This is a genomic window from Methylobacterium sp. 37f, assembly GCF_023093475.1.
Lineage (GTDB): Bacteria > Pseudomonadota > Alphaproteobacteria > Rhizobiales > Beijerinckiaceae > Methylobacterium.
Genome location: NZ_JAGHKN010000015.1, coordinates 54,586 through 110,728, shown reverse-complemented (window position 1 = coordinate 110,728; position 56,143 = coordinate 54,586). Strand labels below are relative to the sequence as shown.

The 56,143-nt window shown below is 69.4% G+C and carries 55 protein-coding genes and 1 other RNA gene (2 of these 56 running past the window's edge); 27 read left to right on the top strand and 29 right to left on the bottom strand.

Translation table 11 applies throughout. The annotated features are described in order from the left end of the window. Positions 1 to 63, bottom strand: the start of a protein-coding gene (gene gloA, locus J7U37_RS12610; RefSeq protein WP_247635935.1) for a lactoylglutathione lyase. 378 nt of this gene lie to the left of the window's left edge; the window shows 63 of its 441 coding nt (coding positions 1–63); the start codon lies at positions 61 to 63; the stop codon falls past the left edge of the window. Positions 64 to 192: 129 nt separating this feature from the next. On the opposite strand from gloA, the gene pepN reads away from it, so the two are divergent. Together pepN and J7U37_RS12600 are read left to right on the top strand one after the other, a co-directional pair. After that, entirely contained in the window at positions 193 to 2,823 is a 2,631-nt protein-coding gene (gene pepN, locus J7U37_RS12605) for an aminopeptidase N (RefSeq protein ID WP_247635934.1), read from the top strand. A 193-nt stretch (positions 2,824 to 3,016) separates the two neighbouring features. Beyond that, positions 3,017 to 5,407, top strand: coding sequence for an ATP-binding protein (locus J7U37_RS12600; RefSeq protein WP_247635933.1), 2,391 nt, complete (start codon positions 3,017 to 3,019; stop codon positions 5,405 to 5,407). Positions 5,408 to 5,429: 22 nt separating this feature from the next. Here the strand turns inward: J7U37_RS12600 and J7U37_RS12595 are convergent, their stop codons facing one another. From J7U37_RS12595 to J7U37_RS12575, 5 genes are all read right to left on the bottom strand, one after another. After that, positions 5,430 to 8,360, bottom strand: a complete 2,931-nt coding sequence (locus J7U37_RS12595) for a bifunctional [glutamine synthetase] adenylyltransferase/[glutamine synthetase]-adenylyl-L-tyrosine phosphorylase (protein WP_247635932.1) — start codon at positions 8,358 to 8,360, stop codon at positions 5,430 to 5,432. Positions 8,361 to 8,363: 3 nt separating this feature from the next. Beyond that, positions 8,364 to 9,773 carry an ATP-binding protein gene (locus tag J7U37_RS12590; protein ID WP_247635931.1) on the bottom strand — a complete coding sequence of 470 codons (1,410 nt, stop codon included), beginning with the start codon at positions 9,771 to 9,773 and terminating at the stop codon, positions 8,364 to 8,366. After that, positions 9,770 to 10,480: a response regulator transcription factor gene (locus J7U37_RS12585; RefSeq protein WP_247635940.1), complete on the bottom strand. Its 711-nt coding sequence runs from the start codon at positions 10,478 to 10,480 to the stop codon at positions 9,770 to 9,772. Before J7U37_RS12585 ends, J7U37_RS12590 begins: the two co-directional genes overlap by 4 nt. 195 nt (positions 10,481 to 10,675) lie before the next feature. Then, positions 10,676 to 11,254 (bottom strand): DUF3016 domain-containing protein, encoded by a 579-nt coding sequence (locus J7U37_RS12580; RefSeq protein WP_247635930.1) that lies wholly within the window; start codon positions 11,252 to 11,254, stop codon positions 10,676 to 10,678. A gap of 1 nt (position 11,255) precedes the next feature. Beyond that, entirely contained in the window at positions 11,256 to 11,792 is a 537-nt protein-coding gene (locus tag J7U37_RS12575) for a DUF2244 domain-containing protein (RefSeq protein ID WP_056486426.1), read from the bottom strand. 20 nt (positions 11,793 to 11,812) lie between these two features. On the opposite strand from J7U37_RS12575, the gene nth reads away from it, so the two are divergent. Both nth and purC read left to right on the top strand, forming a co-directional pair. Next, positions 11,813 to 12,577, top strand: a complete 765-nt coding sequence (gene nth, locus J7U37_RS12570; RefSeq protein ID WP_247635929.1) for an endonuclease III — start codon at positions 11,813 to 11,815, stop codon at positions 12,575 to 12,577. A 223-nt stretch (positions 12,578 to 12,800) separates the two neighbouring features. Then, a complete protein-coding gene (gene purC, locus J7U37_RS12565) occupies positions 12,801 to 13,595 on the top strand; it encodes a phosphoribosylaminoimidazolesuccinocarboxamide synthase (RefSeq protein WP_055955211.1) in 795 nt (264 codons plus the stop codon). 6 nt (positions 13,596 to 13,601) lie between these two features. Here the strand turns inward: purC and J7U37_RS12560 are convergent, their stop codons facing one another. From J7U37_RS12560 to J7U37_RS12545, 4 genes are all read right to left on the bottom strand, one after another. Further along, positions 13,602 to 15,323 (bottom strand): glycosyltransferase, encoded by a 1,722-nt coding sequence (locus J7U37_RS12560; RefSeq protein WP_247635928.1) that lies wholly within the window; start codon positions 15,321 to 15,323, stop codon positions 13,602 to 13,604. A gap of 4 nt (positions 15,324 to 15,327) precedes the next feature. Further along, a complete protein-coding gene (locus J7U37_RS12555) occupies positions 15,328 to 17,340 on the bottom strand; it encodes a glycosyltransferase (RefSeq protein WP_247635927.1) in 2,013 nt (670 codons plus the stop codon). A 34-nt stretch (positions 17,341 to 17,374) separates the two neighbouring features. Then, positions 17,375 to 18,040 (bottom strand): hypothetical protein, encoded by a 666-nt coding sequence (locus tag J7U37_RS12550; RefSeq protein ID WP_247635926.1) that lies wholly within the window; start codon positions 18,038 to 18,040, stop codon positions 17,375 to 17,377. Between the two features lie 95 nt (positions 18,041 to 18,135). After that, the gene (locus J7U37_RS12545; protein ID WP_200935903.1) at positions 18,136 to 18,603 is read right to left on the bottom strand and encodes an invasion associated locus B family protein; all 468 of its coding nucleotides are present in this window, start codon (positions 18,601 to 18,603) and stop codon (positions 18,136 to 18,138) included. A gap of 268 nt (positions 18,604 to 18,871) precedes the next feature. Here J7U37_RS12545 and J7U37_RS12540 point away from each other — a divergent pair, with 268 nt between their 5' ends. Beyond that, positions 18,872 to 19,249, top strand: coding sequence for a hypothetical protein (locus J7U37_RS12540; protein ID WP_247635925.1), 378 nt, complete (start codon positions 18,872 to 18,874; stop codon positions 19,247 to 19,249). A gap of 14 nt (positions 19,250 to 19,263) precedes the next feature. Here J7U37_RS12540 and J7U37_RS12535 read toward each other — a convergent pair whose 3' ends face one another. Both J7U37_RS12535 and phaZ read right to left on the bottom strand, forming a co-directional pair. Continuing rightward, on the bottom strand, positions 19,264 to 19,998 hold the full coding sequence (locus tag J7U37_RS12535; protein WP_056188703.1) for a SprT family zinc-dependent metalloprotease: 735 nt from the start codon (positions 19,996 to 19,998) through the stop codon (positions 19,264 to 19,266). 56 nt (positions 19,999 to 20,054) lie between these two features. Next, positions 20,055 to 21,356: a polyhydroxyalkanoate depolymerase gene (gene phaZ / locus J7U37_RS12530; protein WP_247635924.1), complete on the bottom strand. Its 1,302-nt coding sequence runs from the start codon at positions 21,354 to 21,356 to the stop codon at positions 20,055 to 20,057. Positions 21,357 to 21,550: 194 nt separating this feature from the next. Here phaZ and J7U37_RS12525 point away from each other — a divergent pair, with 194 nt between their 5' ends. The 5 genes from J7U37_RS12525 (at position 21,551) to purQ (ending at position 24,997) form a co-directional block, all read left to right on the top strand. Then, the gene (locus J7U37_RS12525; RefSeq protein WP_056486411.1) at positions 21,551 to 22,936 is read left to right on the top strand and encodes an ActS/PrrB/RegB family redox-sensitive histidine kinase; all 1,386 of its coding nucleotides are present in this window, start codon (positions 21,551 to 21,553) and stop codon (positions 22,934 to 22,936) included. 54 nt (positions 22,937 to 22,990) lie between these two features. Next, a complete protein-coding gene (locus J7U37_RS12520) occupies positions 22,991 to 23,593 on the top strand; it encodes an ActR/PrrA/RegA family redox response regulator transcription factor (protein ID WP_056486408.1) in 603 nt (200 codons plus the stop codon). A gap of 132 nt (positions 23,594 to 23,725) precedes the next feature. Further along, entirely contained in the window at positions 23,726 to 23,962 is a 237-nt protein-coding gene (locus J7U37_RS12515) for a hypothetical protein (protein ID WP_056188718.1), read from the top strand. A gap of 115 nt (positions 23,963 to 24,077) precedes the next feature. Further along, positions 24,078 to 24,317, top strand: a complete 240-nt coding sequence (gene purS, locus J7U37_RS12510) for a phosphoribosylformylglycinamidine synthase subunit PurS (RefSeq protein ID WP_247635923.1) — start codon at positions 24,078 to 24,080, stop codon at positions 24,315 to 24,317. Then, complete coding sequence (purQ, locus tag J7U37_RS12505; RefSeq protein WP_056486404.1) at positions 24,317 to 24,997, top strand: phosphoribosylformylglycinamidine synthase subunit PurQ; 681 nt, start codon at positions 24,317 to 24,319, stop codon at positions 24,995 to 24,997. Before purS ends, purQ begins: the two co-directional genes overlap by 1 nt. 140 nt (positions 24,998 to 25,137) lie before the next feature. Here purQ and J7U37_RS12500 read toward each other — a convergent pair whose 3' ends face one another. From J7U37_RS12500 to gap, 8 genes are all read right to left on the bottom strand, one after another. Further along, positions 25,138 to 25,683: an adenine phosphoribosyltransferase gene (locus J7U37_RS12500; RefSeq protein WP_056486397.1), complete on the bottom strand. Its 546-nt coding sequence runs from the start codon at positions 25,681 to 25,683 to the stop codon at positions 25,138 to 25,140. A 48-nt stretch (positions 25,684 to 25,731) separates the two neighbouring features. Continuing rightward, entirely contained in the window at positions 25,732 to 26,526 is a 795-nt protein-coding gene (locus tag J7U37_RS12495) for an inositol monophosphatase family protein (protein ID WP_056188728.1), read from the bottom strand. 148 nt (positions 26,527 to 26,674) lie between these two features. Further along, positions 26,675 to 27,694 (bottom strand): tetratricopeptide repeat protein, encoded by a 1,020-nt coding sequence (locus J7U37_RS12490; RefSeq protein WP_244478511.1) that lies wholly within the window; start codon positions 27,692 to 27,694, stop codon positions 26,675 to 26,677. Positions 27,695 to 27,696: 2 nt separating this feature from the next. Beyond that, a complete protein-coding gene (locus J7U37_RS12485) occupies positions 27,697 to 28,377 on the bottom strand; it encodes a thiamine phosphate synthase (RefSeq protein ID WP_247635922.1) in 681 nt (226 codons plus the stop codon). 20 nt (positions 28,378 to 28,397) lie between these two features. Beyond that, positions 28,398 to 29,471, bottom strand: a complete 1,074-nt coding sequence (gene fba / locus J7U37_RS12480; protein ID WP_056188733.1) for a class II fructose-bisphosphate aldolase — start codon at positions 29,469 to 29,471, stop codon at positions 28,398 to 28,400. A gap of 196 nt (positions 29,472 to 29,667) precedes the next feature. Next, positions 29,668 to 30,870, bottom strand: a complete 1,203-nt coding sequence (locus tag J7U37_RS12475) for a phosphoglycerate kinase (RefSeq protein ID WP_247635921.1) — start codon at positions 30,868 to 30,870, stop codon at positions 29,668 to 29,670. A gap of 38 nt (positions 30,871 to 30,908) precedes the next feature. Further along, positions 30,909 to 31,361, bottom strand: coding sequence for a hypothetical protein (locus J7U37_RS12470; RefSeq protein WP_247635920.1), 453 nt, complete (start codon positions 31,359 to 31,361; stop codon positions 30,909 to 30,911). Positions 31,362 to 31,445: 84 nt separating this feature from the next. After that, a complete protein-coding gene (gap, locus tag J7U37_RS12465; protein WP_056188743.1) occupies positions 31,446 to 32,453 on the bottom strand; it encodes a type I glyceraldehyde-3-phosphate dehydrogenase in 1,008 nt (335 codons plus the stop codon). A 425-nt stretch (positions 32,454 to 32,878) separates the two neighbouring features. On the opposite strand from gap, the gene J7U37_RS12460 reads away from it, so the two are divergent. The 7 genes from J7U37_RS12460 to J7U37_RS12430 all read left to right on the top strand — a co-directional run bounded on the left by J7U37_RS12460 (position 32,879) and on the right by J7U37_RS12430 (position 37,460). Then, positions 32,879 to 33,241, top strand: coding sequence for a DUF4164 domain-containing protein (locus J7U37_RS12460; RefSeq protein WP_348772992.1), 363 nt, complete (start codon positions 32,879 to 32,881; stop codon positions 33,239 to 33,241). A gap of 36 nt (positions 33,242 to 33,277) precedes the next feature. Beyond that, positions 33,278 to 33,637: a cell division protein ZapA gene (gene zapA, locus J7U37_RS12455; protein ID WP_056188746.1), complete on the top strand. Its 360-nt coding sequence runs from the start codon at positions 33,278 to 33,280 to the stop codon at positions 33,635 to 33,637. A gap of 80 nt (positions 33,638 to 33,717) precedes the next feature. Further along, positions 33,718 to 33,875, top strand: a non-coding RNA gene (ssrS, locus tag J7U37_RS12450) — 6S RNA. Then, entirely contained in the window at positions 33,865 to 34,473 is a 609-nt protein-coding gene (locus J7U37_RS12445) for a 5-formyltetrahydrofolate cyclo-ligase (protein WP_247635919.1), read from the top strand. Before ssrS ends, J7U37_RS12445 begins: the two co-directional genes overlap by 11 nt. Positions 34,474 to 34,482: 9 nt before the next feature. Further along, positions 34,483 to 35,304 carry a TIGR00282 family metallophosphoesterase gene (locus J7U37_RS12440; RefSeq protein ID WP_247635918.1) on the top strand — a complete coding sequence of 274 codons (822 nt, stop codon included), beginning with the start codon at positions 34,483 to 34,485 and terminating at the stop codon, positions 35,302 to 35,304. Positions 35,305 to 35,449: 145 nt separating this feature from the next. After that, positions 35,450 to 36,445 carry a MotA/TolQ/ExbB proton channel family protein gene (locus J7U37_RS12435; protein ID WP_247635917.1) on the top strand — a complete coding sequence of 332 codons (996 nt, stop codon included), beginning with the start codon at positions 35,450 to 35,452 and terminating at the stop codon, positions 36,443 to 36,445. A 1-nt stretch (position 36,446) separates the two neighbouring features. Then, positions 36,447 to 37,460 (top strand): peptidoglycan -binding protein, encoded by a 1,014-nt coding sequence (locus J7U37_RS12430; RefSeq protein WP_247635916.1) that lies wholly within the window; start codon positions 36,447 to 36,449, stop codon positions 37,458 to 37,460. A gap of 9 nt (positions 37,461 to 37,469) precedes the next feature. Here J7U37_RS12430 and J7U37_RS12425 read toward each other — a convergent pair whose 3' ends face one another. From J7U37_RS12425 to J7U37_RS12415, 3 genes are all read right to left on the bottom strand, one after another. Beyond that, positions 37,470 to 37,874, bottom strand: a complete 405-nt coding sequence (locus J7U37_RS12425) for a hypothetical protein (RefSeq protein WP_247635915.1) — start codon at positions 37,872 to 37,874, stop codon at positions 37,470 to 37,472. Between the two features lie 10 nt (positions 37,875 to 37,884). Next, positions 37,885 to 39,510 carry a peptidase S10 gene (locus J7U37_RS12420; protein WP_247635914.1) on the bottom strand — a complete coding sequence of 542 codons (1,626 nt, stop codon included), beginning with the start codon at positions 39,508 to 39,510 and terminating at the stop codon, positions 37,885 to 37,887. Positions 39,511 to 39,878: 368 nt separating this feature from the next. Beyond that, entirely contained in the window at positions 39,879 to 40,331 is a 453-nt protein-coding gene (locus J7U37_RS12415) for a DNA polymerase III subunit chi (protein ID WP_056188763.1), read from the bottom strand. A gap of 189 nt (positions 40,332 to 40,520) precedes the next feature. Here J7U37_RS12415 and J7U37_RS12410 point away from each other — a divergent pair, with 189 nt between their 5' ends. The 3 genes from J7U37_RS12410 (at position 40,521) to J7U37_RS12400 (ending at position 42,859) form a co-directional block, all read left to right on the top strand. Further along, positions 40,521 to 41,534: an SDR family oxidoreductase gene (locus tag J7U37_RS12410; RefSeq protein WP_247635913.1), complete on the top strand. Its 1,014-nt coding sequence runs from the start codon at positions 40,521 to 40,523 to the stop codon at positions 41,532 to 41,534. After that, positions 41,531 to 42,445, top strand: coding sequence for an alpha/beta hydrolase (locus tag J7U37_RS12405; protein ID WP_247635912.1), 915 nt, complete (start codon positions 41,531 to 41,533; stop codon positions 42,443 to 42,445). Before J7U37_RS12410 ends, J7U37_RS12405 begins: the two co-directional genes overlap by 4 nt. Before the next feature lie 189 nt (positions 42,446 to 42,634). Continuing rightward, complete coding sequence (locus tag J7U37_RS12400) at positions 42,635 to 42,859, top strand: hypothetical protein (RefSeq protein WP_056188769.1); 225 nt, start codon at positions 42,635 to 42,637, stop codon at positions 42,857 to 42,859. 44 nt (positions 42,860 to 42,903) lie between these two features. On the opposite strand, the gene J7U37_RS12395 is transcribed toward J7U37_RS12400, so the two are convergent. The 5 genes from J7U37_RS12395 to tpiA all read right to left on the bottom strand — a co-directional run bounded on the left by J7U37_RS12395 (position 42,904) and on the right by tpiA (position 47,381). Beyond that, positions 42,904 to 43,206 (bottom strand): hypothetical protein, encoded by a 303-nt coding sequence (locus J7U37_RS12395; protein WP_056188772.1) that lies wholly within the window; start codon positions 43,204 to 43,206, stop codon positions 42,904 to 42,906. A 140-nt stretch (positions 43,207 to 43,346) separates the two neighbouring features. Next, on the bottom strand, positions 43,347 to 44,975 hold the full coding sequence (locus tag J7U37_RS12390; protein WP_056188775.1) for a CTP synthase: 1,629 nt from the start codon (positions 44,973 to 44,975) through the stop codon (positions 43,347 to 43,349). Between the two features lie 189 nt (positions 44,976 to 45,164). After that, the gene (gene secG, locus J7U37_RS12385) at positions 45,165 to 45,575 is read right to left on the bottom strand and encodes a preprotein translocase subunit SecG (RefSeq protein ID WP_056188778.1); all 411 of its coding nucleotides are present in this window, start codon (positions 45,573 to 45,575) and stop codon (positions 45,165 to 45,167) included. Positions 45,576 to 45,739: 164 nt separating this feature from the next. Continuing rightward, a complete protein-coding gene (locus J7U37_RS12380) occupies positions 45,740 to 46,498 on the bottom strand; it encodes a GNAT family N-acetyltransferase (protein WP_247635911.1) in 759 nt (252 codons plus the stop codon). 118 nt (positions 46,499 to 46,616) lie between these two features. Beyond that, complete coding sequence (tpiA, locus tag J7U37_RS12375; protein ID WP_056188784.1) at positions 46,617 to 47,381, bottom strand: triose-phosphate isomerase; 765 nt, start codon at positions 47,379 to 47,381, stop codon at positions 46,617 to 46,619. Between the two features lie 249 nt (positions 47,382 to 47,630). Between tpiA and J7U37_RS12370 the strand changes: the two genes are divergently transcribed. The 7 genes from J7U37_RS12370 (at position 47,631) to glp (ending at position 55,505) form a co-directional block, all read left to right on the top strand. Continuing rightward, complete coding sequence (locus J7U37_RS12370) at positions 47,631 to 49,535, top strand: peptidylprolyl isomerase (protein WP_247635910.1); 1,905 nt, start codon at positions 47,631 to 47,633, stop codon at positions 49,533 to 49,535. Between the two features lie 7 nt (positions 49,536 to 49,542). Further along, the gene (gene trpE / locus J7U37_RS12365) at positions 49,543 to 51,066 is read left to right on the top strand and encodes an anthranilate synthase component I (RefSeq protein WP_247635909.1); all 1,524 of its coding nucleotides are present in this window, start codon (positions 49,543 to 49,545) and stop codon (positions 51,064 to 51,066) included. 64 nt (positions 51,067 to 51,130) lie between these two features. Continuing rightward, a complete protein-coding gene (locus J7U37_RS12360) occupies positions 51,131 to 51,745 on the top strand; it encodes an aminodeoxychorismate/anthranilate synthase component II (RefSeq protein WP_056486698.1) in 615 nt (204 codons plus the stop codon). A 64-nt stretch (positions 51,746 to 51,809) separates the two neighbouring features. Then, positions 51,810 to 52,835: an anthranilate phosphoribosyltransferase gene (gene trpD, locus J7U37_RS12355; RefSeq protein WP_247635908.1), complete on the top strand. Its 1,026-nt coding sequence runs from the start codon at positions 51,810 to 51,812 to the stop codon at positions 52,833 to 52,835. A 9-nt stretch (positions 52,836 to 52,844) separates the two neighbouring features. Continuing rightward, positions 52,845 to 53,696 carry an indole-3-glycerol phosphate synthase TrpC gene (gene trpC / locus J7U37_RS12350; protein ID WP_247635907.1) on the top strand — a complete coding sequence of 284 codons (852 nt, stop codon included), beginning with the start codon at positions 52,845 to 52,847 and terminating at the stop codon, positions 53,694 to 53,696. Between the two features lie 10 nt (positions 53,697 to 53,706). Further along, the gene (gene moaC, locus J7U37_RS12345; RefSeq protein WP_056188801.1) at positions 53,707 to 54,192 is read left to right on the top strand and encodes a cyclic pyranopterin monophosphate synthase MoaC; all 486 of its coding nucleotides are present in this window, start codon (positions 53,707 to 53,709) and stop codon (positions 54,190 to 54,192) included. Positions 54,193 to 54,284: 92 nt separating this feature from the next. Further along, positions 54,285 to 55,505: a gephyrin-like molybdotransferase Glp gene (glp, locus tag J7U37_RS12340; protein ID WP_247635906.1), complete on the top strand. Its 1,221-nt coding sequence runs from the start codon at positions 54,285 to 54,287 to the stop codon at positions 55,503 to 55,505. A 165-nt stretch (positions 55,506 to 55,670) separates the two neighbouring features. On the opposite strand, the gene J7U37_RS12335 is transcribed toward glp, so the two are convergent. Further along, positions 55,671 to 56,143, bottom strand: partial view of a hypothetical protein gene (locus tag J7U37_RS12335; RefSeq protein WP_247635905.1) — the final stretch only. The gene runs 700 nt beyond the window's last position; 473 of the gene's 1,173 nt are visible here — the last part of the coding sequence; the start codon falls outside the window, past its right edge; it ends in the stop codon at positions 55,671 to 55,673.

The following is a 56,143-nucleotide window of genomic DNA, read 5'->3' as shown; positions in this document are numbered from 1 at the left end:
GACGTAGAAGTCGAGGGCGCGGTCGAGGTCGGCGACGCGGACCATGGTGTGAAGGAATCGCATGGGTTGGTGCTCTCCGAGGAATAGCGCCTATGTGGCCCCAGGTGGGTGCGCGTCAACGCGCCTGTCAGACGGCGCGTTGCGCCGGCGCCGCCCCGCCCGCACAGTGGCGTCGCAGCCGAAGGACCCCGCATGCGCACCGAAACGCCCATCCCGATCCGCCTGGAGGATTACCGCCCGAGCGACTACCTGATCGGGACGGTGGCTCTCGACGTGGCGCTCCACCCGAGCGCGACGACGGTGCGAGCTGAACTGACCCTCCATCCCAATCCGGCCGGGCGGCCCGGGGCGCCCCTGGTGCTCGATGGCGAGGACCTGACCCTCGTCGGCCTCGCCCTGGACGGCCAGCCCCTTCCGCCCGAGGCCTACAGCCTCACCCCGTCGAGCCTCACGCTGCCGCATCCCCCGGCCGGCCCGTTCACCCTCAGCATCGCCACACGGGTCGATCCCACGGCCAACACCAAGCTGATGGGGCTGTATCGCTCCAACGGCGTCTACTGCACCCAGTGCGAGGCCGACGGCTTCCGCCGGATCACCTATTTCCTCGACCGGCCGGACGTGATGGCGGTCTACACCACCCGGATCGAGGCCGACCGCGACGAGGCGCCGGTGCTCCTCGGCAACGGCAACCCGGTGGAGCGCGGCGAGGCCGGTCCCGGGCGCCACTTCGCGATCTGGCACGATCCGCACCCGAAGCCGGCCTATCTCTTCGCTCTCGTGGGCGGGCGCCTCGATCTGGTGCGGCGCCCCTTCACCACCAGCGAGGGCCGCATTGTCGAACTCGCCGTCTACGTCGAACCCGGCAAGGCCGACCGTGCCGATTACGCCCTCGACGCGGTCGCGCGCTCGATGGCCTGGGACGAGACCGCCTTCGGCCGCGCCTACGACCTCGACGTATTCAACGTCGTCGCCGTCTCCGACTTCAACATGGGAGCGATGGAGAACAAGGGCCTCAACATCTTCAACGACCGCTACGTGCTCGCCTCGCCCGAGACCGCGACGGATGCGGATTACGCGGCCATCGAGGCGATCATCGCGCACGAGTATTTCCACAACTGGACCGGCAATCGCATCACCTGCCGGGACTGGTTCCAGCTCTGCCTCAAGGAGGGCCTGACGGTCTTCCGCGACCAGGAATTCTCCTCCGACATGCGCTCGCGCGCCGTCCATCGCATTGGCGAGGTCCGTACCCTGCGCGCCCGGCAGTTCCCCGAGGATGCCGGTCCCCTCGCCCATCCGGTTCGGCCGAGGCAGTACACCGAGATCAACAACTTCTACACGGCCACGGTCTACGAGAAGGGCGCCGAGATCGTACGGATGCTGCGCACGCTCCTGGGCGCGCAAGCCTTCCGGGCCGGGATGGACCGCTACTTCACCGACAACGACGGCACGGCCGCCACGGTGGAGGATTTCCTCGCCGCTTTCGCGGCGACCTCCGGGCGCGATCTCAGCGCCTTTGCGCGCTGGTACGAACGCCCCGGCACGCCGCGCGTCGCGGTGCAGGCGCATTACGATCCGGAGGCCCGGACCTACCGCCTGGAGTTCCGGCAGAGCCTGCCGGGCGCGTCCGACAGCCCGCCCCTGGTGATTCCGATCCGGCTCGGCCTCGTCGGGCCGGACGGGCCCCTCGTCGCGGCGCGGAGCGACCGGATGGAGGACGGCGTGTTCGTGCTCGAACGGCACACCGACACCCTCGTCGTCACGAACGTCGGCGAACGCCCGGTGCCGTCGCTGTTCCGCGGCTTCTCCGCCCCGGTCCGGGTCGAGATCGAGATGACCGATGCCGATTCGCTGACCCTGTTGCGCCACGACCCGGATGCGTTCAACCGCTGGCAGGCGGCCCAGGGCGTGGCCATGCGCCTGCTGATCCAGGGATCGCGCTCGGGCACGGTCTCCGACGCCGGCGCCGAGGGCCTCGGCACCGCGCTCGCCGCCTTCCTCGACGCCGAGGCCCTGTCCGATCCGGCCTTCGCCGCCCTGATCCTCGCCCTGCCGAGCGAGGCCGACGTGGCCAACGAGATCGCGGCGGACATCGATCCGGACGCGATCCATCGGGCGCGCCATGCCCTGCGGCGGCACCTCGGAGCGTGCCTTCGCGACCGGCTCGCCGGCCTGCGCGAAGCGCTTGCCGAGCCGGCGGGCATGCCCTTCAGCCCCGATGCGGCGGCAGCCGGGCGGCGGGCGTTGCGCAACGCCGCCCTCGACCTGATGTCGGCGGCCGATCCCGAGGCCGCGACCGGTCTCGCCCTCGCCCAAATGGAGGCCGCCACCACGATGACCGATCGTCTCGCGGCCCTGGCGGTCCTGGCCCAGGTCTCCGGCCCGGCCCGCGAGGATGCGCTCGAGCGTTTCGCCACGGATTACCGGTCGGAGCCCCTGGTCCTCGACAAGTGGCTGGCGATCCAGGCGACGATTCCCGACGACGGCACGCCGGAGCGCATCCGCCGGCTCCAGGGTCATCCGGCCTTCACCATGACCAATCCCAACCGCGTCCGGTCCCTGATCGGTAGTTTCGGGATGGCAAATCCGACTCAGTTCAACCGGCCGGACGGCACCGGCTATGCTCTTGTAGCAGACGCGGTTCTGGCACTCGATTCGACCAACCCGCAGGTGGCCGCACGCCTGCTGACGGCTTTTGGATCGTGGCGGATGATGGAGCCGGAACGCCGCGACCGGGCAAAGGCCGCGCTTACGAAAATTCAGGGTGTTGCGGGTCTGTCACGGGACGTTTCGGACATCCTCCAGCGGACGCTTGCCGGCTAGCAAGTGTTTGGCGGGAATCAGTTTTTCAGACGGATCGGAGACGGATTTCCGCGCTTCGATTCGCGCGGGGAGTCAAGCGTGGCCGGAAAAAACGCGTGGACAAACCCCCGGCGGAAATGTTGAATCGTATACGATTCGGAACGCGGGTTGATCCGCGCTCCAGGCCAGACAATCCCAATTGCGGAGTTCGTTCATGCTGGAGGCGGATTCCGCTTCCCTCTCCGCGCGTGCGGATACGATTCTCGGCATCCACCGGCCCCAACACGCCGCGCATGTCCGGTTCGTCCGTGCGGAGACCTGGCTGCGCTTCGCCCTGCCGGCGCTGTTCGCCACATTTCTGATCTGCTTCGGCGCCGTGGCGGCCATGCTGCTCCAGGCGCAGCGGGCGGAGGTGATCCGCGCGGCGACCACCGACGTGGAGGCGGTGACCCGGCTCGCCGCGGCAGCCTTCGCGAACATCGACATCGACGGCGAGGCCAAGGCGAACGAGGCCCATCGCAATCTCGGCGCCCTGCTGCCGCCGGGCCTGCTCCATGCCGGGCGCCAAATCCTGCTGATTTCCCCCAACGACGTCATCGTGGCGGCGAATCCGCCCCTCCCCGGCCCGAGGCGGACGCTCACCGAGCATCTGGGCGAGATGCAGGCCCTCAGCACCCTCGGCGAGAGCGCCGGCGTGATGACCGTGACCCTGTCTGACGGTTCGGTGGTGATCGCGGCCCTGCGCAGCCTGCCTGGCGGGCGCGGCCAGGTGGCGGTGCTGCAACCTCTCACCGGCATCACCGCCGCCTGGACCCTGCGCATGCGCAACCAGGCGATCCTGCTCGGGGCCGCCGCCCTGGTGATCATCGGGACCGGCATCGCCTACGCCTTGCAGACACGCCGGGCCCACGCCGTCGACCGGGTCTGCGAGGAGATCAAGCAGCGCCTCGATACGGCCCTCGGGCGCGGCCGATGCGGCCTGTGGGACTGGGATATCCCACGTGGGCGCATCTACTGGTCGGATTCGATGTACGCCCTGCTGGGCTACCACCGCGAGCGGGAATTTCTCTCCTTCGGCGACGTCAACGCCCTCGTGCATCCCGACGACGGCGACCTCTACAGCCTCGCCCGGCACCTCGCCGCCAGCCAGTCGACCGTCGACCACGAGTTCCGGGTCCGCGGCGCCAACGGAAACTGGGTCTGGATGCGGATGCGGGCCGAGATCGTGCCCGATACCATCGACGGCGGCCGCCACCTCGTCGGCATCGCCCTCGACGTCACCGAGCAGCGCAACCTCGCCGAGCTGAACGCCACCGCCGACATGCGCCTGCGTGACGCCGTCGAGGCGATCTCCGAGGCCTTCGTGCTGTGGGATACCGGCAACCGCCTCGTCCTCTGCAACTCGAAATTCCGCCACCTGCACGCGCTCAGCTCCGAGGACGCCACGCCGGGCAAGCGCTACGCCGAGATCATGGGCCGGGGCGTGCTGCCCCCCGTGCGGCGGGAATTGCGCGACCTCGAGCCGAGCGGCGCCACCGCCCGCACCTTCGAGGCCGAACTGACCGACGGGCGCTGGCTCCAGATCAGCGAACGTCGCACCAAGGACGGCGGCTACGTCTCCGTCGGCACCGACATCACCAACCTGAAGCGCCACCAGGAACAGCTCGTCCAGTCGGAGCGCGAGCTGATCGAGACGGTGCGCGACCTCAAGCGCTCGCGCCGCACCCTCGAACTCCAGACCCAGCAGCTCGCCGATCTCGCGGAGCGCTACCTCGACCAGAAGGCCCAAGCCGAGGGCGCCAACCAGGCGAAGTCCGAGTTCCTGGCCAATATGAGCCACGAGCTGCGCACGCCGCTCAACGCCATCATGGGCTTCGCCGAGCTGATGGAGAGCGAGGTCTACGGTACCCTCGGCTCGCCGCGCTACACCGATTACTGCCGCGACATCCGGTCGAGCGGCGACTACCTGCTCTCGGTCATCGACGACATCCTCAACATGTCGCGCATCGAAGCGCAGACGGTGAAGCTCGCCCCACGCGAGATCGCGGTCGCGGGCGCCATCGAGGGCACCCTGAAGCTGGTCGGCGAGGCCGCCCGAGCGAAATCGCTGACCGTCAGCGTCGACGTGGTCGAGGCCTTGACGGTGCTGGCCGACGAGCGTGCCCTGCACCAGATCCTCACGAACCTCGTGCAGAACGCGGTGAAATTCACGCCAGCGGGCGACGGCCGGATCATCATCAAGGCGCGTCCCGCCGGCGACCACGTCCACATCTTCGTGGAGGATACCGGCATCGGCATCCCCAAGACCCACCTGAGCCGCCTCGGCGCGCCGTTCCAGCAGGTCGAGACCAATCTCACCCGCAGCCACAAGGGCTCCGGGCTCGGCCTTGCCATCGCACGCTCCATGGCTGAGCTGCACGGCGGCGGCCTGCGCATCCGCTCCCAGGAAGGTCTCGGCACCATCGTGCTGGTCCGGATGCCCATCCCGACGCCAGAGCACCTGCGGAGCCTGTCGATCGAAGCTGCCCAGGAGACCGTCGCCTCCCTGCGTGACGCGGCCGGTGCCACCGCCCGGCGCATGGAGCCCCAGGCCGAGCAGATCTGACCGCTGCGGTCGAGTGGGCGGATCAGTCCGCCGCGCCGGCACCGAGCAGACGGTCGAAGAGGGCGCGCACCTCGACGCGAGTCTCGTCCAGGGCCGCGACCAGTCGCGCCGCATCGGGCGCCCCCATCGCCACCGCCAGTCGCGACAGGGCCACCGGCGCGGCCTCGGCCGGATCGCCTTCGACCATCAGTCTCTGCCAGTGCAGGACATCGTCGAACTGGCGGTAGGCCTCCGCGAGACGGTCGGCGTCCGATCGTCGAAGCAGGCCGTGATCGGCCGCGCGGCTGAACACCGCGCAGGCCCCGAGTCCGATGAGATCCGGCGTCGCATGCGCCTGCCCGAGCACGAGGGCCTGGGCCAGGAAGTCGAGATCGAGCAGACCGCCGGGGGCGAGCTTGAGGTCGAGGGCCCCCCGATGACCCTTTTCCGCTTCCACGAGGCGGCGCATGTCCCGAACCGCGCGATGGACTTCGGCCGCCGGCCTCGGACGGCTCACGAGGGCGCGGATCTCCCCGTCGAGATCGCCCGTGAGGCTCGCATCGCCGACGATGACACGCGCCCGGGTCAGAGCCATGTGCTCCCAGAGTTCGGCGTCTTCGGCCTGATAGGTTCGGAAGCCGCGCCACTGCACGGCCACCGGTCCCTGACCACCGCCGGGCCGCAGGCGCAGGTCGACCTCATAAAGATGCCCGCGGCGGGTCGGCACCGTGAGGGCGGCGACGATGCGCTGGGCCAGGCGGTTGTAGGCCACCGCCGCGTCCAGAGGCCTCGGCCCGGCACTCATCCGGTCGGTGGAATCGAAATCATAGACCAGCACGAGATCGAGATCGGAATCGGCCGTGAGCTGGCGCGAGCCGAGCCGGCCGAGACCGAGGACCGCGAAGCGCCCCTGCGGCACCGCACCGTGCTCGGCGAAGAAGCCCGCGGAGACGCGCTCCACCGTGGCGGCGATCACCGCGTCGGCAATGCCCGCGAAGGCGCGACCGGCTTCTTCCGGAGAAAGGACGCCCGAGAGCAGGCGCGCGCCGGTGAGGAAGCGTAATTGGCGCGCCGCGTCGCGGCTCCGGTCCAGGAAATCCTCATGATCGGTCGGATTGCCCAGGCGCGCCCGGAACTGCGTCGTCAGGGCACCGGCATCCGTTTCGGCCTCGGCGAAATCGCGATCGATCACCGCATCGAGAACATGGGGGCTGAACGCCACGGTCTCGGCGAGGCGCGGGGCCGTACCGAGGAGATCGGCGAAGAGCAGCCGAAGTCGCTCGTTCGAGCGCAGGATCGTCAGGAGTTCGAGGGCCGCCGGCATCCGGGCGAAGGCCCGGTCGAGGGTGTCGAGGGCCGTATCGGGATGCGCCGTGCCACCGAGCGCCTGCATCAGGGCCGGGACCAGCTCCGTCAGCACTTCGCGCGCGCGCGGCGTGCGCACGGCGGGGCGCCGCCCGAAATGCCAGCCGCGCACGGTCTCCACCGCGCGCTCGGGCTCGCGAAAGCCGAGTTTGCGCAGGGTCGCGAGGGTGGCCGGGTCGTCTCCCGTCCCGCTGAAGACGAGATCGCCCACGTCGGAGGAAAGGTCGGGCTCAGCCTCGAACAGCAGCGCGTAATGGCCCTGGACCCGGCGGGCATGGTGAAGCAGCGCCGCCTCGAAAGCCTCGCGCGTCGCGAAACCGGCGAAGCGGGCGAACCGGTCGAGTTCGTCGGTGTCGGCGGGCAGGCGCTGGGTCTGCTCGTCCCGCAGCATCTGGAGCCGGTGCTCGATGGTGCGTAGGAAGTCGTAGGCCGCCGTGAGATCGTCGCGGGCGGTCGCGTCGATCCAGCCGTCCCGGGTCAGGCCGTCGAGCATCGCGACGGTGCGACGGCCGCGCAGCTCGGGCCTGCGCCCGCCGAAGACCAGTTGCTGGGTCTGGACGAAGAACTCGATCTCCCGGATGCCGCCGCGCCCGAGCTTGATGTCGTGGCCCGCCACCGCGATCGTGTCGTGGCCGCGCACGGCATGGATCTGGCGCTTCATCGCGTGCACGTCGGCGATGGAGGCGAAGTCGAAATACTTGCGCCAGACGAAGGGGCGCAGATTGGCCAGGAAGGTCTCGCCCGCCGGGATATCGCCCGCGATGGCGCGCGCCTTGATGTAGGCGGCTCGCTCCCAATTCTGCCCGAGATTCTCGTAATAGACGTAAGCCGCGTTCAGCGAGAGCGCCGCCGGCGTCGAACCGGGGTCCGGACGCAGGCGATAATCGACGCGGTGGACGTAGCCGTCGGCGGTCCGCTCCTGCAGCAGCTTGGCCATGCCCTGCGCCAGCTTGGTGAAGAACGGCGTCGGCGGCAGGTCCGCCTTGAGGGGCGCCACCTCAGGATCGAAGAACACCACGAGGTCGATGTCGCTGGAATAATTAAGCTCGCCCGCGCCGTGCTTGCCGAGCGCCAGGACGATGAGGCCCGAGCCCACTTGCGGATCGTCCGGATCGCGCGGCAGGAAACGCCCCGCCGCCGCGGCCTGCAGCAGCATCGCGTCGGCCGCGGCCAGGACCGAGGCATCGGCGAAGTCGGACAGGGCCTGGGTCACGTTCGCCAGGGGCCACAGACCGCCGATATCGCAGAGCGCCACCAGCAGGGCATGCTCCGCCCGGTTCCGCCGCAAGGCCTTCGCGACGGCGTCGAGATCGCCGCTCCGCCCCGCCACCCGCTGGCGCGCCACGATCGCCGCGAGGGACGCATCGGGCTCCGCCTCGACCAGGGCGGCGAAGCGGTCCGGCTCCCGCAGCACGAGTTGCCAGAGGAACGGCGCGTGGTCGGCCAGTCCCGCCAGCAGCGCCCGTAAGGGGGCATCGAGGCACCCGGCTGGAAGCGTGGACTCCAGTTCGGCCAGCCGAGCGGCCGCACTTTCGGGATCGGACAGCACCGGCGCGGCCGTAAGACGCGCCCGAAGGGTGCCCTTCGGCGTGCTGGCCCCCTGCGACATGCCCTATCCTCCCGCGTCTCCTGCCGGCAGGGTTATCACGACCGAAAGGCCGGGGGCATGGTCTTCGAGGGCCAATGTCCCCTGATGCAGACGCACCACCGCGTTGACGAGGCTGAGGCCGAGACCGAATCCGGGTTGCGAGCGGGCCTCTTCCAGGCGGACGAAGCGGTCGAGCACCCGCCCCCGTGCGTCGGAGGGGATCCCGGGTCCCGAATCCGAAACGCTGAGGCGCAGGGTGTCGCCGGTCCGAACGGCCGACACGCGGATCTCGCCGTCCGGACCTCCGTACTTGACGGCATTGTCGACCAGGTTCGCTACGGCCTGACCGACCAGTTCGCGGCTGCCCCGCAGGGTCAGCGGGTCGCCTTCGGTCACCACCACGAGGGCGAGCCCGTGCTCCGAGGCCAGGGGCTCGTACAGCTCCGCCACCGCCTGCACCACCGCACCGACGTCGAAGACCTGGAACTCCTCGCGGGCGCTCGCGCCTTCGAGGCGGGCGATCATCAGGAGGGCGTTGAAGACCCGGATCAGGCCGTCGCTCTCCTCGATCACGCCCTCCAAAGCGGTACGCAGCGCCTCGGGCGACTCGGCGCTGCGCAAAGCCTCCTCGGCCCGGTTGCGCAGGCGGGTCAGCGGGGTCTTCAGGTCATGGGCGATGTTGTCGGAGACGTCGCGCAGGCCCCGCATCAGTTCGCCGATTCGCTCCAGCATCGCGTTGAGATTGCGCGCGAGGCGATCGAGTTCGTCGCCGTTGCCCGCCACCGCGAGGCGTCCGTCGAGGTCGCCGGCCATGATCCGGCGGGTGGTCTCCGTCATGGCATCGACCCGCTTCAGCACGCGGCTGGCGATGAACCAGGCGCCTACCACGCCGAGCAGCACGACGAGACCCACCGAGGAGCCGAAGGTCCGCCCGATGACGGAGCGCAGGCGGTCGCGCTCCTCGACGTCGCGCCCGACCAGGAGCCGGAAACCGCCCGGCAGCACGAAGATCTGCATGATGGCGCGGTGATCGAGGATCTGCGATCCCCCGTTGCGGGCGTAGTCGGCTTCCGTCTGCCCCGGATCGACGATGAGACCGGTCGGAAGCGCCGCGATGTTGCCGACGAGGCGCTCGCCGGCCGCGTTGGTGACGAGGTAGAGGGAGGCCCCGGGTTCGCCGGCCCGGCGCTCCACCGCGGCGATCAGTCGGCGCAGGCCCCCGACCTTGTACTGCTCGGACAGGCCGTTGATCTCGGCCTCGATGGTAGAGACCATCTGGTCGTCGAGGACCCGGCTCGCATTCCAGGCCACGTAGCCCAGAGCCGCCAGCGCGCAGGTGGCGAACACCAGCAGGTAGGCGACGGAGAGCTTGAAGGCCGTGGTGCGGAACAGGTTGCGCAGGCGCCCGCCGGGGGCGTCGTCGAACGTCGTCACGGCGCCGTGCCGTGCCCGCGCACCTCGTCGACCCGCAGCACGTAGCCGGTCCCGCGCACGGTGTGGATGATCGGGTGCTCGAAATCCTTGTCGACCTTGGCGCGAAGGCGCGAGACATGCACGTCGATGACGTTGGTCTGCGGATCGAAATGATAGTCCCAGACATGCTCCAGCAGCATCGTCCGGGTCACCACCTGGCCGGCATGGCGCATGAGGTATTCGAGCAGGCGGAATTCGCGCGGTTGCAGCACGATCTCCTGTCCGGCCCGGGTGACGCGATGGGACAGGCGGTCGAGTTCGAGATCGCCGACCCGGTAGGCCGTCGCCTCCGCCGCCGCGCCCGAACCGGCCCGGCGCCGGGCCAGCACCTCGGTTCGGGCGAGCAGTTCGGAGAAGGCGTAGGGTTTGGGCAGGTAGTCGTCGCCGCCGGCGCGAAGGCCCTTCACGCGGTCGTCCACCTGGCCCAGGGCAGAGAGGATGAGGACGGAGGTGGTCACCCCCTGCTCGCGCAGGGAGCGGATGAGGGACAGGCCGTCGAGCTTGGGCAGCATGCGATCGACGATGAGCACGTCGTAATCGCCCTCCTGCGCCATGGCGTAGCCATCGAGGCCATCGGAGGCATGGTCCGCGATGTGGCCGGCTTCCCGGAAGGCCTTGACCAGGTACGCGACCGCCTCGCGGTCGTCCTCGATGATGAGCAGACGCATGGGACGGAGTGATAGGGGCTCGCCCGGGATTACGAAACCGCCTTGTCCGGTCACGTTCATGCTGCGCCCTCCGTCCGCGATCGAAGACCGGGACGGTAGGAGCGCAACCGTTGCGCGAGGCTGGCGGCAACATGACGCTTTGGTCATGTGCGGACCTGAAGGCGGATGAGACGGACGGCCGGAGGACGCCGCGTCCTACTGCGGGCGCGGGCCCGGGGCGGAGGCGCCGTCGCGGGCGGACAGCCGCTCGCGGGCCCAGCGGCGCAGCAGATCTTCCTCGTAGCCGAAGCTGCCGGTGGCCGCTGCGCCGCGCGCGCCGAACAGGAAGTTGATGTCGGTCAGGCGCTCCTCGCCGGAAGCGATCCGTCTTTTCCCGCGGCGCAGATCGTAGCGCAGGCGGATGGCGGGCGGCGTCACATCGCTGACCACGCGCAGGCCGGAGGGGATGTTGAGGTCCGGCCGCACGAATCCGGCCCGGTCGATGTCGAGGACGTCGACGACGAGCGTGTCGTCCGGTCCCATCACCCGGAGGGCGGACGCCTCGATGATCCGGCGGATCTCGGCCAACGTTCCGCGCAAGGCCGGTCCCGAACCGTACCGGTCGTCGGCATCGGTGTAGCGCTCCGGTGCCACGAAACGGACCGTGACTCGGGCTTGCGCGGGGGTAGCCGAAGCGGGACCCGCGAGGCTGAGGCTCGGAAGGGCGAGCCCCATGAAACCGAGACCGCCGACGGCAACCAGCATCGCCAGTCTGGCCCGTCCGCCGGCAGCCATCTCAGTATCCCTTCTTCACCTGCGCGAGGGCGCGCGTCAGACCCTCGGCGATCACCTCGCGCTCCGGGGGCGAGGCGTCGCGCGCCACCACGACGAATTCCCGACGCGATTCGAGGGTGAGGCTCTGCATGCCGTACTCCTCGTCCTCGACCCGGGTCAGCTTGGTCCAGAGGGGATTGAAGCGCCATTCCCGCCGCTCGCCACGATGGGTGACGCGGGCGAGCATCACTTCGATCGGGGTGATCACCACTTCCTCGAAGGAGCGTCCGCGCCGGAAGCTGGCCTTCAGGGCGACATACAGGGCGATCATGTCGAGTCCGAAGAACCCGGCCACAGGCCAGAAGCCCGCCCGCACGCAGGCGATCGAGGTCACGAGGGAAACGGCGCAACACAGGCCCATCACGATGCGGAAGCCGTCGGGGCCGAGCGACTGGTGCGGCCGGATGGTGGCCTGGAACACGGGCCGATCCATGCTGTCGGGATCGAGGCCGTCCGGATGCCGGCCGATCCGTGGAACGTGATGATTGCCGCTCGCCATGCAGGGAATATAACGCGCAGATGCCGAGCCGACAGCCGACTAGACCCCGGAAATCATCGATCTCCGCGCGCCTCGCCGCGCCGATCGTCGCAGCGGTACCCGCAACGCCCGAACCGGTGGGACCCGAGACGGTCACGGAGATCTTTTCGCGGTTGCGCGCCGCCAACCCAGAACCGCGGGCGGAATTGGAGTTCCAGAACCCCTTCACCCTGCTGGTAGCCGTGGTGCTCTCGGCGCAGGCGACGGATCGCAGCGTCAACCTCGCCACCGCGCCGCTCTTCGCCATCGCGGACACCCCGGAGGCGATGCTGGCCCTGGGTGAGGAGCGTGTGCGGGACTTCATCCGCACCATCGGGCTGTTCAACACCAAGGCGAAGAACGTGATCGCGCTGTCGCGCCTCCTGGTGGAGCGCCATGGCGGACAGGTGCCCCGCGACCGCGCGGCGCTGGAGGTGCTGCCGGGAGTCGGCACCAAGACCGCGAGCGTCGTGCGCAACGTCGCCTTCGGCGAGGAGACGATCGCGGTGGATACCCACATCTTCCGGGTCTCGAACCGCATCCCCCTGGTGGTCGCGCCCACCACCGACAAGGTCCAGGCCGGACTGGAGGCGATCGTGCCAGCGCCCTACCGGCTGAACGCCCATCATTGGTTGATTCTGTTCGGACGTTACATCTGCAAGGCGCGCAAGCCCGAGTGCTATCGCTGTCCGATCGCCGACCTGTGCCGATTCCCGGCCAAGACACCGGCTCCCTCGGCACCGGCTCCCCCGACGCCATCAGCCTGACGCTCCGATCGGCCGCGCGCGAAAAGCCTCCGATCGCTCGCCCGGCTCTCCCCAGGCGGCATGGGACCCATCCGGCCAACGCGTTGTGCTGCCAGCTTGCTTCGGGTAGTTTGCGCCACGGTCGCGGAGGCTTTCGACGTACGACGTGTCTCTCGGCCCGGCCTCTCTCTCTGGCCGCCACGCCGCGGATTCCGCATCGTTCGCTCGCAAGGAGTCACGGCCCATGGACTTCCTCAAACCACGGTACACGCCTATGAACCGCCGCCGTCGCATCTACGAGGGCAAGGCGAAGGTCCTCTACGAGGGTCCCGAGCCGGGAACGCTCATCCAGCACTTCAAGGATGATGCCACCGCCTTCAACGCGCAGAAGCATGACGTCATCGACGGCAAGGGCGTGCTGAACAACCGGATTTCCGAGTTCGTCTTCCAGCATCTCAACGACATCGGCGTACCCACGCACTTCATCCGCCGCCTCAACATGCGCGAGCAGCTGATCCGCGAAGTCGAGATCATTCCGCTCGAAGTGGTGGTGCGCAACGTCGCCGCCGGCTCGCTCGCCACGCGCCTCGGCCTCGAGGAAGGCACGCAGCTGCCGCGCTCGATCATCGAGTTCTACTACAAGAACGACGCGCTCAACGATCCGATGGTGTCGGAAGAGCACATCACCGCCTTCGGCTGGGCGACGCCCCAGGAGATCGACGACATCATGGCCCTGGCCATCCGGGTCAACGACTTCCTGTCCGGGCTCTTCCTCGGCGTCGGCATCCGTCTGGTCGACTTCAAGATCGAGACCGGCCGCCTGTGGGAAGGCGATATGATGCGCATCGTCGTCGCCGACGAGATCTCCCCGGATTCCTGCCGCCTGTGGGACATCAAGTCGTCGGACAAGCTCGACAAGGACCGTTTCCGCAAGGATCTCGGTGGCCTGATCGAGGCCTATACCGAGGTCGCCAAGCGTCTTGGTATCATGTCCGAGAACGAGAAGGTCCAGACCGGCGGCCCGCGCCTGGTCCAGTAGGCCCGTTCAGCGCGCGCGTATCGGGCCGGCCCCGGGCCAGCCTGGCCGCAGGCGGGCATAGGTGCCGAGATCGGGGTCGAACCCGGGATGATAATGGGGGTCCTGCGCCAGCAGCGGCCCCCATCGCTTTTGAAAGGCCACAACCTCGCGCCCGTGGCGGGCACGCGCAGCGAGCGTCCAGCGCCGGCTCGCAGCCTCGTCGTGCCGCAGCACCGCCCCCGGGACGAACAGGGTGCGATACCCGGCCGCGTTGAGGCGCAGGCACAGGTCGACATCATTGAAATCGACCGCGAAAGCCGCTGAATCGAAGCCCCCGACCGTCGAGAACTTGGCGGCCTCCACGACAAGGCAGGCTGCCGTGACGGCCGAGACCTCGCGCGTCGCCCGCAGGCCCGCGAGGTAGCCGAAGGCATTCCCAGCAAAGAAGCGATGCGCATGCGTGACGAGGCCTCCGGGGCCGAGCAGCACGCCGCCATGCTGAATCCGGCCCTGCCCATCGAGCAGCTTGGCGCCCACCGCCCCCACATCGGGCCGCAGGGCCTCGCGCACGAGGCGTTCGAGCCAGTCCGGATGCAGCGCTTCCACGTCGTTGTTGATGAAGGCGAGAACCCGGCCCCGTGCGGCGCCGGCGGCCGCGTTGTTCATCCCGGCAAAGTCGAAGGGGCCCGGACACGGGATGATCCGGGCCACGCCCCGCGCCGTCAGATCCCGGAAATACCCCAGGGTCTCGGGCTCGCGACTGTCGTTGTCGCAGATGAGGATTTCGAGCCGCGGCCAGTCTGTGCGGTCGATCAGGCTGGTCAGGCAGGTTCGGAGGAGGTCGACGCGGTCGCGAGTCGGCACGATCAGGCTGACCAGGGGATGTGGTTCCGGCAGCGGATGCGACAGCCGCCGGATGCCGTCCGGCTCGATGGTGATCGCGATCGCGTGTCCACCGCTCCGGTCCAGGCTTCGACGCAGGATTGCGGCCTGATCCGGGTCGCCGGCCGGAGGGCTCTCCGCGGGATCGCTTCGGGAGAGGATGCCGGGCAGATGCGCGATGGCTTGGCGCCCGAAATGCCAGGCCGTGCGCAGCACGAGTTCGAAGGCCCCGCTGGCGGCGTCGTCCGGGCCGACGATGGCCGCGAGGGCGCTTCGGCGGATCGCCAGGACCGGTCCGATATAGTCCACGGCCATCAGGTATTCGGGATCGAAGGCAGGGCGCAGCAGCGGCGTCGCGGCACCGGTCACCGGCCCGAGCAGCGCGTCGCCATAGACGAGCTGGATCGTCGGAGCCTGGGCGAAAAGTTCAGTCAGGCGATCGGTCGCTCCCGGCACGAGGGCATGTCCCGGTGCCGTCAGGACAAGGATCGGGGCCGAAGCCGCCGCACGGCCCAGACAAGCCGCGGCACGGCCCGAAGAAGCCGCTGCAAGGCCCGAACTTGCCAAATCTCCCGGGAGGAGAATGGCCACATCCTCGACGTCGGTTCGAGCAAATTCGGTCGCGGTTCCAGCGAGGAGTCGCGCCTGGACGGCCGGCGAAGCCTGGAGCGATCCATGATCGAGGCCGAACAGGGCCGCTCTCGCCTGCTGCGCCCGGACCCGCTTGCCCGCCAACCGTGCGCGCAGAATCGCGACAGCCTCGCGGGGAGATCGCGCGAGGATCGCGGCGGCCCTCAGCCAGCGCACAGGCGCCGCTTCCCGCGCGGCCGTCGCGAAGGCCAGGGCGGGCGACGCCTCGCCCGCCACCGGCCTATTCAAGGTCTTCCCCGAAAGTCGTGAGCGACAAGGCCGGATGGTAATAGGGGTCGTGCCGGATGGTCCCGCCCCAGCGCGCGACGAAGCGCTCGGCCTCCTGCTCGAAGCGGAGCCGGGCCGCGCCGATCGCTGGGCCACGACTGGTCGATTCGAGGTGGGCCATGACGGCACGGGGCGTCCAGATCGTGCGGTAGCCGGCGGCGGCGAGGCGCAGGCACACATCGACATCGTTGAAGTCGATGGCGAAGGTCTCCGCATCGAGGCCACCGACGGCGTCGAACTTGTACCGCTCGACGGCGAGGCAGGCGGCGGTCACGGCGGAGACCTCATGAGCCACCCGCTTTCGGCCGAGGACGCCCGGACTGGCCGCCGGACGGCGACGCAGGATGTGGCCGGCCCTGCCTCCGAGACCGACCACGACGCCGGCATGCTGCAGGGTTCCGTCCGCGTAGAGCAGCTTGGCACCGACCGCGCCGATCTCGGGCCGGCAGGCCTGCCGCACCAGAACCTCCAGCCAATCCTCACGCAGCACCGCCACGTCGTTGTTGAGGAGGACGACCACCGATCCGCGCGCAGCGGCCACGCCGGCATTGATCATCGCCGAGAAGTTGAAGGGGCCGGGATGGGACAGGATGCGGACGCGCGAATCCTGCTTCAGGCCGTCGTAATGGGCGAGGACGGCGGGATCGACGGAGCCGTTGTCGACGATGACCAGTTCGATCGCCGGGTAGGCCGTCCCGTTGAGCACTCCATCCGCCGCGACCCGGATGAGATTGAGACGATCCCGCGACGGGATGATCACGCTGGCCAGGGGTGGCGGCTCCGGCAGGGCCCAGAGGAGGTCGAAGCCGCGTGGATGGGCCTCGACCCGCGCCGGGATGCGGTGCGTGTCGAGATACCTCTGAAGAACGGCGGCGTGGCGTTGCCCGGCATCCGAGTCGGGCACCTCTCCCTGCGAGAGGATTCGCGGCACATGCGAGACCCGCGCACAGGAGACCGCGCCGGTGGCGTTCAGAGCCAGGCGGAGGGGGAACGTGTCCTGAGCGTCCAGGGGCAGGGCCTGCAGGCTTTCCAGCAACGCGCCGGCATAGAGCGTGGGTGTGCCCATATAGGCGGTGGTGAGGGCGAGATCGGGACTCCAGTCCGGCTTCAGTCGCGCGCTCTCGGGCGTCCCGGCTCCGATGCAAGCGTCGGCATAGATCATCTCCGACGCCGGCGCGTCCGACAGGGTGCGGACCAGGATCGCGAGAGCGTCGGGATCGAGCCTGTCACCGGGAGTCAGCAGGGCCGCCACCTCGGCCCGCCCGACGAGATCGCCGAAACACCCGGCGGTCGGCCACCGGCCCTCTACGATGCGGGCATCGGCGGGGATCGGATCGGCGCCCGCGTGATCCCAGGCCACGTGAAGGCGCCAGGCGGAAAACCGCTGGGCCTGGAGGCTGCGTATCGTTTCGGCGACCCGTTCGCCTTCCTCGCGCCGGGCCGGAAGGATCAGTTGCAGCGTGGGGCCTGCCGGAACGGGGCCGCGATCGGCGCGCGTTCGGTCCCTCGCCCAGGCATCGAAGGCTCCGCGCGGCGTGACGGCGCAGCTGCCGCGCAGGATGTCGCGATAGCGCCGCTCGTGGCGCCTCAGGCGGTTATAGCCTGCCGCGATGGCGCGCAGGGGCCGCTTGCGCAGGCACTCGCCGAACAGGCTCGCCTCGGAGCGTAGGCCGACCCGTTCCAGCTCGAAGCCGCGCCCATCGATGGCGAGGTCCACCGCCGCGCAATCGGCCGGCAGGTAGCCAAGCCAGACGGCTGCGCCCTGGACCGGTGCCGGCAGCACGAAGGTTTCACGGCGGCCGTCGTCACGGGTGAGGCGCAGAAGCGGGCGCAGCGGCCGGGGCACCGGGTCGCCGCGGTAGGTCAGCACGATCCAGCGTCCGCGCGCCGGCGCCGAGAGGCCGAGACGCCGGTCGAAGACGGGATCCTGCGTGGGATCGAGAGTGAAGGCGACGGAGCGACCCAATTCGGTCAGGACATCCCCCGCACGCGTTCATTCTTCACTCTGCCGCGTCCTTGTCAGGCGTGGCGACGCGGTCTTCGGACGTCGCGGCGGCGACGGGAGGCTTTCTCTTGCGGGGTGCCGCACGCTGCGGTGCGGCACCGAGCCTGACCTCGATGTCGTAGTCGCGCGCCAGGGCGGCCGGAACCGTGAGGTTGTCCTCGACGAAGGAGAACAGCCCCTGCGCCTCCCCAGGCGATACCGTCACCGACACCCGGTGAACGCGCGACGTCACCGTCTTGTCCCCCGCCTTGATGGCGATGGTGACAGGCGCATCGAAGCGACCGGGCTTGCCCAGCGGGCCGAGCAGTACGTGCCCCTCGACCCCGACCTTGACCGAGATCGATCCGTCCTGGAGCCTCGCACATTCGCGGGCGAGGCGCCCGAGCGTTACCTGATGGCGAAGGCTCGCACTGTCGCCGCTGCGGCCGCCATAGGCCTGGGTCGCCGCGCCGCCCTCCGGCACCGCCACCGTGGGGCAGTAGGGTGGGTCGCTGTCGTCCGGCTGAGACGGCGGCACGGTGGTCCCGCCGTACTTGAACATGTTGGTGAAGATGTTGCCCTCTTCCGCCGGAGCCTTGTCGGCGCCGACGAGGCTCGCCGCCAGAGCGGCCGCCAGGAGGAGCCCGAGACGCTGCCCGCCCGCGCGTCGGCTTTTATCCATGCGTCTGCTCAGATCCATTGCCCAGATCCAACTTGATTGCCCGGCACGCTTTCCGAATCCAACCGGCATCGCACGCCCGACCCCTGTGAAGCGCATCACTTCAGGCTGTCGAAGCCCTGGCCGAAGCCCTTCATCGAGAGCGGGATGCCGACACCCTCCTCGGGCGTCTGGAAGACGATGAAGGTCGCCTGCGCGCCAGCGCTGAACTGCTTGATCAAGCCGTCATCCATCACGACTTCGGCGACGCAGCCGGTGGTCAGGCAGCGCACGAAGCCGGCCCGGCCCACATCCGTCTTGTCGATCTTCAGCCCGAGACCGGACGGCAGCAGGACCCCGAGCGGGGCGACGACGCGCAGAAGGTAGCCGCGATTGTCGGCCGTCTTCAGCACGATGACCACGAGGGTCAGGTTCGGCCGATCCTCGGCCGCGAGATACTGCACCAGGGCACATTGCTCGGCCTTCGCGCCGGCCGGCGTCTCGCAGCGCAACTGCCAATCGCCGAAGGTGTTTCGGACCATGCCCTGGGCGGAGGCACCCTGCGGGGCGAAGACGACGATCAGCATCGCCGCGCCAAGCGCGCCTGCCGCGACACCCCGGGCGACCAGGCCGCGTGCGCGCTGCACCATTCCACGAAACCCCACGCGTCGACCCTTTCGTCTGGCCCGATGCCCCGCGAGCCGTTAACCGAAAACACGGGTGTTCCGACCATGCTGGGCCATTGCCTGTCAAGCGAAGGCCGGCCCACGGGAACCGACTATCGCGCCGCGCGTACAGCCTCTAGTGCTGACCGCCACGCTTGACCGCCAAGCTTGCTCGCCAACGGACGAATCCATGCGACTGCGCGCCCCACTCCTGTTCGCCACTCTTGCCTTCGCCGGACCGGCCGTCGCCGAGCCGTTGCCCGTAGGCGAGACGACCTACATCGAACGCTCGCTGAACCGGGACGGTCCGCTGGTGATCGAGCACCGGCCGATCGCCCGGACGCCGGGCGGACGCCGGGCCGGAAACGCCGCCGAGCTGGCGGGCTTCTGCCGGGACGGCGGCATCATCCGCAGACGGGACGAATTCGGCCAGCCGGTGATCCTGCGCCAGCGCGAGGTTTGCGATAACGTCGCGCCGCGCACCCTCAACCCCGGCGACGTCGATCCCCGCCCCACCTGGCCGGCCGAGCAGGTCGTTCGCGGCCGCGTCCTGCGCGCAAGAGGCTGAGGCTTGCGGCTGCCTCAGCCGTAACGGTGGAGGGTGGCTCCGTTGCGCTTCAGCCAGCGCTCGGCTTCGTCCACGTGCGGGCAGAGTGATCCGACGAGGGTCCAGAACCGTGCCGAGTGATTCATCTCGCGCAGGTGACCCATCTCGTGCGCCACGAGGTAATCGAGCACCAGCGGCGGCGCCAGGATGAGCCGCCAGGAGAAGTTGAGTTCGCCCCGGGCCGTGCAGGAGCCCCAGCGGCTCCTGGTATCCCGCAGGGTGATGCGCGTCGGCCCCTGCCCGAGGGCCTCGGTATACCGGGCGACGGCCTCGGTGAGGTCGCGCCGGGCTTCCCGTTGCAGGAAATCCCCGACCCGTCGCCCGATATGCGGCGCGTCGCAGGCCACGGACAGCACAGGCTCACCGCCGGCATGCTCCAGGCGGGTAATGCCGCTGCGTTGGTCGCGATGGACGATCCGATGCGGGACGCCGCGGACTGGAAGCACCGCGTCGGGCGTGAAGGCCACCTTCTCGGGCATCCGGGCGAGGCGTGCGGCGATCCAGCCGCCGTGGCTGACCGCGAAGGTCCGGGCGACGCCGACCGACGTCCGGGTCGGCAGGGTCATCACCACCTCGCCGGTGGCGCTGGAGACGCGCAGGGTCAGGCGGCGGGCCGTCGGCCGACGCCGCAGCAGGACACGCAGGCTCTCGCCCTCGTGTACGATGTCGAGGTGATCCGGGTCCGCCCCGCGCAGCAACGCCAATCGCATGACGCCAGCTTAACCGCTGTCGCGGGCCTCCGCCATCGATCCGCGCACCGCAATCCTCAGCTCTGAGCTTCGGGGCCCGCTCCGTCGATTGCCGCGCCGTTCCCGTCCGCGGCGCCCGCGGATCGCCCCATATCCCGGATGAAGGCTGCGATCCGCGGGGCGATGATGGTGCGGTAGCGCGAGCCGTTGAAGACGCCGTAATGCCCGACGCCCGTCTGCAGGTGATAGGCCTTGCGTTCCGGCGGCAGGTTCGGCGTCAGGTCGAGGGCGGCCTGGGTCTGGCCGACGCCCGAAATATCGTCGTTCTCGCCCTCGATGCAGAGGATGGCGCAGCTGCGCACGGCGCCGAGATCGACCCGCGTGCCGCGATGGATCATCGTCCCCTTCGGCAGGGCATGGTCGACGAACACCGTCTTGACGGTCTGGAGATAGAATTCGGCCGTGAGGTCCATCACAGCGAGGTATTCGTCGTAGAACTCGCGATGCCTTTCGGCCGAATCGCCATCACCGGTGACGAGATGGTCGAACATCTCCGCATGGGCGTTGACGTGGCGGTCGAAGTTCATCGCCATGAAGCCCGAGAGCTGGAAGAATCCCGGATAGACGCTGCGCCAGACGCCCGGATAGGCGGCTGGAACCGTCGTGATGCAGTTCCGCTCGAACCACGCGGTGCCGCGCTCCTGGGCCAGGCAGTTCACGGCGGTGGGCGAGCGCCGGGTGTCGATGGGGCCGCCCATCAGGGTCATCGAATCCGGCACCGGAGCGTGGCCCTGCGCCTCCATCACCGCGATGGCGGCGAGCACCGGCACGGCCGGCTGGCATACGGCCATCACGTGCAGGCTCGGCCCGAGGTCGCGGAACAGGTCGATGAGATAGTCGATGTAGGTGTCGAGATCGAAGCGCCCGGCGGCGAGCGGCACCATGCGGGCATCGGTCCAATCGGTGATGAAGACCTGATGATGCGGCAGCAACGCCTCGACGGTGCCGCGCAGGAGCGTGGCATAGTGGCCCGACATTGGCGCCACGATCAGCAGCTTGGGCTGCGGCTCGGCGGATCCGCGGACGAAGCCGCGATCGAAGGTGACGACGCGGCAGAATGGGCGCTCCCACACCACGCGCTCGCTCACCGGCACCGACACGCCATCGATGATGGTGCCGGTGAAACCGAAGCGCGGTTTGCCGTAGCGCCGTGTGACGCGTTCGAACATCTCGCAAGCGGCCGCCATAGAGCGCGCATAGGGCGAATAGGCCAGCGGGTTGGCCGGATTCTGCAGGCTGTGCCGCGCCATGTCGGCGGCCAGACGCGCCGGCGCCGTCATGAGTCGGGCCGCTTCGTACCAGAAATAGGACAGGTTCATGATCTGCTCCCCCGCCTTCGGGCCGCGCGTCTTACGAGCCTTCCATGGGCCGAAGTGCGCCGCCCGGCTCGTCCGCGATTCGCTCGGCGCCGATCCACCCGGTCCGAACTAGCGCAAATGCCCGGTCGACAAGAGCGATCTGCTGACCCCAGAGGGATAGACGCGAGACAACCCGGCCCTATCGTTCTTCTGACATGATCGACATGAGCACCAACGGCTTCGTCCGTGACGCCAGGCATCTGCGTCTCGATACTTTCGTCCGGCTGCGATGGCTCGCCATTACCGGGCAGAGTGCGGCGGTGGTCGGAGCGCAGTTCGGCCTCGGCCTGCCGCTTCCGTTCGGCTGGTGCTTCCTGGTCATCGCCACCTCGTCCTGGCTCAATCTCGCGCTCCGCATCCGGTTTCCGGCGAGCTATCGCCTCAGCGACGATTCGGCGGCCCTGCTCCTGGCCTTCGACATCGTTCAGCTCGCCGCCCTGCTGTTCCTCACCGGCGGGCTGCAGAACCCCTTCTCGCTTCTGTTCCTCGCTCCCGTCCTGATCTCGGCGACGGCGCTGCCACCGGAGCGGACGCTGGCGCTCGGCCTGCTGGCCATCGGCCTCGCCACCCTGCTGGCGCTGGTCCACCGCCCCCTGCCCTGGTTCGCCGACGGCCGGCTCGAACTGCCGTTCCTCTACATCTCGGGCATCTGGACCGCGATCCTGCTCGGAACCGCCTTCACGGGCGTCTATGCCTGGAAGGTGGCGGAGGAGACGCGCCAGCTCGCCCAGGCACTCGCCGCCACCGAGTTGGTCCTGGCGCGCGAGCAGCACCTGTCGCAGCTCGACGGCCTGGCGGCGGCGGCGGCCCACGAACTGGGAACGCCCCTGGGGACCATCATGGTGGTGACCAAGGAGCTGACGCGCCAATTGGCCACGACCGCCAGCCCGGCGGTCCGCGAGGATCTGGCGTTGCTGCGCGATCAGGTCGATCGCTGCCGCGGCATCCTCTCCAAGCTGACGTCCCTCGACAGCGACGAGACCGGTATTCTGCAGACGGTGAGCCTGAGCCACCTCGTCGAAGAGCTCGTGGAGCCTCAGCGCGCCATGGGGATCATTCTCGACGTCTCGAATCAGGGCGAAGGCCCGGAGCCGGCCTGCCGACGCAACCCCGGCGTGATGTTCGGACTCGCCAACATCGTCGACAACGCGGTCGACTTCGCCACATCGCGGGTGATCATCGAGGCGCGCTGGACCCTCGAACGGGTCTGGCTCGAGATCCGCGATGACGGACCGGGCTTCTCCAGCGAGGTTCTGCTGCGGGCGGGCGAGCCTTACGTGACCACCCGCAGCCCGGATCGGTCGCGCAGCCCGGACAGTACGGGTGCGGGGCTCGGCCTCGGACTTTTCATCGCCAAGACACTGATCGAACGCTCGGGCGCGCAGTTGACGTTGTCGAACGTCTCGCAACACGAGGCGACTGGCGCAGTCGTCCGCATCAGCTGGGCCCGCCACATCTTCGAGCGGGACGCCATCGCGCTGCATCATGCGCAATTGAATCGTGGGCAACCCCTAACCGAAACCGGTGCGACACCTATATAAACGTCAGATTAAAACCCGATCGCAATTGGTTCAGGACAGACGGAGGAGCGTCGGATGCTGACGCATACCGGAACAGCGGCGCCGAGTGCCGATATCGCGCAGCTTGCCGACAACGATCCCTTGGCGGCCTTTACGGACCGCACGCTGTTGATCGTCGATGACGACAAGCCCTTTTCCACGCGCCTCGCCCGCGCCATGGAGATGCGCGGCTACGAAGTCCAGGTAGCCGAGAGCGTCGCCGAAGGCGTGTCTTTCGTCGACGTTCGCCCGCCAGCCTTCGCGGTGATCGACATGCGCCTGGGCGACGGCAACGGGCTCGACGTGATCGCGCGCCTGAAGGAGCGTCGCCCGGAAGCGCGCGGCGTCATTCTCACCGGCTACGGCAATATCGCAACCGCGGTGACCGCGGTGAAGCTCGGTGCGTTCGACTACCTCGCTAAGCCCGCCGATGCCGACGAAATCCATGGAACGCTGATGGCACAGCCGGGGGAACGGGCCGATCCGCCCGAGAATCCGATGTCGGCCGACCGGGTGCGGTGGGAGCACATCCAGCGAGTCTACGAACTCTGCGGACGGAACGTTTCCGAAACGGCACGCCGGCTCAACATGCATCGTCGTACGCTTCAGCGCATCCTGGCCAAGCGCGCGCCGCGCTGAACATTGCTGCTCGTAAGACCCGAAGGGTCAACAGGGGCGACGTTGCGCGACCAGCCCGGTTCGCGCTACGTCGCCCTTTCTGATGGGAGCGCCGAGTCTCTTGGCGTGACGCCCGCAACGGGACAGACAGCTTTGAACACGCGCAACCTCATCACCATTCTCAGCATGATGGTGCTCGTCGGCACGGAAGTGTTCGCGGTCGCCATCGCGGCGGGCTGGGCCCTGGCCGGCATGTTCGATCTCGGCGAGACCGTGGGGCATGTCCTGATGGCGGTGTTCAGCCTGTTCGCCGCCTGGGTGATGCTGCAGCTCTGGCGCCGCGCCACCACCATCGAGCCCCTTCGGGATCGCAAATCGGCGACGCGCTGAACCGATCCGTTTGCTTCGACGACCCTGAACGGCCCCTCCGGGGCCGTTTCGCGTTGCCTGTCCGGCATTTCCCGATTATCGGCAGGGTGCCCCGACACGAGATGAGTTCGACCCCATGAAAGCACGCATCATCGTCACCCTGAAGACCGGCGTGCTGGACCCGCAGGGCAAGGCGATCGAGGCGGCGCTGACCTCGTTCGGTCTCGCCGGTATCGATAGCGTGCGCCAGGGCAAGGTCTTCGACATCGAGATCGCGGGTGACGACCGTGCGGCAGCCGAGGCGACGTTGAAGAGCGCTTGCGAAAAGCTGCTCGCCAACACCGTCGTCGAGAACTACGCCATCGAGATCGCCTGATGCGCGCCGCCATCATCGTCTTCCCGGGTTCCAACCGCGATGCGGACGTGTCCCGGGCCCTCACCCAGGCCGGCGCCGACGTCGTCAAGGTCTGGCACGCCGACACGGAGCTGCCGGCTGGAACCGATCTGGCGGTGCTGCCGGGCGGCTTCTCCTATGGCGATTATCTGCGCTGCGGCGCCATTGCGGGCCGCGCGGCCGCGATGGATGCGGTCCGCGCCCATGCGGCCCGCGGCGGCCTCGTGCTCGGCATCTGCAACGGCTTCCAGATCCTGTGCGAATCGGGGCTTCTCCCGGGCGTCCTGATGCGCAACGTCGACCGGCGCTTCATCTGCCACCGCCAGCTTCTGCGGGTCGAGCGCGCCGATACCCGCTTCACCTCGGCCTATACCAAGGACCAGGTCATCGACGTCTGCGTCGCCCACGGCGAGGGCAACTACTTTGCCGATCCGGACACGATCGCCCGCCTCGAGGGTGAGGGCCGGGTCGCTTTCCGCTACAGCGACGCCGCCGGAAACCTGACAGTGGATGCCAACCGCAACGGTTCGCTGAATTCGATCGCGGGCATCTATTCCGAGCAGCTCAACGTGCTCGGGCTGATGCCGCATCCGGAGAACTTCGTGGAAGGTCTCGTGGGTGGAACCGACGGGCGAGGCCTCTTCGCCAGCTTGGCGGCTTAGCCCGCGTCATCCTGCAGCCCTTCCGAGAGCGACCGCCCAGGATACCGGGCGGTCTCTCGGGCTCGATTCAAGAGCGATGGGGCGCTCCCGCTCGATTCGGATAAATCACCCCCTGGCATTGAGGGTGAAACACAGCCGTTTCAGTGCCCGTCGAATTCCATTAGGGTTCGCACCGGGACGTCGAGATCGCGCAGCTTCTGCGCGCCGCCGATATCCGGCAGGTCGATGACGAAGCAGGCCGCTACGACCTCGGCCCCGATCTGGCGCAGCAGGTTCACCGCAGCGCAGGCCGTGCCGCCCGTGGCGATGAGATCGTCCACCAGCAACACCCGATCGCCCGGCTTGATGGCGTCGACGTGGATTTCCATCTCGTCAGTCCCGTATTCGAGCGCGTAGGCGATCGACACGGTGGTGTGCGGGAGCTTACCCTTCTTGCGGATTGGCACGAAGCCGGATGACAGCTGGTGCGCCACGGCCCCGCCAAGGATGAAACCCCGGGCCTCGATTCCGGCCACCTGATCGATCCGGCCGCCGGCGAAGGGATGGACGAGCGCATCGACCGCGCGCCGGAAGGCCCGCGGATCGCTCAGCAGCGTGGTAATGTCCCGGAACACGATCCCGGGCTTCGGATAGTCCGGGATCGAGCGGATCGAATCCTTCAACGCGATATGGCGGCGGGGTTCCATGCGAGCGGCCTTTGTCGAGGAGGTGGGAAGCGCGACGGGACGGTGCTCTCAGGCGTTGGCACGTCGCAGGAGCTTCACGAGTTCGCCATGCAGGGTTTCGTTGCCGCAGGCGACGGAGCGGGCGGCCAGCGGCTCGGCGCCGCCATCCGCGCTGGTGACGAACCCGCCGGCCTCGCGCACCAGGATGATCCCGGCTGCGAAGTCCCAGGTCTGCAGATCGCGTTCCCAGTACAGATCGGACCGGCCGCAGGCGACGTAGGCCATGTCGAGGGCCGCCGAACCGAAGCGGCGGGCGCCGCCGGTCACCGCCATCACCGCCGCGACCTCGCGCAGGAGCTTCGGGTGATCCCCCCGGCCCAGATAGGGCGAGCCGTAGGCCACCAGGGCGTCGGCCATGTCGATCCGCCCGGAGACGCGCAGGCGCCGATTGTTCAGGTAGGCGCCCTTGCCGCGCTCCGCCACGAACAGCTCGTCCTTGGCCGGATCATAGATCACACCGGCCACGATCTGACCCTCGCGCTCCAGGCCCACCGAAATCGCGAAATGCGGGATGCCGTGCAGGAAGTTGGTGGTGCCGTCGAGCGGATCGACGTGCCAGGTGTGGCTCTTGTCGGCACCCTCGATGTTGCCGGTCTCCTCCAGGATCAGTCCGTAGCCGGGGCGCGCCTTCATCAGCGCATCCTTCAAGACTTCTTCGGCCTTGCGGTCGGCCGCCGACACGAAGTTTCCCGGGCCCTTGCGCGAGACCTGAAGGTTCTCGATCTCGCCATAGTCGCGCTTGAGGCCACGGGCTGCCTTGCGGACGGCGTCGACCATCACGGTCATGAGGGGTGAGCTGATCATCGATCTGCAGGTCCAAGTCGGTTCAAAGAACGTCGATGCCCGGACCGTGGGTACGAAGACCCTGCAATCCGGAAGATTTCGCGCGGCCATAGCACGTTTGCGCGCGGACTCACCCCCCGGTCATGGCGGGGGCGTCCTCCGGGTGAAGCTAGTTCACCCTGGCGCGCTCGGCGGCGAGGGCTTCCGCCCGGCTGCGCTCGGCCGCATCCAGCGTCTTCAGGTTGTCGTCGAGCCAGGGGTCCGAGAGTCCCTGCGCGGAGGCCGCGAGGTTCCAGGCCGCCGCCTCGACCAGGTTCTTCTGGACGCCGCGCCCGACCACGAACAGCCGGGAAATCCGGTTCTGCGCGATGGCGTTGCCCCGCGCCGCCGCGTGCTGGAAGTAGCGTGCGGCCCGACCCTCGTCCTTGGGCAGACCGATGCCATTGAAGAGCAGGATGGCGAACTCGACCTCGCCGGCGAGATCGCCGTTATCGGCGGCCCGGCGGAACCATTCGGCCGCCTGGGTCGGGTCTTTCGGGACACCGCGGCCCTGGAGGTAGAGAACGCCGAGATCGTGTTGGGCCGCGCCGATCTCGCCCTCGGCGGCCTTGCGGAACAGCGTGGCAGCCCGGGCCTGATCGGGTTCCGTCCCGGTCCCCAGAAGGATCAGGGCGAGGTTATAGGCCGCCGTGGTGTCACCCTTGTCGGCGGCCTTCTCCAGCCATTGCCGCCCGGCCTTCAGATCCTTGGCACCGCCGCGCCCATCGATCGACATCAGACCGAGGGAGGCCATGGCGTGGACATCGCCCTGTGCCGCTGCCAGGCGATACCACTCGGCCGCCTTTACGGGGTCCTGCTTCAGGCCGAGGCCCTGGTTGTAGAGTTCGCCCAAGAGCGTCATCGCCGCCGCGTCCTTAGGGTCGGCGGCGATCCGCTTCGTCGCCTCGCGGAAGGCCGTGGTGTACTGCCCGCGCTGGTAGGCACCGAAGGCGGTATCCACCGGCTTGTCGCTCGGCTTGGACGTGAACGGCACCACCCGAGCGGCGTTCGGCGAGTAGGGCGTCGGCAATTCCTTGAGGGGCGCCGTGAAAATCTCGCGCGTCGCGGGCTTGGCCGCTTCGGGCGAGAGTGAGGACGCGGCGCGGACCTCGGAGCCGCAGAGCGCCAGGGCCAGGAAGCCGAGCGCCAGCCTCACGAGGCGGCGTCCCGCGCTGCCGCTGCGATCCGCGCCTGACCGACCGCGGCCTGGATCGCGGTCACGTCGGCCTGGTCGCCGATCCAGAGCGCGCTCTCGAGACCGAGAAATTCGGCTCCGGTCTCGAGAATGGGGCCGACCTCGTCCTGCGTATGCGCGACGGCGATGCAGGGCGTCTCGAAGATCTCGGTCCACCAGCTCGCACGCTCGATGACCGTCGCGGCTTCGGGTGCGATTCCATCGGCGTAGAGACCGCCGAACATCACGTAGTCGACGCCGGCCTCACCGGCCTCCATCGCGGCGTGCTTCTGTTCGTGGCCGCCCGCGCCGAGGATGCGTCCATCGGCGAGGCGCTCGCGCAGGTCGCGCAAATCGCCGTCCCGCGCCTTGTCGAGATGCACGCCGTCCGCCCCGCCGCGCGCCGAGACGCTGACGAGATCGCCGGCAAAGCCCGTGCAGGCCACCACCACGGCGGCCCCGGCTTCCTGCGCCACGGGCGCCAGACGCTTCACCAGATTGACGAGGCTGCGCTCGTCGGCGGGGGCGAGTCGCAGCAGGACGGCCGCGACATCGCCGGCCGCGCAGGCCGCCGTGATCGCGGCGGCGAGCGCGTCGGCGTCACCGGCCTCGACCCGGTGCGGGCTGAGCAGGGCGAGGCGGGTGCGGGGTTCCGACATCGAGGGTCCTTTCGCGGGCCTCAGCCCGCCGCCCCGATCTTCGGATCGAGGGAGCCGTTGGCGTAGCGCTTGGCCATGGTCGCCACGGAGACCGGACGGATTTTCGAGCCCTGTCCGGCGGTGCCGAATTCCTCGAAGCGCTGGCGGCACAGCTTCGTCATCGCCTCCATGGCGGGCTTCAGGTACTTGCGCGGGTCGAACTCCGCCTTGTTCTCGGCCAGGATCTTCCGGATCTGGCCCGTCATCGCCATGCGGTTGTCGGTGTCGATGTTGATCTTGCGCACGCCGTGCTTGATCCCGCGCTGGATCTCCTCGACCGGCACGCCCCAGGTCGGCTTCATCTCGCCGCCGTACTGGTTGATGATGTCCTGCAGGTCCTGTGGCACCGACGAGGAGCCGTGCATCACGAGGTGGGTCGTCGGCAGCCGGCGATGGATCTCCTCGATCACGTTCATGGCCAGCACGTCGCCATCGGGCTTCCGAGTGAACTTGTAGGCCCCGTGCGAGGTGCCCATCGCCACCGCGAGGGCGTCGACCTTGGTGGCTTCGACGAACTTCACCGCCTCGTCCGGATCGGTCAGGAGCTGGTCGTGGCTGAGCACGCCTTCTGCGCCGTGGCCGTCCTCGGCCTCACCCTGCCCGCTCTCGAGCGAGCCGAGCACGCCGAGCTCACCTTCCACCGAGACGCCGGCCCAGTGGGCCATCTTGGTGACGTTGCGGGTGATCTCGACGTTGTAGTTGTAATCCGCCGGAGTCTTGCCGTCCGCCTTCAGCGACCCGTCCATCATCACCGAGGTGAAGCCGTACTGGATCGCCGTGGCGCAGGTTGCTTCGTCGCTGCCGTGGTCAAGATGCATGCAGACGGGAATGTGAGGGTAGATCTCAACCAGACCGTCGATCAGCTTGGCCAGCACGATGTCGTTGGCATAGGCGCGCGCGCCCTTGCTCGCCTGGAGGATGACGGGCGAATCCGTGGCATCCGCCGCCGCCATGATGGCGAGCCCCTGCTCCATGTTGTTCAGGTTGAACGCCGGCACACCGTATTCGTGCTCGGCGGCATGGTCCAGGAGCTGCCTCAGGGTGATGCGGGCCATGGATTTCTCCTCAGATACGATCGCCGCCGAGGCGATCCGTCAATTATTGCACCGAAGCGCACGGTCATTCGAATTTAGTTCGTCTTTTCGGACCTTTGGCGATCCGTTGCAACTCTCGCGGGACAGCAATCCGGGGAGGCAGCCCTGCGTCTAGGAGCCTCGTCCACCCGCGCCCGGTCTGCCGGGCGCCGTTCGCTCAGGCCTTCGCGCGAAGGGCCTCGACGCCCGGCAGGGCCTTGCCCTCCAGCCATTCGAGGAAGGCGCCGCCGGCGGTGGAAACGTAGGAGAAGGTCTCGCCCACACCCGCGTGGTTGAGGGCCGCGACCGTATCGCCGCCGCCCGCCACCGAAACGAGCTTCCCGGCCTTCGTGCGCTCGGCCGCGTGCCGGGCGGCTGCGACCGTCGCAGCGTCGAAGGGCGTCAACTCAAAGGCACCGAGCGGCCCGTTCCAGACCAAAGTCGCGGCCTCGTCGATGGCCGCGTTGATCTCGGCGACCGAGGCCGGGCCGGCATCCAGGATCATGCCACTCGCCGGCACGGCATCCACCGGAACGGTCTCATGAGCGGCATTCGCCTTGAACTCGGAGGCCGAGACGGCATCGACGGGCAGGATGATCCGGCACTGGGCCGCCTTCGCCGCCTCGATGATGCGCAGGGCGGTATCGGCGAGGTCCTTCTCGCACAGGGACTTGCCGACGGATTTGCCCTGCGCGTGCAGGAAGGTGTTGGCCATGCCGCCGCCGATGACCAGCATGTCGACCTTGGCGACGAGGTTCTGCAACAGATCGATCTTGGAGGAGACCTTGGCTCCGCCGACCAGCGCGATCACCGGGCGGGTCGGCGCTTCCAGGCCCTTGGTCAGCGCTTCGAGCTCCGCCTGCATGAGGCGACCGGCATAAGCGGGCAGCAGATGGGCCAGACCTTCGGTGGAGGCATGGGCACGATGCGCGGCCGAGAACGCCTCGTTCACATAGAGATCGCCGTTGGCGGCTAGCTGCTCGGTGAAGGCCCGGTCGTTCTTCTCTTCACCGGCATGAAACCGGGTGTTCTCGAGCAGCACGACCTCGCCGTCCTTCAGGCGAGAGACCGCCTCGGCGGCAACTGGACCGACGCAATCCTCGGCGAAGGCGACGGGGCGACCAAGCTTTCGACTCAGGGTCTCGACCACCGGCTTCAGGGATTCGGAGGCCACCGGCTTGCCCTTTGGGCGACCGAAATGCGCCAGCAGCACCACACGACCGCCCTTGCCGGCGATGTCCTCGATGGTGGGTACGATCCGCTCGATACGGGTGGCATCGGTGACCCGCCCGGCCTCCATCGGCACGTTCAGGTCCACGCGCAGGAGCACGCGCTTGCCCTGAAGCGGGCCGGCATCGTCGAGGGTGCGGAAAGCGGTCATCGGGGCCTGAGCGTTGGAAGGATCGGAGCGGGATGCGGTCAGCGCGGGGGCAGCAGAGCGTCGAGGTGGAAGCGCTGCGCCGCGATGGTGAGCGCCACCGTGAGCACAGCGGTGATCACGGCAGTCAACACCAAGGCGCCGGAGCCGGGCAGGCCGCGCGTGCGGTCGGCGATGGCGCGCACTTCGCTACGCAGGGCCGAGAGATCGCTCTGCCGGGCTGCCTCGTTCATGCGGCCGGCTGCGCCCTCGACCTTCTCCTCGACCCGCGAGAGCAGGGCCTCGGAGCGGGCGTACTTGTCCTCGATCCGGGCACACTTGTCCTCGATCCGGGCAAGTTGGTCGCCGCCGGGCGCGCCGTTCTGGGCCGGCAGGGGTTCCGCCTTGCCGACCACCACGGGCGGGGTCGCGCCCGGGCCGGTCGCCGCCGTCGAGGGCGGCGACGCTGGGTTACCTGGGAGGAAGTCGCGTCCGGTAGGGGAAGTCTCTGTCATGTCAGGAACACCAGCCTGTAGCGCGCTTGCCTGGAACTGCGCCGGATCGTCCGTAACGGGCGATCCGGCACACGATGGCGTGGCTCAGAGCAGCTTGCCCATGGCCACAGCCGTGTCGGCCATGCGGTTCGAGAAGCCCCACTCGTTGTCGTACCAGGACAGGATGCGCACGAAGGTGCCGTCCATGACCTTGGTCTGGTCGAGGTGGAAGGTCGACGAGTGGGGATCGTGGTTGAAGTCGATCGAGACGTTGGGCTGATCGGTATAGGCGAGCACGCCCTTCAGCGGACCATCGGCAGCGGCCCGGATCGCGTTGTTGATCTCTTCGACCGTGGTCTGGCGCTTGGCCGTGAACACGAGGTCGACGGCCGAGACGTTCGGGGTCGGCACGCGGATCGAGGTCCCGTCGAGCTTGCCCTTCAACTCCGGCAGCACCAGGCCGACGGCCTTGGCAGCCCCCGTGGAGGTCGGGATCATCGAGAGCGCGGCGGCACGGGCCCGGTAGAGGTCCTTGTGCATCTGATCCAGCGAGGGCTGGTCGTTGGTGTAGGAGTGGATCGTCGTCATGAAACCGCGCTCGATCCCGACGAGATCGTTCAGCACCTTGGCCACCGGTACGAGGCAGTTGGTGGTGCAGGACGCGTTGGAGATGACGTGGTGGTCGGCGGTCAGCTGGTCGTGATTGACGCCGTACACCACCGTCAGGTCGGCGCCATCGGCGGGGGCCGAGACGATGACGCGCTTCGCACCGGCGTCGAGGTGGGCCTTGGCCTTGTCCTTCGAGGTGAAGATGCCGGTGCACTCGAGGGCGATATCGACGCCGAGTTCGCGGTGCGGCAGTTCGGCCGGGTTGCGCACGGCCGTGACCCGGATGCGCTTGCCATCGACGACGATGCAGTCACCATCGACCTCGACCTTGGCGTTGAACCGGCCATGGATCGAATCGAAGCGCAGCAGGTGGGCGTTGGTCTCGACCGGACCGAGATCGTTGATCGCCACCACCTCGATGTCCTGGCGGCCGGCCTCATGGATGGCGCGCAGGACGTTGCGGCCGATGCGTCCGAACCCGTTGATGGCAACCTTCACCGACACGGCGTGAGTCCTTCCCAAATTCGGGCGCCGGCTTCGCGGCACCCTTCAGCATGTTGATCGTCGCGGCGCGCCCGACGGGCAGGCCTCGATCTGTCGTCCGCTCTCAGCCCGCCCCGGTTGAACGACAGATGAATTGTCGCGCCAATGCAGGCCGTCATGTGCGGCCGGAGACCGGAGGAAGCGTGCGGCGGGACCCTGATCAGGCGGCTCCTCGGATCACCCGGGCTATCGCCGGATCTCCTGACAAGCTGCCTGTAAGTGTCTCGGGATGCCGTATAACCGGTCTGCGAGCGGCCGGTCTCTAACATGGTGACAAATCCTGGCAAAGGTCACATGGCGTACTCGGAGGGCTGGATCGACGACTGCATGCGGGTACGCTGTGGCTGTGCGAATGCAGAACCCGGTCCTCCGACAGCCCTCCGTCAGTGGATCTCCGGCTCCACACCCCGCGGAAACAGCGGATCGGCACCCGCGAGAAAGATGTGGACCATGAAGAGCGACCGTCCGTGAGCCAGGCTATCGACCACGCGCTGCAACGCCTCGAATCCGTGTTGACACGGCTGGAAGGTGCGGTGACCCAGCGCTTCGAGGCGGAGCGCGATCCCAGCGACCTGGAAACCGAATTGGCGATCATGGGGGAGGACAGAGCGCGGCTCGCAGCCGAACTCGACGCCGCGAGCGCCCGATTGGCCGAAGTCGAGGCGACCTCGGCGAATGTCGAGCATCGGCTCGGCCAGGCGATCGATGCGGTCGAGGGCGTGCTGGCGCCCTCGCGCGCCAGCCGCTAACTCCTGACGCGTCACGGTCGATCACTCCGAAGCCCAATGCCCCAGATCAACGTCACCATCGACGACAAAAACTACCGGATGGCCTGCGCCGATGGTGAGGAGGCGCACCTGACCGCGCTGGCGCAGGGCCTCGACGCCCGCATCACCGAGATGCGACGGGCCTTCGGCGAGATCGGCGACATGCGGCTGCACGTCATGGCCGCGCTGATGCAGGCCGACGAACTGCAGGAGGCGCAAGGGCGCCTCGCCGCCCTGGAACAGGAGACGGCCGCTCTGCGAGCCCGAGTGGAATCCGCCGATGCGGTTCGAGCCGATGAGGAGGCGCAGGTGGCTGCGGGCCTCGAACGATGCGCGGACCGGATCGAACGCCTGGCACACCTGGTTTCCGCCGGCTGAGACCCCGATCCGCCGGTATTTCGACGGACCGCGACCGCACCCCCCTGGCGCCATTCCCCTGCCGACGCTACATGGGGGATGCGGGGCTGCCGGGTCCGTCAGGAGAACTTTTCCCCGGGGCCTTATCGACTCCCAAGGGAGCTGTCCCTGGCCCTGTCCCTGGACTTGGCCAACACGGCGCCCACCTACACTGTAGGTTTCCCGGGATCGACACTCCAACGGCTCACGTGGCTCCGCACTCAGACTCTTCCCCCCCCGACATCGCGATCTCCGCCCGGAAAGCGGCTCTGCGTAACGCGGCCCTGGCCCGACGCGACGCCATGCCGTCCGAGGACCGAAGGATCGGTTCCGAGCGGATCGCCGGCATCGTCATGGGCATTCCGTCCCTCGCTGAGGCCGCCATCGTCGGAGCGTTCTGGCCGATCCGCAGCGAGGTCGACCCGCGTCCCCTCGCCCGCCTGCTGTTCGCCCGCGGTCAACGGATCGCTCTGCCCAAGGTCACGCCCGCCGGACTGGTGTTCCGGGAGTGGCGCGAGGGCGAAGCCCTAGTGGCCGGACGGTTCGGCCTCAGCGAACCGCACGACGATCTGCCCCCGCTCGATCCCACTGCCCTGATCGTTCCGTTGGCGGCTTATGACAGGCGCGGCCATCGCGTCGGCTACGGTCGCGGCTACTACGATCAGGCCATCGAGCGCCTGTCGCGCAACGGCCCTGTGCTGACGATCGGGATCGCCTTCTCGGTTCAGGCGGTGGACGAGGTCCCCGCCGAGCCGCATGACCAGCCCCTGGATCATCTCGTGACCGAAGCGGGCGCCGTCCCGCTGATACGGACCTGACCCTTCGCGATGCGCATTCTTTTCCTCGGGGACGTGGTCGGCCGCCCCGGCCGGACCGTCATCACGGACCGCCTGCCCGGATTGCGCGAGCGCTGGCGCCTCGATTGCGTGGTGATCAACGGCGAGAACGCCGCTGGCGGATTCGGGCTCACCGAAGCCATCTGCGATGAACTCCTTCAGGCGGGTGCCGATGCGGTGACGCTCGGCAATCACTCCTTCGATCAGCGCGAAGCCTTGGTGTTCATCCAGCGCCAGACGCGGCTTGTCCGGCCCGCGAACTATCCGGTGGGGACGCCGGGGCGTGGCGCCACCGTCGTCGAGACCCGGAAAGGGGCGCGCGTCCTGGTTCTCAACGTCATGGGACGCATCTACATGGATGCCCTCGATGATCCCTTCGCCTCGGCGGAGCGAGAATTGTCCGCCTGTCCGCTCGGTGCCGTCGCAGACGCGATCATCGTCGACGTTCATGCGGAGGCCACCAGCGAGAAGCAGGCCTTCGGGTACTTCCTCGATGGGCGGGCCAGCCTCGTGGTGGGCACCCACACCCACACGCCGACCTCCGACCACCGCATCCTGCCCGGCGGCACGGCCTACCTCTCGGATGCGGGCATGTGCGGCGATTACGATTCGATCCTCGGCATGCAGAAGGACGAGCCGCTGCGCCGCTTCCTTCAAAAGACGCCCGGCGCCCGCCTCGAGGCCGCTCAGGGCAAGGGAACCATGTGCGGGATCGCGGTGGAGACCGACGATGCCACCGGCCTAGCCAGGAGCGTCGCGGCCGTCCGGCTCGGTCCGCACCTGGAAGAGACCTGGCCGCGCGACTGGGATTAGGGGCCGCAACGCCGTGCGCTTCCACGGGATCACGCCTCCCGCGACTTGATCGGGGCCGAACCACCCTGCAATGTGCCGCCGGGTTCGTCCCGAGGTCCGCCGCGCGCGGGCTGCCAGTTCCGCGTCGAAGAGTGTGCCCGAAACGATGGCGACCCCCACCGCACCCGCGACGATCGCCAAGCCCGGCATCTACCTCGTTCGGATGCTGGTCTTCCTGATCCTCGTCGGCTTCCTCGCCTTCGTGTTGTTCCGGCAGATCACGCCGGCTTTTCTGGCCAATCCGGGCCTGAACGGGCTGATCCTCGGCGTCCTGCTGATCGCGGTGCTGCTGGCCTTCGGACAGGTGATCCGGCTCTACCGCGAGACGGCCTACGTCAACGCGGTCGCGGCCGGCGAGAGCCCGAGCCGGGCGCCGCCGCTGATGGCGCCGCTGGCACCCGCAATCGCGGCCCGGCACGACGGCGTCACGCTGCCGACGTCCCGCGCGTTCCTCGATACGGCGGCGGCGCGCCTCGACGAGGGACGCGAGATCCTGCGCTACGTCTCAGGCCTCCTGATCCTGCTCGGCCTGCTGGGCACGTTCTGGGGCCTGATCGACACTTTGAGCGCGGTCGGCGCCGTGATCCGGACCATGCGGGGCGGCGGCGAGGCCGCGGCGATGTTCGACGAGCTGAAGAACGGGCTCGCGGTGCCGCTCTCCGGCATCGGTCTCGCCTTCTCGGCCTCGCTGTTCGGCCTGGCGAGCTCGCTGATCATCGGCTTCCTCGACCTGCAGGCCGGGCAGGCCCATGCCCGCTTCCACAACGAGCTGGAGGACTGGCTGCTGTCCGGCGATATACCGCAGGGTCGCGTCGAGGTCGCGGCCTTCGCGAAGCCGCAGGCCGCGCCGCTTCCGGTCCAGGACGCCGCCAATGCCCGGGAGCTCAAGGATGCCGTCGACCGGCTGACCGCGGTGGTCTCGGAGGGTGCGAACGGCCGGGTGGCGACGCAGGCGATGACCAATCTGGCCGAGGGCATCCAGGGGCTGGTCCAGCACATGCGCGCCGAGCAGCAGATGATTCGCGACTGGGTCGAGGCCCAGGCGAATCGCGAGCGCGAGTTGAAGCAGGTGCTGGAGCGCCTGGCCCGCGAGCGGAACTGAGATGGCCTCGACCCGCGTCCGCCGCGACCGGAGCCTCAACGTCTGGCCGGGCTACGTCGATGCCCTGGCGACGCTGCTGCTGGCGGTGGTCTTCCTGCTGACGATCTTCGTCGTCGGGCAGTTCTTCCTGTCGCAGGAGATCAGCGGCCGTGATTCGGTCCTGACCCGGCTCAATCGCCAGATCGCCGATCTCACCGACCTGCTGGCGCTGGAGCGCTCGACCCGCAAGACCCAGGAGGAGCAGGCCTCGTCGCTGCGCAGCACCCTTCTGGGCGCGCAGGCCGACCGGGATCGCCTGAAGGCCGAGGCCGAGGCGGCGCAGGGCTCCGCCGGGCGCCAGGGCGAGGTCGACAGGCAGCTGGCGGCCGAGCGCGCCAACACGGCCCGGGCCGCGTCGCAGATCGATCTTCTGAACGAGCAGATCGCGGCGATGCGCCGGCAGCTCGCGGCGCTGGAGGATGCGCTGGCGGCCTCCGAGAATCGCGACCGCGAGAGTCAGGCGCGCATCGCCGATCTCGGGAGCCGCCTGAACGTCGCGCTGGCGCAGAAGGTCCAGGAACTGGCGCGCTACCGGTCCGACTTCTTCGGGCGCCTGCGCCAGATTCTCGGCAACCGCCCGGACATCCGCATCGTCGGCGACCGCTTCGTGCTGCAATCCGAGGTGCTGTTCCCCGCCGGCTCCGCCAGCCTGAAGCCCGAGGCGAGCCCGGAACTCGACCGGATCGCCGGAGCCATCCTCGATCTGTCGAAGCAGATCCCGGCCGACATTCCCTGGGTGCTGCGCATCGACGGCCACACCGATGCGCGGCCGATCGCGTCGTCGCAGTTCCCCTCGAACTGGGCACTCTCGGCGGCCCGCGCCATCGCGGTGGTGCAGGCCATGGTGGCCAAGGGCATCCCGCCCCAGCACCTGCTCGCCGCCGCCTTCGGCGAGTTCCAGCCGATCGAGGCCGGAACGACCGAGGAGGCCTATGCGCGCAACCGCCGGATCGAGATGAAGCTCACCGAACGGTGAGGCGGCGCCTCACTTCACGATCCGGTCGAGACGGTTGTTGACGAAGAAGTACAGCTCCTTCGCGCCCGGCTCGTTGTAGAGCACCTGCACCTCGCGTCCCGAACGCCCCTCGCCGACCAGGACGTCGGTGGGCGGCTTGCCCTTCAGACGAACCAAATCGCATTCGCCGATGCCGATCTCGATGGCGCTCGCGCCTACGGGGGCCGGGGCGGTGCAGGTCCCCTCCTGGGTCAGGACCGGCCCTGAGAAGGTCGCCACCGGGGCAAGCTTCGCCACCGGGGTAGGCTTGGCCACCGGGACAGGCGCAGGAGCGGGCGCCGGCGCGCGGGCCTCCTCGGTGCTGGTGCAGGCCGAGAGGCCGAGCGCGATCACAGCGATGGAAGCGAGCAGACGCGGGCGGAAGGAAGCAGGCACGGACAGGTCCTCAGCGCTGCGCGGCGTTGCGCGCCTTGAGCGCGGCCGCGAAGAGAGCCGCCGCATCCGTGTGGAAGGCGGCGCGCGAATCGGGACGGGAATAGAACATGTGCCCGCCGGGGTACACGGCGAGATCGAGGCGTCCGCCGCCGAAGGCCGGCATCTGGTCGATCAGCAGCTTCGAGGCGAAGTACGGCGTGACCAGATCGGTGTAGCCATGGGCGACCAGCACCCGGAGGTTGCCGTCGAGGGCGAGCACGCCGCGCAGGGCACCGAGCGCCTCGGGTGCCGAGCGGCCGCCGCCCCAGGTCCAGCCCCGGTTCACCGCGCTGTTGAGCAGCTCGTAGCGCAGGTCCGGCACCCGGTAGTTCAGCTTCTCGGTGTAGAGCGCCAGCATGGCGCTGGTCAGCGGCGCCTGGAGCCCGGTGAGCAGTGGGTCTTCGAAGCCTGAATAGGCCGCGCTCGGGTCCGGGTCCCAGCCGGTCACGCCGGTGTCGTAGGCGCTGGTGACCCGACCGGTGTCGCGGCCGATCTCGCGCTGGACGCTCTGTCCCGACAGGCGCCCGGCCTGCCGGCGGACGAAGGCCGGGTCGAGACCCGCCAGGGCACCGACCCGGTCGCCGAGCCGCGCGACCGCGGCGCTGTCGGACGGACCCTTGAGCAGGTCAGCGAGATAGGGGCCGGTGGCGTAGGCTTCCGCGTCGGCCATGGTCTGGCGCGTCGGCGTGCCGCCCGCCCGCTCGATGGCGGCGGCGGCGAAGGACGGCAGCTTGATGACGTGGCCCCACGGCGTGGTGCGCGGCGCCTGCAGCCAGGCGAAATCGAGCACGGGCGAGAGCAGCACCATGCCGGACAGGCCCACCCCGATCTCCTCCTGGAGCTTCGACGCGATCAGGGGGCCGCGAAATCCGCCGTAGCTCTCGCCGACGAAGAACTTCGGCGCGGCCATGCGGTCGTTGGTGCGCAGCCACCGGGCGATGGCGGAGGACAGCACCGAGGCATCGGCGTCGATGCTCCAGTAGCGCTTGGCATCGCCGTCGGCGGCGCGGCTGTAGCCGGTGCCGATGGGATCGATGAAGACGAGGTCGGTGAAATCGAGCCAGGTGCCGTCGTTCGGCACGAGGCCGATGGGTGCCGAGGGGCTGATGCTGGCGCCCTCCACCGGCAGGCGCCAGGGGCCGATCGCCCCGATATTGAGGTAGGCCGAGGCGGCACCCGGCCCGCCGTTCAGCGCGAAGGTGACGGGGCGCCCCCCCTCGCCCGGGTTGGCCGCCCCGTCCTGACCCTTCAGCGTGTAGGCGATGTAGGCGATCTCGGCCTGAAGCTTCCCCGCCTCGTCCACCAGCGGCAGGCTGCCGGCCCGGGCCGTGAAGGCGAGGACGCGGCCACCCGGCAAGGTGACGCTGTGCTCGGTCACGGCATCGGCCGGCAGCTTGCCGCCGGGGATGCCACGCGTCTCGGCGCTTTTGTCCGGGCTTTTGCGCGCCTCTGCGGGCTTGTCGCTCGGCTGCGCCTTTTCCGCCGCTTGGGCTTGCGGGGCGGGCTGGGCTTGGAGCGACGGCGCGGCAAGCATCAGGGACGCGAGGCCGATGGCGCAACCTCTCAGGGCGTGTCGTCTCTTGGCGTGTCGTCTCATGGGGGATCCTCTCGGCGACGGGTCGTGATGCGGCGGCGGGATCAGACCGGCCCCGACCCAGCGACTCGGAGACGGCGCAGGGGAAGAGACGGCGCAGGCGCACCCGGACCCGAAGGCGCGCGCCGGAGGCGTGCAGTCCAGCGCCGCTGACCGTGCAAGTCTCCGCAAGATTGCAGTTTCTGGTTCCCGGGTTCCGCTGCGCGGCCCCGGGATGACAACGGGTGGTGGCACTACCAAGACCTCTCCACGAACCCGAGGTTCGCTGGGAAGAGGGGCGGTGTTGCGCTGTATTGCGTGAGGATGAAAGCCGTCCGAAAGCGGAGGCGCCGCCGGGTCAGATCCTCCGGGCCGATTGGCCGAACAGCGGATCACGCTTTCTTCTGCCAGCGGCCGTCCTCGTCCTGCTGCCAGTAGGCAATGGTGTGACCGGCTGCCTTGGCCTGCTTCCACTGCGCGCGCGCGCGCAGGAGGGCCTCCTGGTCGGTCCCGTCGAACAGGACGCAGATGCGGGCGTAACCGGCGGCATCCGGCGGCAGGTCGGCCCCCTCCACCAGGAAGCGGATCGAGGCCGCGTTGGGGTTGGTGTCCTTCAGGGTCAGCACCACCGGCTGGCTCGCCGCATCGGCATCGCGATCGGTCCCGTGCGGCAGGAAACTGTCGTCGCTGTAGGTCCAGAGCTGGTCGTCGAGGGCCTGAAGGCGCTCCTCGCTGGCGGCCTGGATCGTCGCGCGCCACTGGCGCTCCAGGGAGCGCTCCAGCAGGTTCGGCAGGACGGCCTCGAGGGGCTGGTGCTGCAGATGGTAGAACAGGATCTCGGTCACAGGCTGCAAGGTAGTCCTATCGCGCGCCTTTGCCAGCCGGTCCGTCCCGCCCCACCCGGGCGAGCCCCGGAAAACGCGCGCGTGAAAACCGCGCAGGCCGTTCCACGACAGAACCCTCGGGCGTTCGATGAGTAACCGTACCAACAGGCGTTCGGGCGATCCGAACCGACCACCCGGGGAGCCACCACCATGCACCATCGCAAGAAGCTGCGCGACCAAGTCATCGTCATCACGGGCGCATCGAGCGGAATCGGTCTCGCGACGGCCCGGATGGCGGCGCAGGCCGGCGCGCGGGTGGTGCTGGCGGCCCGGAGCGGGGACACCCTGGAACGCATCGCGAAGGAGATCGAGAGCCAGGGCGGCCACGCTATCGCCGTCGCGGCCGATGTCGGCAAGCGCGCCGACGTGCAGGCCATCGCCGACCGGGCGATCGCGGCGTTCGGCGGCTTCGACACCTGGGTCAACGTCGCCGGCCTGACCATCTACGGACCGCTCGGCAAGGTCACCGATGCCGACCACGAGCGCCTGCTCCAGACCAACCTGTGGGGCACTGTCTACGGTTCGCTGATCGCGGTGGAGCACCTGCGCGAGCGCGGCGGAAGTCTCATCAACATCGGCAGCGTCGCCAGCGATCTCGCCTTCCCGTTCCAGGGCATGTACTGCGCCAGCAAGCATGCCATCAAAGGCTTCACCGACGCCTTGCGCATGGAGTTGGTCCACGAGGGCGCGCCGATCTCGGTGACGCTGATCAAGCCGACTTCGATCGATACGCCGCTGCCGCACCGCGCTCGCAACTACATGGACCACGAGCCGATGCTGCCGCCGCCGGTCTACCGGCCGGAGGAGGTGGCGCACGCGATCCTGCATGCCGCCGTGCACCCCGAGCGGGACATCGTGGTCGGCGGCGGCGGCAAGGCCCTGACCAGCCTCAAGGAATTCTCGCCCGGCGCCTACGACCTGCTGGCCCCGGCGATCATCGCCTTTCAGAAGCGCAGCGAGACGCCGCGCGATCCGAAAGGGGCGCTCCACAATCCAGGCCAGGACGGCGAGGCCCATGGCGACCAGCCGGGCTATGTCCGGCGCACCAGCACCTACACCCGAGCCTCGCTGCATCCCGCCGCGACGGCCATCCGCATCGGCCTCGGCCTCGCCGCGACCGCCCTCGTCGCCAGCCAGAGCCGTCGGCGCCGGCGCCCGTTGTGAGCGAGCCCGAGCCGATCGCCAGCCCCATCGGGGTGCTGTCGCCCACCGTTGCCGCGCGCCTGGTGCCGCGCTCCACCCTCGATCTCGGGGGCGGCCGGACGCTCGCCTATGCGGAGACCGGCACGGGACCGCCGGTGGTCGTCATCCACGGGACGCTGATGTCGCTGGAGGACATGTGGCTCGGCCCGGTGCCGATGCTGGCCGGGCAGTTCCGGGTGATCGCCGTCGATCGGCCGGGACACGGCTTCAGCCGGCGCAGCGGACCAGCCGATGCCCATTCCTGGCGACAGGCCGCCCTGATCCGAGACGGGATCGCGGCCCTCGGCCTGGAGCGGCCGGTGATCGTCGGGCACTCGTTCGGCGCCGCCGTCGCCCTCGCGTACGGGCTGCAATTCCCCGATACGATCGCGGGCGTTGTGGCGCTGGCGCCGATCTGCTTCCCCGAACCCCGCCTCGAACACCTGCTGTTCGGCCCCCGGGCGGTGCCGGGCGGCAACTGGCTGTCGGGGTTACTCGGACGCTCGTCCGATCCGGCCCTGCTGCCGCTGCTGTGGAACGCCATGTTCCTGCCCGGGACGATGCCGCAGGGCTATGCCGAAGCTTATCCGTTCGGGCTCGCGGGAAACGCGGAGCAGCTGGTGGCGGAGGGCGAGGACGCGGCCGGCCTCCTGGCGGGCCTGATCCGGAGCGCCCTCGCCTATCACACCTGCCGGGTGCCGGTGCGAATCCTCGGGGGTGATTCGGATATCGTGGTCAGCACGCCGCGCCACGGGCTCTGGGCGTCCCACCGCATTCCGGGCGCCCATTTCAGCGGGCTCGCGCGCACCGGGCACATGCTGCACCACCAGCACCCGGAGGCCGTGCTGGCGGCCACGCGGGCCATCGTCGGACAGGGCCACGAAAAGGTCTGAAAAGAAATCGCCGGCCGCCGGATTCTCCTCAGGCTTCGTCAATCAAGAGCCACTATTGCAGGGCACACACGATCTGTTCGCAGCCGCACCCGGCCTGCGGATCGCCGACGCCTCCCCTGCCCTTTCATCCGTTCATCGGCGCGCGTGCCCCAGATCGGTTCGCGCCGCGATCACATGAGGATATCCCCCGTGAACTTCACCGTCAGCGCGCGCGTGTCCGAGCGCCGCTTCAGCTTTCGTCACAGCTCGATCCTGGGCGCCGTCGAGCAGGGCTGGTCGCTGATGGTGGCGGGGATGACCGAGGTCGTCATCACGGATGCGGCCGGTCGGGCGCATTGCCCGAACGCCCTGCATCAGCACCTGTTCGGACCGCGGGCGTCCGTGGCCCCGGTCGAGGTCAAGCTCGCCGCCTGAGGGCGCCCCCCGACCGGGGGCTCCGATCAGACGCAAACGTCCGATCAAACCTGGCGGATCTTGCCGCCGAAGGTCGAGAACGATTCGTCGATGACGCCGCGCTGGGTGTCGTCGGCCTCGACGCGAACCTGGATCGCACCGGTCAGGGCGGGCTCGCCCTCGGTCTCGGTCTTGTTGCGGCCGTCCTCCAGGTCTGCACCGGCCTGCTCGACCCCGGCGCTGTTCTGGTCGCCCGCAGAGACGACGATGATCGCCTTCCGGTCGAGCCCGTGCTCCTGGACGAGATGCTCCACGCTCATCTCGGCGTCGCGACGGGTCTCGAATTCGGCGGTGAAGGTCGGCGGCATAAGGCAGCTCCGGTGCGGGGACTTCCCGAGGAGGCGGATAAACGCCTCGGGCCGCTGTCAATGGCAGAGCCGGAGCGGATGTTCCGCGCCGCCGGGTCTCGGGGTCGCCGCCGAGCCCGTCGGCCGGGTCACGCGCTGCCTCAGACCAGCCGGCTCTGCACCATGGCGGCGCCGACGAAGCTCTCGAACAGCGGGTGCGGCTCGAAGGGGCGGGACTTCAGTTCCGGGTGGAACTGCACGCCGATGAACCACGGGTGGCCGACATGCTCGACGGTCTCCGGCAGGAGCCCATCCGGCGAGAGGCCGGAGAAGCGCAGGCCCTTGGCCTCCAGGCACTCGCGATAGGCCATGTTGACTTCGTAGCGATGGCGATGGCGCTCGGAGATGTCGGTGGTGCCGTAGATCTCGGCGATCTTGGTGTCCGGCCGCAGGCTCGCCTGATAGGCGCCGAGCCGCATGGTGCCGCCGAGATCCCCGGCCGCCGCGCGCCGCTCCAGCTCGTTGCCCTTCAGCCACTCGGTCAGGAGGCCGACCACCGGCTCGGCGGTCTCACCGAATTCCGTGGAGTTCGCTCCTGTGACGCCGGCCAGCGAGCGGGCCGCCTCGATCACCGCCATCTGCATGCCGAAGCAGATCCCGAAATACGGAATCTTGCGCTCGCGGGCGTAGCGGGCCGCGCGGATCTTGCCCTCGGCCCCGCGCTGGCCGAAGCCGCCGGGCACCAGGATGCCGTGGATGCCTTCGAGGAACGGTGCCGGGTCCTCGCGCTCGAAGACCTCGGCCTCGATCCACTCGAGGTTGACCTTGACCCGGTTGGCGATGCCGCCATGGGTCAGCGCCTCCGTCAGCGACTTGTAGGCGTCCTTGAGGCCGGTGTACTTGCCCACGATGGCGATGGAGACCTCGCCCTCGGGGTTCTTCACCCGCTCGGAGATGGTGCGCCAGCGCGACAGGTCCGGCTCGTCCTGCGACGGCAGGCCGAAATGGGACAGCACCTCGCGGTCGAGGCCGGCTTCGCGATAGGACAGCGGCACGTCGTAGATCGAATCGACGTCGCGGGCCTCGATCACGGCCGTCTCGCGCACGTTGCAGAACAGGCCGAGCTTGCGCCGCTCGTCCGACGGGATCGGCCGGTCGCAGCGGCACAGCAGCATGTCGGGCTGGATGCCGATGGAGCGCAGCTCCTTGACCGAGTGCTGGGTCGGCTTGGTCTTCAGCTCGCCGGCGGACGGGATGTAGGGCAGCAGGGTGAGATGCACGAAGGCGGTGGCGCCGCGCGGCAGCTCCTGGCCGAGCTGGCGGATCGCCTCGAAGAACGGCAGGCCCTCGATGTCGCCGACCGTGCCGCCGATTTCCACCAGCACGAAGTCGAAGGCCTCGTTGCCCTCGAGGACGAAGTCCTTGATCGCATTCGTGACGTGGGGGATCACCTGGATCGTCGCGCCGAGGTAATCCCCGCGCCGCTCCTTGGTGATGATGTCGAGATAGATCCGGCCGGTGGTGATGTTGTCGGCCCGGGTCGCGGCGACACCGGTGAAGCGCTCGTAATGGCCGAGGTCCAGATCGGTTTCCGCGCCGTCGTCGGTGACGAACACCTCGCCGTGCTGCGTCGGGCTCATCGTGCCCGGATCGACGTTGAGGTAGGGGTCGAGCTTGCGCAGGCGGACCTTGTAGCCCCGTGCCTGGAGCAGGGCCGCGAGGGCCGCCGATGCGAGGCCCTTGCCGAGCGAGGAAACCACGCCGCCGGTGATGAATACGTACCGCGTCATGGGCCTCGGTCCATAAACAAGGGAGAACGATTCGCCAAACGACAAAAACGCTTGTCCCCCGCCATGCGGTCGCAGGCGCGGTGAGACACTCGTTTCGGCGTGGCGGTGGAACGCTGTGCGGCGCCCGATGCCTCGGACGCCGCGCTCTTCACAATCGTCCGGTGCGGCGAACGCCCCGGCTCAACACGTTCAGCGCGATTGCGGCGCCTGCGGCACGGCCGGCTGGGCCGGCGCGGTCTCGGGCACCTGCGCCGGAGTGCCCGGCTGCGCGCCGCCCTGGTTCCGCAGGGTGTCGAGCAGGTTGCCGGCATTCGGCTGGGTCGCGGGCTGGCTGGTGCCGGTCCCGTCGAGGATCGAGCGCGGTGCCGCGCTGCGGTGCGACAGGATCGCCAGGGCCATGCTGGTGGTGAAGAACAGGGCGGCGAGGATCGCGGTGGCGCGGGTGAGCGCATTGGCCTGACCGCGACCGGTCATGAAGCCCGCGACCCCACCGCTGCCGCCGCCACCGAGGCCCAGACCGCCCTCGGAGCGCTGGAGCAGGACCACGGCGATCAGGCCGAGGACGACGATGAGGTGGATCGAGATCAGAACGGTCTGCATCGAAAATCCGGAATCTTCACCATATGCGCGCCGGCCCCGAGCCCGGTCGGGCATTGGGTCGGACGCGGGCGCGCCACGGGCCGGAGAGTCCTGGCGCCGCCGACAATGTCGTGGGGCCATACACCAGATGGCTGCCTGCGCCAACCGGCGCCCGGCCGGCCGGCTCAGTCGCGGCGCCGGTAGCGGTAGCCGTACAACCGACGCGAGAATCCGAGGGTTTCGTAGAGCGCCCGGGCCGGCCCGTTGTCGGCGACGACCTGCAGGCAGGCCCCCTCCGCCTGCCGCGCCCGAGCCCAAGCCATCAGGCCGGCGACGAGCGCCGTCGCGTGTCCCGCCCGGCGATGCTCCGGATGGGTGACCACCGATTCGAGCACCAGAAGGCCACGATCGAGGGCACCGTAGCCGACTGCCGCCGGCCGCCCGTCCCGCATGCGCCGTGCGAAGACGCGCGGCAGGAGGAGGCTGGCGAGCGAAGCCCGGTAGGTCTGCGCGGCGGGGGCGGAGACGGGACCTTCGCAGGCGGATTGCGCCGCGAACCAGGCCGCATCGGGTTCGGGCGTGAGGACGAGATCGGCCGGCGCGGGCGCGTGGCACGCCGCGCCGGCGGCGAACAGCGTGTCGGTCTCGCCTTCGGCCCGGAAGCCCAGGCGGTCCAGGGCCGCATCCATCTCGGGGGCGAGATCGGGAACGCGGACGATCAGCGGCTGGCCGAGGGCGCGATAGACCGCGTCGGCCGCAGCGATTACCGCCGCAGGATCGTCGCGCCGGCCGCGCAGGGGGTTCAGCGCGTTGGTGCGCCGGGTCGGCCCGCCGGAGGCTCGCAGAAGCCAGCCCCCGAACACGATCTGGTTCGGCGAAGGTCGGGCGTTGGCACAGGCCTCCTCGACGGACCAGTGCAGATCCGCATCCGACGTCCAGGACATGTCCGCCCTCCCCTGCCGAGCCGGGCCTATCGGGTTCACACGTCCAAATTTTCGGTGCCGTGAAGGCGATCCCGAGCCGGAGCGGACGTCCGGCGCTCCGGCCCGGCGTATCGGGACTTCAGCGCATGTAGGCGCGGGCGATGCCGAGGAAATCGTCGGCGACGAGGCTGGCGCCGCCCACCAGGGCGCCGTCGACGTTCTCCACCGCCATCAGCTCACGCGCGTTGCTCGGCTTGACCGAGCCGCCGTAGAGGATGCGGACGGCCTGCGCCTCGGCGCCGATGAGCTGGCCCAGCATCTCGCGTAACGAGGCATGGACCTCGGCGATGTCGGCCGGGGTCGGGGTCAGGCCGGTGCCGATGGCCCAGACGGGCTCGTAGGCGATGACCGTATCCTTGGCGGTGGCGCCCTTCGGCACGCCGATAGCGAGCTGCGCGCGCACGATGTCGAGGGTCCGGCCCTCCTCGCGCTCTTCCTGGGTCTCACCGACGCAGATGATGCCGCACAGGCCGGCGCGACGCGCCGCGAGCGCCTTGGCGTGGACGCCGTCATCGGTCTCGTGATGGTAGGCCCGGCGCTCGGAATGACCCACGATGACGTAGGAGGCCCCGAGATCCGCCAGCATCTCGGCCGAGATGCTGCCCGTGAAGGCGCCGTTCGGCTTGGCATGAAGGTTCTGGCCGCCGATGGCGATGGGCGAGCCGTAGGCCGCGGCGACGCAGGATGCGATCAGCGTCGAGGGCGGGCAGATCAGGACGTCGACCGTATCGAGAAGGTCGGGCGTCAGGCCGTGGCGGACCGCCTCGACCACGGCGACCGAGCTGCGCAGGCCGTTCATCTTCCAGTTGCCGGCAATTAGAGGCCGTCGCCCCGACTTCGTCATCCCGTTCCTCACTGATGTGGTTTCGGCTTCTGCGGCTTCGCTCGGCGCTGCATCGCTTCGCCTGGCAATAAAACCTTGCGTGGCGAGAAATGGCTTCGCTTGGCGATTGCGCCGCCCGTAACAGAGGCTCGGAGGCGGCGCAAACGCCGGACGCCCTTTGCGGTGACAGCCCGGATGGTCTATCGCGGGCGGCTTTCCCTGGAATGACGGGCGTCCCCCGACGCCCACCGACGGGTACCCGGACGTTCGATGCTGCAGAACATGCGCAAGGCCAGCCAGCATTGGCTCGGCAAGATCATCCTCACGGTGGTCTTCACCTTCCTCATCGCGGGCGTCGCGATCTTCGGCGTCGAGGAGTTCTTCCGCGCCGGCTCGTCCAGCAGCGTGGCTACCGTGGGCAAGGCGCAGATCTCGGCCGAGACCCTGCGCACCGCCTACCAGAACCAGCTTCAGCGCTATCAGAGCCAGACCCGCCGCACCCTGACGCCGGACCAGGCCCGGGGGCTCGGCGTCGACCGGCAGGTGCTGGCGCAGCTCGTCAGCGAGGCCTCCCTCGACCAGCAGACCACGGCCCTCGGCCTGAGCATTCCCGATGCGGCGGTTCTGCGGGCGATTCAGGAGGAGAAGAGCTTCCAGGGCGCGGACGGCAAGTTCGAACCGGCCCTGTTCTACCAGACGCTCCAGCGCGCCGGCATCAACGAGGCCACCTTCGTGCGTGAGCAGCGCGCCGTGGCGGCCCGCCTCCAGCTCGCCGAGGCGGTGGCGGCCGACCTCCACGTGCCCGAAGCCCTGCGCGAGGCGGTGCATCGCTACACCACCGAGCGGCGCTCCGTGGCCCTGATGATGCTGCCGCCCTCCGTGGCCGGCGAGATCCCGGCGCCGAGCGAGGAGGCCGTGAAGGCCTATTACGAGGAGAACAAGTACGCTTTCCGCGCCCCCGAAGCCCGGTCCGTCACCCTGCTGGTCCTCGATCCGCAGGCGATAGCCAAGCCGGAGGCCGTCAGCGCCGAGGACATCGCCAAGCGCTACGCCGCCGAGAAGGGCCGCTACGGCACGGCCGAGCGCCGCACGATCCAGCAGATCGTGTTCCCGGACGCCGCGGCCGCCGAGGCCGCCCGCAAGGTGATCGAGGCCGGCGAGAAGCCGTTCGAGGCCGTGGCCGCCGGCACCGGAGCCGATGCCAAGGACCTGTCGCTCGGCACCCTGACGAAGGCCGAGCTGTTCGATCCGGCCGTGGCCGACGCCGCCTTCGCGCTGCCGGTGAACAGCGTCAGCGCCCCCGTGAAGGGCCGCTTCGGCACGGTGCTCCTGCGCGTCACCGCCATCGAGCCCGAGACCGTGAAGCCCCTGGCCGACGTCTCCGCCGAGATCGCCAAGACCATCGCCCTCGAGCGGGCCACCAGCGGGATCGACGCGGCCCACGACGCCATCGAGGATCAACGCGCCAACACCAAGCCGCTGGCCGACATCGCCAAGGAGCGCGACCTGCCGCTGCGCACCATCCCGGCGGTGACCGCCCAGGGCCTCGACCCGGAGGGCAAAACCGTGGACGGCATCCCCGACCGCGACACCACCCTGTCCGCCCTGTTCCGGGCCGAGATGGGCAGCGACAACGAGCCGTTGCGAACCAAGTCCGGCGGCTATGTCTGGTACGACATCACCAACATCGACCGCGCGCACGACAAGCCCCTCGACCAGGTCCGCGACGAGGTCGTCGCCCGCTGGCGCGCGGCCGAGACGCAGAGCCGCCTCATCGCCAAGGCCAAGGACCTCACCGCCCGCCTCGACAAGGGCGAGGCCGTCGAGACCGTGGCGGCGGAAGCCGGGCTCAACGTCCAGACCGTGACCGATCTCGCCCGCAACCAGCCGCAGGGCGACATGACCGCCGACGTGGTCAACCGCGCCTTCGCCACGCCGGTGAACAAGGCGGCCTCGGCCGAGGCCGGCGAGAGCCGCGCCCTGTTCAAGGTCACGGCCGCGACGATGCCGGCCTTCGTGCCGGGCTCACCGGAGGACGAGGCCATCACCAAGCGCTTCCAGCCGACCATCGCCGACGACGTGCTCGGCCAGTATATCGGCGACGTGCAGACCTCCGTGGGCGTCACGGTCAACCAGGCGGCCGTCCGCCGGGCGATCGGCGGCGGCGAGTACTGAGCCGGCAATGACCGAAGACGCTGCCTTTACGGCCTTCGCGGAGACCTATGCGGCGGGTCGCCCGACCCTCCTCAACCTGACCCTGGTGGCGGACCTGGAGACGCCGGTCGCCGCCTTCCTGAAGCTGCGGGCGCAACATTCCGGCACGGCCTTCCTGCTCGAATCCGTCGAGGGCGGGGTCGTGCGCGGGCGCTACTCGATGATCGGCCTCGACCCCGACCTCGCCTGGCGCTGCCGGGACGGACGGGCGGAACTGGCGCGCGGCCCGGACCTGTCGGCGTTCACGCCCGAAGAGGCGAACCCCCTCGCCAGCCTGCGCGCCCTGATCGCCGAGAGCGCCATCGGGGTGGACGGCGCCACCGATGCGATGCCGCCCATGGCCGCCGGCCTGTTCGGCTATCTCGGCTACGACATGGTGCGGACGATGGAGGCCCTCGGCTCGCCGAACCCCGACCCCCTCGGGGTCCCGGACGCGATCCTGGTGCGCCCCCGCATCATGGTGGTGTTCGACTCGGTGCGCGACCTCATCACGGTCGTCGGCCCGGTACGCCCGACGGAAGGGATCTCCGCGCGCGCCGCCTACGAAGCCGTCCTCGACCGCCTGGAGCGGGTCGCCGAAATCCTCGAAGGCCCCCTGCCCGTCGAGGCCCGGATCGACCCGCGCGCCATCGCGCATCCCGAGCCGGTCTCGAACACCACGCCGGAGGACTACCTCGCCATGGTGGCGCGGGCGAAGGAGTACATCGTCGCCGGCGACGTCTTCCAGGTGGTGCTGTCGCAGCGCTTCGAGGCGCCCTTCACCCTGCCGGCCCTGGCGCTCTACCGCTCGCTGCGCCGGACCAACCCGGCCCCGTTCCTGTGCTACCTCGACTTCGAGGACTTCCAGCTCGTGTGCTCGTCACCCGAGATCCTGGTGCGGGTGCGCGACGGGCGCGTCACCATCCGGCCGATCGCGGGCACGCGCCGGCGCGGGGCCGATCCGGCCGAGGATCAGGCGCTGGCCGACGAGCTGCTGGCCGACCCGAAGGAGCGCTCCGAGCACCTGATGCTGCTCGACCTCGGCCGCAACGATGTCGGCCGCGTCTCGCGCATCGGCAGCGTCACGGTGACGGGCTCGTTCTTCCTCGAGTTCTACAGCCAGGTCATGCACATCGTCTCGAACGTCGAGGGCGAGCTCGACCCGAAGCACGACGTGCTGGCCGCGCTGTCGGCGGGCTTCCCGGCCGGCACGGTCTCGGGCGCGCCAAAGGTGCGGGCGATGGAGATCATCGACGAACTGGAGCGCGAGAAGCGCGGCCCCTATGGCGGCTGCATCGGTTATTTCGGCGCGCGCGGCGAGATGGACACCTGCATCGTGCTGCGCACCGCCCTGGTGAAGGACGGCCGCATGCACGTCCAGGCCGGTGCCGGCATCGTCTACGATTCCGACCCGGCCTCCGAGCAGCAGGAATGCGTCAACAAGGCCAAGGCGCTGTTCCGGGCGGCCGAGGACGCGGTGGTGTTCGCGAGCCGGGCGCGACGGGGCCAATAGCGCACCGGTTGACGGGTCGCCGGACTCGCGCCACACCGCCTCCATGCCCGCGCGCGAAGCTCCGATGTCCGACGTCCTCGTCATCGACAACTACGATTCCTTCACCTGGAATCTCGTCCACCTGATCGGCCCGCTCTGCGGCTCGATCGACGTGGTGCGCAACGACGCGATCACCATCGCGGAGATCCGCGCGCGCCGGCCCGACGCGATCGTTCTCTCGCCAGGCCCCTGCTCGCCGAACGAGGCCGGGATCTGCCTCGACGTGGTCAAGGACCTGTCGGCCGAGATCCCGATCTTCGGGGTCTGCCTCGGGCTCCAGGCCATCGGCCAGGCCTTCGGCGGCGACGTGGTGCGGGCACCGACGCCGATGCACGGCAAGGTCTCCAGCATCCGGCACCGGGCGTCCGGGATCTTCCGGGGGCTGAACGGCCCCTTCGACGCCACGCGCTACCATTCCCTGGTGGTGGAGCGCGACGGCTGCCCGACCGACCTGACGGTGACGGCGGAGGCCGACGGCCTGATCATGGGGCTCGCCCACGCGCATCTCCCCGTCCACGGCGTGCAGTTCCACCCGGAAAGCATCCTGTCGCATCACGGATCGCAGATCCTGCGGAATTTCCTGGACATCGCGGCCACGTGGAATGCGGCGCGTGACAAGGACCGCGACGGCGTGCATTGACGGGTTACGTCGCCTGTCTGGAATCACTCCGGTTCTCCGCGCCGGACCGTCACGCCCGAGCCACATGGAATCCTTCAAGCCCCTCCTCGCCAAGGTCGCCACCGGCGCGGGCCTGGACCGTGCCGAGGCGCGGCAGGCCTTCGACGATCTGCTCTCGGGCGAGGTCACGCCGGTCCAGGCCAGCGCCTTCCTGATGGCGCTCAAGGTCCGCGGCGAGGCCCCGGACGAGATCATCGGCGCCGTCGAGGCCATGCGGGCGCGGATGGTGCCGGTGCGCAGCGTTCCGGGCGCGATCGACGTGGTCGGCACCGGCGGCGACCATTCGGGCAGCTACAACGTCTCGACCCTGGCGGCGATCGTCACCGCCGCCTGCGGCGTGCCGGTGGCCAAGCACGGCAACCGGGCCGCCACCTCGCGCTCGGGCGCCGCCGACGTGCTCGCGGCGCTCGGCGTCCGCATCGGCCTCGCACCGGACGAGCTGAGCCTCTGCCTCGCCGAGGCCGGCCTGTGCTTCATGTTCGCCCAGACGCACCACGCCGCCATGCGCCACGTGGCCCCGGTGCGGGCCGAGCTGCCGACGCGGACGATCTTCAACATGCTGGGTCCCCTGGCGAACCCGGCCGGGGTGGGGCGCCAGCTCTTCGGCGTCTCGTCGCCGGCCTGGGCCGAGCCGCTGACCGGCGTGCTCGCCGAACTCGGCAGTGACCGGGTCTGGACCGTGCATGGCAGCGACGGCCTCGACGAGATCACCGTGACCGGCCCCACCGCCGTGGTGGCGCTGGAGGGCGGCCGGATCTCGCGATTCACCATCGATCCGCGCGAGGTCGGCCTGCCGCTGCACGGGCTCGAAGCCCTGCGGGGCGGCGACCCCGCGCACAACGCCGCCGCCCTGGCCGAGGTGCTGGACGGGGCGCGCAACGCCTATCGCGACATCGCCGTGCTCAATGCCGGCGCCGCTCTGGTGGTGGCCGAGGCCGCCGGCTCCCTCGCGGAAGGCGTGGTCCGGGCCGGACAGGCCCTCGACAGCGGCGCCGCGCGTGCCACACTCCATAGGCTTGTCCGCCTCTCGAACCTTCGCTCGCACGCCTGAAAGCCCGTCATGTCCGAGCCCAAATCCGGGTCCGTCGCGCACGTCGCTCCCGCCGAGCGCAAGGACGTGCTCGCCCGCATCGAGACCTACAAGCGGCGTGAAATCGCCGAGGCGAAACTGCGGGTGCCGCAGACCAAGCTCGAGAAGCGCATCGCCAACGTCTCGCCCCCGCGCGGCTTCGCCGATGCGATCGCGGCGCATATCGCCGAGAAGCGCCCGGCGCTGATCGCCGAGGTGAAGAAGGCCTCGCCGTCGAAGGGCCTGATCCGCGCCGATTTCGACCCGGCCGTGCTCGCCGCCGCCTACGCGGCCGGCGGCGCCACCTGCCTGTCGGTGCTGACCGACACGCCCTCGTTCCAGGGCAAGCCCGAATACCTCACCGAGGCGCGGGCCGCCTGCGCCCTGCCGGTCCTGCGCAAGGATTTCCTGTTCGAGCCCTATCAGGTGTTCGAGGCGCGGGCCTGGGGCGCCGACTGCATCCTGGTCATCATGGCCTGCCTCGACGACGACGAGGCCGCCGCCCTGGTGGAGACCGCGCACGATCTCGGCATGGACGTGCTGGTCGAGGTCCACGACACCGAGGAGCTGGCCCGCGCCCTGCCGCTCGGCACCCGGCTGGTCGGCATCAACAACCGCAACCTGAAGACCTTCGAGGTCTCGTTCGAGACCGCGATCCGCCTCGCCGAGGGCGTGCCGGCCGACCGGATCGCCGTGGCCGAGAGCGGCATCGCCGGCCATGCCGACGTGGTCCGCCTGGCGGAGGCCGGCCTCGACACCATCCTGGTCGGCGAGAGCCTGATGCGCGAGGCCGACGTGACGGCAGCCACCCGGCGCCTGCTGTTCGGCGACGCGAAGGCCTGAGGACGCGACGATGGCCGAACTCACCCATCTCGACGCCACCGGCGCGGCCAACATGGTCGACGTGTCCGACAAGGACGCGACCACCCGCACCGCCCGCGCGACGGGAAGCGTCGTCATGCTGCCCGAAACCCTGCGGCTGATCCGCGAGGGCGACGCCAAGAAGGGCGACGTCATCGGCACGGCGCGGCTCGCCGGCATCATGGCCTCCAAGCGGACGCACGAGCTGATCCCCCTGTGCCATCCGCTGCTGCTCTCGAAGGTCCGGGTCGATTGCGAGGTCGACGACAGCCTGCCCGGCCTGCGCGTGACGGCGGAGGTGAAGGTGCTCGGGCCGACCGGCGTCGAGATGGAGGCGCTGACCGCCGTCTCCGTCGCCTGCCTGACTATCTACGACATGGTGAAGGCAGCCGATCGCGGCATGCGGATCGAGGGCATCCGCCTGCTGGCCAAGGATGGCGGCCGCTCCGGCGCCTACCGAGCCGAGGATCACGCTTGAGCGGCCAGGACGCGCCTGGCCGGAAATCGAGCGGCAAGGATCCGAGCGACAAGGATCCGAGCGGCAAAGGTTCAGGTCGGAAGGGGTCCGGCATGATCTCGGTCGCCGAGGCCCTGTCGCGGGTTCTCGCCGGCATCCCCGGCCCCGTCGCGGCGGAGACGATCGCCATCGGGCAGGCCGCCGGCCGGACCCTCGGCGCCGATCTGGCCGCCTTGCGCACGCAGCCGCCCTTCCCGGCCTCGGCGATGGACGGCTACGCGGTGCGCAGCGCCGACCTCGACGCGGCGCCCGTCGCCCTCCGGCTCGTCGGCACCAGCTCGGCGGGCCACGGTTTCGCCGGCGCCGTGGGGGCCGGCGAGGCCGTACGCATCTTCACCGGCGCGCCCGTCCCGGAGGGCGCCGACGCGATCCTGATCCAGGAGAATGCCGAAGCAGCCCCCGAAACCGTGACGGCGCGGGAATCCGTGCCGGCCGGACGCTTCATCCGCCCGAGCGGACTCGATTTCCGGGCCGGCGATCCCCTGCTCAAGGCCGGCGACGTCCTCGATCCCCGCCGCATCGCCCTCGCGGCCGCCGGGGGGCACGCCGTCCTGCCCGTGCGGCGACGCCCGCGCGTGGCGATCCTGGCCACGGGGGACGAACTCGTGGCGCCGGGCGAACCGGCGCGCTGGGACCAGATCGTCGCCTCCAACGGCCTCGCCGTCGCGGCCCTGGTCCGGGAATCCGGCGCCGAGGCGATCGACCTCGGGATCGCCGGGGATACACTGGCGGCCCTCGACGATGCCATCGGCCGTGCCGTCGCGGCGGAGGCGGACCTGCTCATCACCCTCGGGGGCGCGTCAGTCGGCGACCACGACCTCGTGCAATCGGCCCTTCACGCCCGGGGCCTCGACCTCGGCTTCTGGCGCGTGGCCCTGCGCCCCGGCAAACCGCTGATGCATGGCCGGCTCGGCCGCATGGCCGTGCTCGGTCTGCCCGGCAATCCGGTCGCGTCGGTGGTGTGCGGCCTGCTGTTCGTGGTTCCGGCGATCCGGGCACTCCTGGGCAACCCGCACGCGGCCGCTGATGCCTCGGAGCCGGCCATCCTCGGCTGCGACCTCGCGGAGAACGACCTGCGCCAGGATTACCTGCGCGCCCGCATCGAGACGGCGCCCGACCGGTTGCCGGTGGTGTATCCGGAGAACCGCCAGGATTCCTCGATGCTGCGCATCCTCGGATCGGCCGAAGCGCTGCTGATCCGCGCGCCGCACGCCCCCGCGGCGAAGGCCGGTGCGCCCTGCCGCATCCTGCGCCTGGACCGGCGCCTGCTCTGACCGCCCGGCTCCAAGGCACTGGAGTCCGTCAGGTTCCTTTGTCTTGTCGGGATAACCGGTTTCTCCCGATCCCAGCCAAACTCCAGCCGGGACTCGCATCCCTCCGACGCAGGCCTCGTCCAGGCCGGGCCCGCATCTGGGTTCCCGCGCCGAAACGCGACGCCGTCAGCGAAGATAGGTCACGCTGTAGAGCGTGCGCCGCAGGGCCTCCTCATCGACCCAGACCCGACCGTTGTCACAGGCCTCGCGCATGCCCTCGCGCATCCGGGCGCAGTATTCGCCGGTGTTGTCCTGGACCCGATACTGGCAGCTGCCGCCGACCTTGCGGCGGCCGATGACGGGGCTGGCGTGATCGGCGTGCAGGTCCGGGTCCTTCGGGTCGCGGTCCTCCAGGAGGTACCAGCTGTAGCCGATGGTCGGCACCCGGCCGTGGTCGAGGGCGTAATCGATCATCGCCAGGATGCGGGCGACCGCCCGGCGGCCCGGCGGCCGGCCGGCCTCGCGCAGGGCGGCGAACTCCGCCTGATTGGCGGCGACCCGATAGGAGACCGGCAGCAGCGGCACCGGCAAGGGGACCCGGCGGCAGCGCGCCTCCACGTGGGCGATCCAGCCGGCATTGAAGGTGTCGGTGCGGGGAT

Bases quoted from the DNA above. Each gene is read 5' to 3' on its own strand.
- J7U37_RS12500 (WP_056486397.1), bottom strand. From the start codon at position 25,683: ATGGAACCCCGCCGCCATATCGCGTTGAAGGATTCGATCCGCTCGATC.
- J7U37_RS12440 (WP_247635918.1), top strand. From the start codon at position 34,483: ATGCGCATTCTTTTCCTCGGGGACGTGGTCGGCCGCCCCGGCCGGACC.
- J7U37_RS12535 (WP_056188703.1), bottom strand. From the start codon at position 19,998: ATGCGATTGGCGTTGCTGCGCGGGGCGGACCCGGATCACCTCGACATC.
- J7U37_RS12370 (WP_247635910.1), top strand. From the start codon at position 47,631: ATGCTGCAGAACATGCGCAAGGCCAGCCAGCATTGGCTCGGCAAGATC.
- J7U37_RS12470 (WP_247635920.1), bottom strand. From the start codon at position 31,361: ATGACAGAGACTTCCCCTACCGGACGCGACTTCCTCCCAGGTAACCCA.
- purQ (WP_056486404.1), top strand. From the start codon at position 24,317: ATGCGCGCCGCCATCATCGTCTTCCCGGGTTCCAACCGCGATGCGGAC.
- J7U37_RS12485 (WP_247635922.1), bottom strand. From the start codon at position 28,377: ATGTCGGAACCCCGCACCCGCCTCGCCCTGCTCAGCCCGCACCGGGTC.
- J7U37_RS12545 (WP_200935903.1), bottom strand. From the start codon at position 18,603: ATGCTGATCGTCGTCTTCGCCCCGCAGGGTGCCTCCGCCCAGGGCATG.
- purS (WP_247635923.1), top strand. From the start codon at position 24,078: ATGAAAGCACGCATCATCGTCACCCTGAAGACCGGCGTGCTGGACCCG.
- J7U37_RS12495 (WP_056188728.1), bottom strand. From the start codon at position 26,526: ATGATCAGCTCACCCCTCATGACCGTGATGGTCGACGCCGTCCGCAAG.
- J7U37_RS12525 (WP_056486411.1), top strand. From the start codon at position 21,551: ATGATCGACATGAGCACCAACGGCTTCGTCCGTGACGCCAGGCATCTG.
- J7U37_RS12360 (WP_056486698.1), top strand. From the start codon at position 51,131: ATGTCCGACGTCCTCGTCATCGACAACTACGATTCCTTCACCTGGAAT.
- J7U37_RS12540 (WP_247635925.1), top strand. From the start codon at position 18,872: ATGCGACTGCGCGCCCCACTCCTGTTCGCCACTCTTGCCTTCGCCGGA.
- secG (WP_056188778.1), bottom strand. From the start codon at position 45,575: ATGCAGACCGTTCTGATCTCGATCCACCTCATCGTCGTCCTCGGCCTG.
- nth (WP_247635929.1), top strand. From the start codon at position 11,813: ATGCCGAGCCGACAGCCGACTAGACCCCGGAAATCATCGATCTCCGCG.
- phaZ (WP_247635924.1), bottom strand. From the start codon at position 21,356: ATGAACCTGTCCTATTTCTGGTACGAAGCGGCCCGACTCATGACGGCG.
- J7U37_RS12585 (WP_247635940.1), bottom strand. From the start codon at position 10,480: ATGCGTCTGCTCATCATCGAGGACGACCGCGAGGCGGTCGCGTACCTG.
- fba (WP_056188733.1), bottom strand. From the start codon at position 29,471: ATGGCCCGCATCACCCTGAGGCAGCTCCTGGACCATGCCGCCGAGCAC.
- trpD (WP_247635908.1), top strand. From the start codon at position 51,810: ATGGAATCCTTCAAGCCCCTCCTCGCCAAGGTCGCCACCGGCGCGGGC.
- J7U37_RS12380 (WP_247635911.1), bottom strand. From the start codon at position 46,498: ATGTCCTGGACGTCGGATGCGGATCTGCACTGGTCCGTCGAGGAGGCC.
- J7U37_RS12430 (WP_247635916.1), top strand. From the start codon at position 36,447: ATGGCCTCGACCCGCGTCCGCCGCGACCGGAGCCTCAACGTCTGGCCG.
- trpE (WP_247635909.1), top strand. From the start codon at position 49,543: ATGACCGAAGACGCTGCCTTTACGGCCTTCGCGGAGACCTATGCGGCG.
- pepN (WP_247635934.1), top strand. From the start codon at position 193: ATGCGCACCGAAACGCCCATCCCGATCCGCCTGGAGGATTACCGCCCG.
- J7U37_RS12595 (WP_247635932.1), bottom strand. From the start codon at position 8,360: ATGTCGCAGGGGGCCAGCACGCCGAAGGGCACCCTTCGGGCGCGTCTT.
- J7U37_RS12420 (WP_247635914.1), bottom strand. From the start codon at position 39,510: ATGAGACGACACGCCAAGAGACGACACGCCCTGAGAGGTTGCGCCATC.
- purC (WP_055955211.1), top strand. From the start codon at position 12,801: ATGGACTTCCTCAAACCACGGTACACGCCTATGAACCGCCGCCGTCGC.
- tpiA (WP_056188784.1), bottom strand. From the start codon at position 47,381: ATGACGAAGTCGGGGCGACGGCCTCTAATTGCCGGCAACTGGAAGATG.
- glp (WP_247635906.1), top strand. From the start codon at position 54,285: ATGATCTCGGTCGCCGAGGCCCTGTCGCGGGTTCTCGCCGGCATCCCC.
- J7U37_RS12410 (WP_247635913.1), top strand. From the start codon at position 40,521: ATGCACCATCGCAAGAAGCTGCGCGACCAAGTCATCGTCATCACGGGC.
- J7U37_RS12390 (WP_056188775.1), bottom strand. From the start codon at position 44,975: ATGACGCGGTACGTATTCATCACCGGCGGCGTGGTTTCCTCGCTCGGC.
- J7U37_RS12550 (WP_247635926.1), bottom strand. From the start codon at position 18,040: ATGGATAAAAGCCGACGCGCGGGCGGGCAGCGTCTCGGGCTCCTCCTG.
- J7U37_RS12395 (WP_056188772.1), bottom strand. From the start codon at position 43,206: ATGCCGCCGACCTTCACCGCCGAATTCGAGACCCGTCGCGACGCCGAG.
- J7U37_RS12435 (WP_247635917.1), top strand. From the start codon at position 35,450: ATGGCGACCCCCACCGCACCCGCGACGATCGCCAAGCCCGGCATCTAC.
- trpC (WP_247635907.1), top strand. From the start codon at position 52,845: ATGTCCGAGCCCAAATCCGGGTCCGTCGCGCACGTCGCTCCCGCCGAG.
- J7U37_RS12575 (WP_056486426.1), bottom strand. From the start codon at position 11,792: ATGGCGAGCGGCAATCATCACGTTCCACGGATCGGCCGGCATCCGGAC.
- zapA (WP_056188746.1), top strand. From the start codon at position 33,278: ATGCCCCAGATCAACGTCACCATCGACGACAAAAACTACCGGATGGCC.
- J7U37_RS12475 (WP_247635921.1), bottom strand. From the start codon at position 30,870: ATGACCGCTTTCCGCACCCTCGACGATGCCGGCCCGCTTCAGGGCAAG.
- J7U37_RS12520 (WP_056486408.1), top strand. From the start codon at position 22,991: ATGCTGACGCATACCGGAACAGCGGCGCCGAGTGCCGATATCGCGCAG.
- J7U37_RS12580 (WP_247635930.1), bottom strand. From the start codon at position 11,254: ATGGCTGCCGGCGGACGGGCCAGACTGGCGATGCTGGTTGCCGTCGGC.
- J7U37_RS12600 (WP_247635933.1), top strand. From the start codon at position 3,017: ATGCTGGAGGCGGATTCCGCTTCCCTCTCCGCGCGTGCGGATACGATT.
- moaC (WP_056188801.1), top strand. From the start codon at position 53,707: ATGGCCGAACTCACCCATCTCGACGCCACCGGCGCGGCCAACATGGTC.